This window comes from Palleronia marisminoris, from assembly GCF_900172315.1.
GTDB lineage: Bacteria > Pseudomonadota > Alphaproteobacteria > Rhodobacterales > Rhodobacteraceae > Palleronia > Palleronia marisminoris.
The window spans coordinates 57,148-104,181 of sequence record NZ_FWFV01000010.1 but is presented as its reverse complement, the minus strand read 5'-3'; the positions used below and the strand labels follow the sequence as shown (position 1 = coordinate 104,181).

General features: G+C 67.3%; 40 protein-coding genes and 2 tRNA genes (1 of these 42 only partly in view). 22 read left to right on the top strand and 20 right to left on the bottom strand.

What is annotated here, in order from left to right; translation table 11 throughout:
- Together PAM7066_RS15600 and PAM7066_RS15595 are read left to right on the top strand one after the other, a co-directional pair.
- A partial coding sequence (locus PAM7066_RS15600) for an EF-Tu C-terminal domain-related protein (RefSeq protein ID WP_503121354.1) occupies positions 1-173 on the top strand: 173 nt, incomplete at its 5' end.
- Positions 174-285: 112 nt separating this feature from the next.
- On the top strand, positions 286-1,260 hold the full coding sequence (locus PAM7066_RS15595; RefSeq protein WP_175484693.1) for a zinc transporter ZntB: 975 nt from the start codon (positions 286-288) through the stop codon (positions 1,258-1,260).
- Between the two features lie 65 nt (positions 1,261-1,325).
- Here the strand turns inward: PAM7066_RS15595 and PAM7066_RS15590 are convergent, their stop codons facing one another.
- Positions 1,326-1,820: a ferritin-like domain-containing protein gene (locus PAM7066_RS15590; RefSeq protein ID WP_085855149.1), complete on the bottom strand. Its 495-nt coding sequence runs from the start codon at positions 1,818-1,820 to the stop codon at positions 1,326-1,328.
- Positions 1,821-1,940: 120 nt separating this feature from the next.
- Here PAM7066_RS15590 and PAM7066_RS15585 point away from each other — a divergent pair.
- Positions 1,941-2,016: transfer RNA gene (locus tag PAM7066_RS15585), tRNA-Trp, on the top strand.
- A gap of 23 nt (positions 2,017-2,039) precedes the next feature.
- Here the strand turns inward: PAM7066_RS15585 and PAM7066_RS15580 are convergent.
- The 5 genes from PAM7066_RS15580 to PAM7066_RS15560 all read right to left on the bottom strand — a co-directional run bounded on the left by PAM7066_RS15580 (position 2,040) and on the right by PAM7066_RS15560 (position 7,346).
- Positions 2,040-2,393 (bottom strand): DUF3140 domain-containing protein, encoded by a 354-nt coding sequence (locus PAM7066_RS15580; protein ID WP_085855148.1) that lies wholly within the window; start codon positions 2,391-2,393, stop codon positions 2,040-2,042.
- Positions 2,394-2,502: 109 nt separating this feature from the next.
- Positions 2,503-4,386: an acyl-CoA synthetase gene (locus PAM7066_RS15575; RefSeq protein WP_085855147.1), complete on the bottom strand. Its 1,884-nt coding sequence runs from the start codon at positions 4,384-4,386 to the stop codon at positions 2,503-2,505.
- A 110-nt stretch (positions 4,387-4,496) separates the two neighbouring features.
- The gene (locus PAM7066_RS15570) at positions 4,497-6,281 is read right to left on the bottom strand and encodes an ABC transporter transmembrane domain-containing protein (RefSeq protein WP_370738100.1); all 1,785 of its coding nucleotides are present in this window, start codon (positions 6,279-6,281) and stop codon (positions 4,497-4,499) included.
- A 79-nt stretch (positions 6,282-6,360) separates the two neighbouring features.
- Positions 6,361-6,434: transfer RNA gene (locus tag PAM7066_RS15565), tRNA-Gly, on the bottom strand.
- A 42-nt stretch (positions 6,435-6,476) separates the two neighbouring features.
- Positions 6,477-7,346, bottom strand: a complete 870-nt coding sequence (locus PAM7066_RS15560) for a cation diffusion facilitator family transporter (RefSeq protein WP_085855145.1) — start codon at positions 7,344-7,346, stop codon at positions 6,477-6,479.
- A gap of 113 nt (positions 7,347-7,459) precedes the next feature.
- Here PAM7066_RS15560 and PAM7066_RS15555 point away from each other — a divergent pair, with 113 nt between their 5' ends.
- Positions 7,460-9,349, top strand: a complete 1,890-nt coding sequence (locus PAM7066_RS15555; protein ID WP_085855144.1) for a propionyl-CoA synthetase — start codon at positions 7,460-7,462, stop codon at positions 9,347-9,349.
- Here the strand turns inward: PAM7066_RS15555 and PAM7066_RS15550 are convergent.
- The 8 genes from PAM7066_RS15550 to PAM7066_RS15515 form a co-directional block, all read right to left on the bottom strand.
- A complete protein-coding gene (locus PAM7066_RS15550; protein ID WP_085855143.1) occupies positions 9,346-10,350 on the bottom strand; it encodes an oligopeptide/dipeptide ABC transporter ATP-binding protein in 1,005 nt (334 codons plus the stop codon). The two genes, PAM7066_RS15555 and PAM7066_RS15550, sit on opposite strands and share 4 nt — an antisense overlap.
- 58 nt (positions 10,351-10,408) lie before the next feature.
- On the bottom strand, positions 10,409-11,380 hold the full coding sequence (locus PAM7066_RS15545; protein ID WP_085855142.1) for an oligopeptide/dipeptide ABC transporter ATP-binding protein: 972 nt from the start codon (positions 11,378-11,380) through the stop codon (positions 10,409-10,411).
- Complete coding sequence (locus tag PAM7066_RS15540; protein ID WP_245749718.1) at positions 11,381-12,289, bottom strand: ABC transporter permease subunit; 909 nt, start codon at positions 12,287-12,289, stop codon at positions 11,381-11,383.
- A 13-nt stretch (positions 12,290-12,302) separates the two neighbouring features.
- Positions 12,303-13,226 carry an oligopeptide ABC transporter permease OppB gene (gene oppB / locus PAM7066_RS15535; RefSeq protein ID WP_085855140.1) on the bottom strand — a complete coding sequence of 308 codons (924 nt, stop codon included), beginning with the start codon at positions 13,224-13,226 and terminating at the stop codon, positions 12,303-12,305.
- Positions 13,227-13,334: 108 nt separating this feature from the next.
- Positions 13,335-14,951: a peptide ABC transporter substrate-binding protein gene (locus tag PAM7066_RS15530; RefSeq protein ID WP_085855156.1), complete on the bottom strand. Its 1,617-nt coding sequence runs from the start codon at positions 14,949-14,951 to the stop codon at positions 13,335-13,337.
- A gap of 257 nt (positions 14,952-15,208) precedes the next feature.
- Positions 15,209-15,991: a metal ABC transporter permease gene (locus PAM7066_RS15525; protein ID WP_085855139.1), complete on the bottom strand. Its 783-nt coding sequence runs from the start codon at positions 15,989-15,991 to the stop codon at positions 15,209-15,211.
- Positions 15,984-16,733 (bottom strand): metal ABC transporter ATP-binding protein, encoded by a 750-nt coding sequence (locus PAM7066_RS15520; RefSeq protein WP_085855138.1) that lies wholly within the window; start codon positions 16,731-16,733, stop codon positions 15,984-15,986. Before PAM7066_RS15520 ends, PAM7066_RS15525 begins: the two co-directional genes overlap by 8 nt.
- On the bottom strand, positions 16,730-17,197 hold the full coding sequence (locus tag PAM7066_RS15515; protein ID WP_085855137.1) for a Fur family transcriptional regulator: 468 nt from the start codon (positions 17,195-17,197) through the stop codon (positions 16,730-16,732). The genes PAM7066_RS15520 and PAM7066_RS15515 overlap by 4 nt, the downstream gene beginning before the upstream one ends.
- A 73-nt stretch (positions 17,198-17,270) precedes the next feature.
- Between PAM7066_RS15515 and PAM7066_RS15510 the strand changes: the two genes are divergently transcribed.
- Positions 17,271-18,134, top strand: a complete 864-nt coding sequence (locus PAM7066_RS15510; protein ID WP_175484692.1) for a metal ABC transporter solute-binding protein, Zn/Mn family — start codon at positions 17,271-17,273, stop codon at positions 18,132-18,134.
- Here the strand turns inward: PAM7066_RS15510 and PAM7066_RS15505 are convergent, their stop codons facing one another.
- Positions 18,135-18,671 (bottom strand): YceD family protein, encoded by a 537-nt coding sequence (locus PAM7066_RS15505; protein ID WP_085855135.1) that lies wholly within the window; start codon positions 18,669-18,671, stop codon positions 18,135-18,137.
- 73 nt (positions 18,672-18,744) lie between these two features.
- Between PAM7066_RS15505 and PAM7066_RS15500 the strand changes: the two genes are divergently transcribed.
- Positions 18,745-19,197, top strand: a complete 453-nt coding sequence (locus PAM7066_RS15500) for an outer membrane protein assembly factor BamE (RefSeq protein WP_085855134.1) — start codon at positions 18,745-18,747, stop codon at positions 19,195-19,197.
- A 3-nt stretch (positions 19,198-19,200) separates the two neighbouring features.
- Here PAM7066_RS15500 and msrB read toward each other — a convergent pair whose 3' ends face one another.
- A complete protein-coding gene (gene msrB, locus PAM7066_RS15495; protein ID WP_085855133.1) occupies positions 19,201-19,593 on the bottom strand; it encodes a peptide-methionine (R)-S-oxide reductase MsrB in 393 nt (130 codons plus the stop codon).
- A gap of 105 nt (positions 19,594-19,698) precedes the next feature.
- Here msrB and PAM7066_RS15490 point away from each other — a divergent pair, with 105 nt between their 5' ends.
- A complete protein-coding gene (locus PAM7066_RS15490) occupies positions 19,699-20,427 on the top strand; it encodes a GNAT family N-acetyltransferase (protein ID WP_085855132.1) in 729 nt (242 codons plus the stop codon).
- Here the strand turns inward: PAM7066_RS15490 and PAM7066_RS15485 are convergent, their stop codons facing one another.
- Positions 20,428-20,730 (bottom strand): ATP-dependent Clp protease adaptor ClpS, encoded by a 303-nt coding sequence (locus tag PAM7066_RS15485; RefSeq protein ID WP_085855131.1) that lies wholly within the window; start codon positions 20,728-20,730, stop codon positions 20,428-20,430.
- 76 nt (positions 20,731-20,806) lie between these two features.
- On the opposite strand from PAM7066_RS15485, the gene PAM7066_RS15480 reads away from it, so the two are divergent.
- The 6 genes from PAM7066_RS15480 to PAM7066_RS15455 all read left to right on the top strand — a co-directional run bounded on the left by PAM7066_RS15480 (position 20,807) and on the right by PAM7066_RS15455 (position 28,377).
- Positions 20,807-22,618, top strand: a complete 1,812-nt coding sequence (locus tag PAM7066_RS15480) for an ABC-F family ATP-binding cassette domain-containing protein (protein ID WP_085855130.1) — start codon at positions 20,807-20,809, stop codon at positions 22,616-22,618.
- A 193-nt stretch (positions 22,619-22,811) separates the two neighbouring features.
- A complete protein-coding gene (locus tag PAM7066_RS15475) occupies positions 22,812-23,513 on the top strand; it encodes an outer membrane protein (protein ID WP_085855129.1) in 702 nt (233 codons plus the stop codon).
- Between the two features lie 283 nt (positions 23,514-23,796).
- Entirely contained in the window at positions 23,797-24,534 is a 738-nt protein-coding gene (locus PAM7066_RS15470) for an outer membrane protein (RefSeq protein ID WP_085855128.1), read from the top strand.
- Between the two features lie 122 nt (positions 24,535-24,656).
- A complete protein-coding gene (gene cysS / locus PAM7066_RS15465; RefSeq protein WP_085855127.1) occupies positions 24,657-26,027 on the top strand; it encodes a cysteine--tRNA ligase in 1,371 nt (456 codons plus the stop codon).
- Positions 26,024-27,640 carry a citramalate synthase gene (gene cimA / locus PAM7066_RS15460; RefSeq protein WP_085855126.1) on the top strand — a complete coding sequence of 539 codons (1,617 nt, stop codon included), beginning with the start codon at positions 26,024-26,026 and terminating at the stop codon, positions 27,638-27,640. Before cysS ends, cimA begins: the two co-directional genes overlap by 4 nt.
- A complete protein-coding gene (locus tag PAM7066_RS15455) occupies positions 27,637-28,377 on the top strand; it encodes a squalene/phytoene synthase family protein (RefSeq protein ID WP_085855125.1) in 741 nt (246 codons plus the stop codon). The genes cimA and PAM7066_RS15455 overlap by 4 nt, the downstream gene beginning before the upstream one ends.
- A gap of 4 nt (positions 28,378-28,381) precedes the next feature.
- On the opposite strand, the gene PAM7066_RS15450 is transcribed toward PAM7066_RS15455, so the two are convergent.
- A complete protein-coding gene (locus PAM7066_RS15450; RefSeq protein ID WP_085855124.1) occupies positions 28,382-29,584 on the bottom strand; it encodes an MFS transporter in 1,203 nt (400 codons plus the stop codon).
- A 108-nt stretch (positions 29,585-29,692) separates the two neighbouring features.
- Here PAM7066_RS15450 and PAM7066_RS15445 point away from each other — a divergent pair, with 108 nt between their 5' ends.
- Together PAM7066_RS15445 and PAM7066_RS15440 are read left to right on the top strand one after the other, a co-directional pair.
- On the top strand, positions 29,693-30,424 hold the full coding sequence (locus tag PAM7066_RS15445; RefSeq protein WP_085855123.1) for a precorrin-6A/cobalt-precorrin-6A reductase: 732 nt from the start codon (positions 29,693-29,695) through the stop codon (positions 30,422-30,424).
- Entirely contained in the window at positions 30,424-31,053 is a 630-nt protein-coding gene (locus PAM7066_RS15440) for a DNA-3-methyladenine glycosylase family protein (protein WP_085855122.1), read from the top strand. Before PAM7066_RS15445 ends, PAM7066_RS15440 begins: the two co-directional genes overlap by 1 nt.
- A 3-nt stretch (positions 31,054-31,056) precedes the next feature.
- Here PAM7066_RS15440 and PAM7066_RS15435 read toward each other — a convergent pair whose 3' ends face one another.
- Both PAM7066_RS15435 and PAM7066_RS15430 read right to left on the bottom strand, forming a co-directional pair.
- Positions 31,057-34,203 carry an efflux RND transporter permease subunit gene (locus PAM7066_RS15435; RefSeq protein WP_085855121.1) on the bottom strand — a complete coding sequence of 1,049 codons (3,147 nt, stop codon included), beginning with the start codon at positions 34,201-34,203 and terminating at the stop codon, positions 31,057-31,059.
- Positions 34,200-35,414, bottom strand: coding sequence for an efflux RND transporter periplasmic adaptor subunit (locus tag PAM7066_RS15430; protein WP_085855120.1), 1,215 nt, complete (start codon positions 35,412-35,414; stop codon positions 34,200-34,202). The genes PAM7066_RS15435 and PAM7066_RS15430 overlap by 4 nt, the downstream gene beginning before the upstream one ends.
- A gap of 211 nt (positions 35,415-35,625) precedes the next feature.
- On the opposite strand from PAM7066_RS15430, the gene PAM7066_RS15425 reads away from it, so the two are divergent.
- The 7 genes from PAM7066_RS15425 to PAM7066_RS15395 all read left to right on the top strand — a co-directional run.
- A complete protein-coding gene (locus PAM7066_RS15425) occupies positions 35,626-36,294 on the top strand; it encodes an alpha/beta hydrolase (RefSeq protein WP_085855119.1) in 669 nt (222 codons plus the stop codon).
- Between the two features lie 198 nt (positions 36,295-36,492).
- Entirely contained in the window at positions 36,493-38,865 is a 2,373-nt protein-coding gene (locus PAM7066_RS15420; protein ID WP_085855155.1) for a glycogen/starch/alpha-glucan phosphorylase, read from the top strand.
- Positions 38,866-39,052: 187 nt separating this feature from the next.
- Entirely contained in the window at positions 39,053-41,245 is a 2,193-nt protein-coding gene (gene glgB / locus PAM7066_RS15415; protein WP_085855118.1) for a 1,4-alpha-glucan branching protein GlgB, read from the top strand.
- A gap of 54 nt (positions 41,246-41,299) precedes the next feature.
- On the top strand, positions 41,300-42,529 hold the full coding sequence (gene glgC, locus PAM7066_RS15410; RefSeq protein WP_245749717.1) for a glucose-1-phosphate adenylyltransferase: 1,230 nt from the start codon (positions 41,300-41,302) through the stop codon (positions 42,527-42,529).
- A complete protein-coding gene (gene glgA, locus PAM7066_RS15405; RefSeq protein ID WP_085855116.1) occupies positions 42,526-43,947 on the top strand; it encodes a glycogen synthase GlgA in 1,422 nt (473 codons plus the stop codon). The genes glgC and glgA overlap by 4 nt, the downstream gene beginning before the upstream one ends.
- The gene (glgX, locus tag PAM7066_RS15400; protein WP_085855115.1) at positions 43,947-46,031 is read left to right on the top strand and encodes a glycogen debranching protein GlgX; all 2,085 of its coding nucleotides are present in this window, start codon (positions 43,947-43,949) and stop codon (positions 46,029-46,031) included. The genes glgA and glgX overlap by 1 nt, the downstream gene beginning before the upstream one ends.
- Positions 46,028-47,034, top strand: the 5' portion of a protein-coding gene (locus PAM7066_RS15395) for a 4-alpha-glucanotransferase (RefSeq protein ID WP_085855114.1). It continues 853 nt past the right edge of the window; the window shows 1,007 of its 1,860 coding nt (coding positions 1-1,007); its start codon is at positions 46,028-46,030; its stop codon lies beyond the right edge, outside the window. Before glgX ends, PAM7066_RS15395 begins: the two co-directional genes overlap by 4 nt.

Sequence of the window (47,034 nt, the reverse complement as noted above, 5' to 3'; positions counted from 1 at the left end):
TGACGGGCACGGTCCAGCTGGCCGAGGGCACCGAGATGGTGATGCCCGGCGACAACGTCTCGTTCGGCGTCGAGCTGATCGCGCCGATCGCGATGGAAGAGAAGCTCCGCTTCGCCATCCGCGAAGGCGGCCGCACCGTCGGCGCCGGCGTGGTGTCGAAGATCCTCGAGTAAGCCACGCGCTAGCGTTGTTTTCGGAACGCCCCGGCCTTTGGTCGGGGCGTTTTGCTTTGCGGAGGCAGGGTGCGCGCTAATTTGACGGATCGACCCAGAAATCCGGATGCGCATGCCTGACCATATCCACTTCGCCTACGCTCTCGGCGGTGACACCCACGGCCAGCCCCTGACCGAAGACGCCGCCATCTCGGCCGCGCTGCACGACGATGCGCCCGCCTGGCTGCACCTGCAGGCCGACCACCCCGAGACCGATCCCTGGATCGACCGGCACCTGGAATGGCTTGACCCGTCCATCCGCGACGCGCTGACAGAGCCGCAGACGCGGCCGCGGGCGGTCAGGATCGGGCAGGGTCTGCTGGTGAACCTGCGCGGCATCAACTTCAACGAGGGCAAAGACCCCGAGGACATGATCTCGATCCGGCTCTACATCGATTCCAAGCGGATGGTCTCGATGTCGCGCTTCCGGCTGCGGTCGGTCGAGACGCTGGCGCAGGCTATCTCCGACGGGAACGGACCGAACAGCGCCGGGGCGCTGCTGGCCGACCTGATCGAGCGGCTGACCGACCATGTCGAGGCGCAGGTGCAAAGCCTGGAAGAGCGCGCGGACAAGCTGGAGGAAGTCTCGATCGCCCATCCCGGTGGGGCGCATCGCGAGGAAGTCTCGGACCAGCGGCTCGAACTGACCGAACTGCGCCGCTACATGGGACCCCAGCGAGAGGCGGTGCGGGGCGTCGCGCGTTCAGATGTGGACTGGCTGAGCGAGGCCGACATCCGCAAGGTCGAGGAACAGCTCGACCAGATCACGCGGGTCGGCGAGACGTTGGAGGCCACGCGCGAGCAGCTACAGGCCATCCGCGACGAGATCGAGGGGACGCGGGCAGAGCGGCTGAACAAGAACCTCTACGTGCTCAGCGTGATCTCGGCGGTGTTCCTGCCCCTCACGTTCCTGTCGGGCCTCATGGGCATCAACATCGCGGGCATGCCCGGTGTGAATTGGGAGCCCGCCTTCTGGGTGTTCACCGGCGGTCTTGGCGTGGTGACGGTCGTCGCCCTCTTGGTCCTGCGCTGGTTCCGGATCTTCTGAAGGCACGAACGCAAATCGCCCCGCCGGACAGGGCGGGGCGACGATAGCGCGTCAGTCGGTCAGGCTCAGGCGGCCTTCGGGTTGACGCTGGTCGTAGCGATCTTGTTCATGTGCTCGTCGCCCTGGCGGGTCTCGTCGAGGCACTCCTTCAGAAGGCTCGCGTCGCCGTCGAAGCCGAGGCGGTTGGCATAGGCCGCGACGCAGCCGTAGCCGGCGATCGCGTAGTGCACCATGCGCTGGTACTGGCTGATGATCATCGCGTCGCGCGCATCGTCCGAGCCGAATTCCTCGTCCAGCGCGTGGGCGTGGGCTTCGGTGACGAGGCCCTCCATGCCCTTGCAGTGCTCGCCCTCGGGATTGATCCCGTGGTCCGAGCAGATCCGCTCGAGCTTGCCCATGCCGTCGGAGATGCCCTTGGCACCTGCGGCGAGCGCCTTGCCGAGCTCTTCGTCCTTGGCGGCCTGACCCAGCTTGGTCGTCGCGTCGAGGGATTGCTTGCAGGCGCTGTAGATGTCCTGGATCTGGTCCAGATACACGTCCTTGAGGTCGTTCAGAGCCATTTTGATGCTCCTCCGTTGGCTATTCGTCATTCAGTCGGCGAACGCCAAGAGGCTTGCGTTGTTCCGTGCCGATCCGGCCTTGACCCCGGGCGCGCCGTGCAATACGCGGAAAGCCGGCCTAGGGGTTTAGCTCAGTTGGTAGAGCAGCGGTCTCCAAAACCGCAGGTCGTGGGTTCGAGTCCCTCAGCCCCTGCCAGATTTCCTTGATCGACGGGACGGTCAGCCATCTTGGCATCCGTCGTCCTTCAGGGGATCGTGGCCCCAGTTCATCAGCGAATAGCGCCAGGTGGAATGTTCCACGTCGTCCTTCGGGCCGCCCTGGGCGCAGTGGCGTTTGACGTAGCCGGTGACCTTGTTCATCCAGTCCCACTGGTCGTCGCTGAGGTCGTCCTTCCTGGTGTCCTTGATCTTCAGGATGCGGCGGCCGGAATAGTGGCCCGTGCTTTCCGCGTCGCCCTCGGCATCGCCTACCGATTGCGATTCCTCGGTGTCGAGCCAGCGTTCCAGCTCTTTCGGTGTCATGTTCACCAGCTCGCGCCACTCGTCCCAGATCTGACCGCGGGATTTGCTCATGGGTCGGTCTCCTTGCTCGGGTGTTCACGGGGGAAACCGGCGAGGGGGCGCCCGGTTCAGGGGCGAGCGGTTTCGCCGCGGGCCGGGCAGCCCGCGGCGCGCGCGTGGATCAGTGCTCGGCCCATTCCCACGGGCGGGTGAACGAGCCCAGGACACGGGCGACGGCCGCCTCGTCGGTGCCAGCGACCTTCGAGACCTGCGCCACGAGGCCGCGCTTCTTGTCCTCGATCACTGCGACCACCTGGGCGTCGAGGCCGGCATCGCGTAGCGCGTCGTTGTAGACCCGCGTGATGGCCATGCGGCGCAGGTCGGGCTTGAACACCTTGCCCACGGCTGTCTTGGGCAGCTCGTCCATCAGCTCGATCCGCTTGGGCCAGGCCGCGCGCTCGTTGATGCGGGACTTGGCGAACGCGATCAGGTCCTCCTCGGTGGCCGTGGCGCCCTGGCAGAGCTCCACATAGGCGCAGGGCAGCTCGCCCGCATGGGCGTCGGGCTGACCGATGGCGCCGGCCATGGCGACCTCTTCATGGGCGGCCAGGGCTTCCTCGATCTCGGCGGGGTCGATGTTGTGCCCGCCGCGGATGATGAGGTCCTTGGCGCGTCCCGTGATCCAGATGTATCCGTCCGGATCGATGCGGCCCAGGTCGCCGGTGCGCAGGTAGTCGCCGTGGTAGAGGTCGCGGTTCTTCGCCTCTTCGGAATAGGTGTTGCCCACGAAGACGCCGGGGCTCGAGACGCAGATCTCGCCCACCACGTCCGTCGGACATTCCTTGCCGCCATCCTCGGTGTCATGGAAAATCTTGACGTCGGTGTAGGGGAAGGGCAGGCCGACCGACCCGATCTTCTTGGTCCCGGCGGGCGGGTTGATCGCCACGAGGCAGGTCGCCTCGGTCAGGCCGTAGCCCTCGCAGATGGTGACGCCGGCGGCGGTCTCGAACCGCTTGTAGAGCTCGACCGGAAGCGGCGACGAGCCGCAGAAGGCGATCCGCAGCGACGAGATGTCGGCATCGACCTTGCGCTGCATCAGGGCCGAGACGGCCGTGGGCACGGTGATCATGAAGGTGATCCCGTAGCGCTCGCACAGCTTCCAGAAATTGTCGAACACGCCCTCGCCGCGATAGCCGGCCGGTGTCGGAAAGACGACATGCGCGCCCGAGGCGATGGACGAGCCCATGACCACCACAGCGGCGAACACGTGGAACAGCGGCAGCGGGCAGATCAGGTTGTCCTCTTCGGTGAAGAGAAGTTCGGATCCCAGCCAGCCGTTGTAGATGATGCCGGAATAGGTGTGCTGCGCGACCTTGGGCATGCCGGTCGTGCCGCCGGTATGGAAATTCGTGCAGATGCGGTCCACGGCCGGGTCGTTGAATTGCAGCGCCTTCGGCTGCGCCGCGATGGCCTTGTTGAAGTTCTGCACGCGGGCCTTGTGGGTGACCTTCACCTTGGGCCGGATCAGCGACACGATCAGCTTCTTGGCACCGGTGAGGTAGCGATGCAGATCGACCTCGAGGACGTGCTCGACATTCGGCGCGTGGGCGACGGCCTCGGCGGCCTTTTGCGCCACGTCAGTCTTGGGGAAGGCGCGCAGGGTCACCAGCACCTTGGCATTGGTCTCGCGCAGGATGGCGGCGATCTGGCCAGCCTCGAGCAGCGGGTTGATCGGGTTGACGACGCCCGCCACCATGCCGCCCAGATAGGTGACGATGCACTCGTTGCAGTTGGGCAGAAGGTAGGCGACCCGATCCTCGGGGCCGACGCCCAGCTCGCGGAAGAGGTTGGCGGCCTGCGCGACCTGGTCCTTCAGTTCGGTCCAGGTCAGCGTCTCGGCCTTGTCCTTGGGTCCCGAGAACAGCTGGTAGGTCACCGCGGGACGGTGCGGGAAGCGACCGGCGGTGCGTTCGATCTGCTGCCAGACCGTCACGGGGATGTCGCGGTCCTTCCAAGGGCCGACGGCCTCGATCTGGTCCCGGTCTTCGGGCGTGGCGTATCCCATCGGTCTCCTCCCTTTGGTTCGCGGATGTTGTGCCGCAGACCCCGTACAGGGGAAAGTCTGACGCTGCGGCGTCGTGCGCAAGCCTTATCCGGTGCAGGGAGCCCCGCCTGTCACTCCGCGGCGAGGCCGGCCGTGAACTGGAGCCGCGCGAGACGGGCATAGAGTCCGCCTTGGGCGACCAGTTCGTCATGGGTGCCCTGCGCCACGATGCGGCCACCCTCGAACACCAGGATGCGGTCGGCCTTCTTCACCGTGGCGAGGCGGTGCGCGACGACGACCGTGGTGCGGCCATGCGCAAGCCGGTCGACCGCCTGCTGCACCAGCATCTCGGATTCCGCGTCGAGCGCCGATGTCGCCTCGTCCAGCAGCAGCACCGGCGCGTCGCGCAGGATCGCGCGGGCAATGGCGACACGCTGTTTCTGCCCGCCCGACAGCATGACGCCGCGCTCGCCCACATAGGTGTCGTAGCCCTTGGGCAGGGCGGTCAGGAAGTCGTGGGCGGCGGCGGCGCGGGCGGCGTCCTCGACCTCGCCATCGGTGGCGTCGGGGCGGCCGAAGCGGATGTTCTCGCGCGCCGAGGCGGCAAAGATCACCGGGTCCTGCGGGACCAGCGCGATGTGGCGGCGGAAGTCGCTGCGCGAGGCCTCGCGCAGGTCGCGCCCGTCGATGCGGATGGTGCCGGACTGCGGATCGTAGAACCGCAGGAGAAGCTGGATCACCGTGCTTTTCCCCGCGCCCGATGGGCCGACGAGGGCCACCGTCTCGCCCGGGGCCACCTCGAAGGACACGTCTTCCAGCGCCGCGCTTTCGGTGCGCGCGGGGTAGGCGAAGCGTACCTTGTCGAAGGTGATGGCCCCCGTCGGCGCGGGCATCGGGGCGGCATCGCGCGGGTCGGCCACCGTGTCGGTCGAGGTCAGCAGTTCGACCAGCCGCTCGGTCGCGCCGGCTGCGCGCTGCAACTCGCCCCAGATCTCGGACAGGGCGCCGACCGAGCCGGCCACCATCACGGCGTAGATCACGAACTGCACCAGCTCGCCCACGCTCATGTTCTCGGCCCGGACGTCGCGCGCGCCGATCCACAACACGCCGACGACGCCGACGAAGACCAGCAGGATCACCAGCACCGTCATCACCGCCCGCACCCCGATCCGGCGGCGGGCGGCGTCGAAGCTCTGCTCGGTGACGCGACCGAAGGCGGCCTGGCTGAGCGCCTCGTGGGTGAAGGCCTGGACCGTCTGCACCGAGGACAGCGCTTCCGATGCGTTGCCGGACGACGCGGCGATCCAGTCCTGGTTCTCGCGGCTGAGCGTGCGCAGCCGCCGGCCCAGCACCACGATCGGCACGATGACGATCGGCACGAGCAGCAGCACCAGCATGGCGAGCTTGGGCGACGTGTAGATCAGCAGAACCAGTCCGCCGATCAGGATCAGCATGTTTCGCAGCGCGACCGACACCGACGAGCCGACGACCGACAGGATCAGCGTCGTGTCGGTGGTGATCCGGCTGAGAACCTCGCCGGTCATGATGTTCTCGTAGAAGGCCGGCGAGAGGCCGATCACCCGGTCGAACACGGCCTTGCGGATATCGGCCACGACGCGCTCGCCCAGGCGGGTCACGAGGTAGTAGCGAAGGCCCGTGCCGAACGCCATCAGCGCGGCGATGACGATGAAGACCAGGAAATACCTGTTCAGAAGCTCTTCCGCCGAGGTTTCGAACCCGTCCACCACACGGCGCACGGCGATCGGCAGGATCAGCGAGACGCAGGCGGTGAGGACCAGGGCCGCGAAGGCGCCGGCCACCATCAACCGGTAGCGGGCGAGAAACGGCCACAGTTCAGCCAGGGCACCGATGCGTTTCGATCTCGCGCGGTCTTCGGTCTTGCTCGGCGGTGGCACGGTCGCTCCTGCACTTTGCATCCGGGCGGTTTTCCCCGGCGCGGGCCCCCGATGCGTGCGTCAGGGACACGGAGGAAGCTGGAGCGGGCGGCGGGAATCGAACCCGCATCTCTTGCTTGGAAGGCAAGGGTCTTACCATTACACAACGCCCGCGCTGACAGTTCTCCTAACAAGCGCGGGGCGCGGGTGCAAGCGTCAGACCGGGTCGTGATGGATGATGACGTCGGCTTCCGGGTAGCGGGCGATGATGTCGCGCCGGATGTCCTCGCCGATCTCGTGCGCCGCGTCGAGGGTCAGGCTGCCGTCGATCTCGAGATGCAGGTTCACGAAGATCCGGGCGCCGGCGGTGCGGCTGCGCAGGTCGTGGTGCCCCTCGATCCCGGGATGGTCCGCGACGAGTTGGTCGATGGTCCGGGACAGATCGTCGGGTGCGGCCCGGTCCATCAGGGCATCCCACGCGCCCGACCCGATCTTCAGCGCACCGACCGCCAGGATTGCGGCGGCGATCAGCGCGACCACGGTGTCGATCAGCGTCACGTCGAACAGGCCCGAGGCGGCGAGGGCGAGGATCGCGCCCAGGTTGGGCACGAGGTCGCCGATATAGTGCAGCCGGTCGGCCGCCACGACGCGATTGCCGGTCTGCCGGCACACGCGCGTCTGGTAGGCGACGAGGCCCAGCGTCAGCACGATGGACAGCACCATGACGCCAATGCCCGCGCCCTCGGACCCGAGTTCCGAGGTCTCGCCGATCCGCGACAGGGCGGTGCCCGCGATGACCATGGCCGAGATGAGGATGAAGGCCGCCTGCATGAGCGCCATGAGGTCCTCGGCCGAGCTGTGCCCGAAGGTGTGATCGCTGTCAGGCGGGCGCTGCGCGTAGCGGATCGCCCAGAGTCCCCCCAGCGACACCAGCAGGTCGATGCCGGAATCCACCAGCGACGCGGCCACCGCCAGCGAACCCGTCACATAGACCGCCCAAAGCTTTGCCAGCACGAGCGTCACCGCCACGCCGACCGAGGCCGCCTGGACGCGAAGATTGGCTTGGTCGTCGATCGTGCGGGTCATGACGCCCTCTCTAGCGCGGGACGGACGGGGGCGGCACCCGTCGGCATCAAAATACCTTCGACAACTTGCGCGAAACGCTCCGGGGCGGCACTGATTTTCATGGGAGGACAGCCATGACATACGCGACGGTCTATGCGGCCTGGAAGGCCGACCCCGAGGGGTGGTGGATGGAGCAGGCGAAGGCGATCGACTGGGACGCCTTCCCTACCTCCGCCAGGTCCGACGACGGCACCACATGGTTTCCCGACGGGATGACCAACACGTGCCACAACGCGGTGGACCGCCATGTCGCTGCGGGCCATGGCGACCGGGTAGCCATCATCTACGACAGCCCCGTCACGGGAACGAAGGCGAAGATCACCTATGCCGAGCTGCAGGACCGCTGCGCGCGGCTGGCCGGGGCGCTGAAGGCGCGCGGGATCGAGTCGGGCGACCGGGTCGTGATCTACATGCCGATGGTGCCCGAGGCGCTGGTGGCGATGCTGGCCTGCACGCGGATCGGCGCAATCCACTCGGTCGTGTTCGGCGGCTTCGCGTCCGCCGAACTGGCCACCCGGATCGACGATGCACGCCCCAAGGCGGTGATCGCGGGTTCTTGCGGGGTCGAGCCGACGCGCGTCGTCCCCTACAAGCCGCTGCTGGACGGGGCCATCGGACGGGCCGCGCACAAGCCCGACTTCTGCGTGATCCTGCAACGGCCAGAGCTTCGCGCCGACCTCACCCCCGGTCGGGACGTGGACTGGCACGAGGCGCTGGCCGGTGCCGAGCCGGCCGATTGCGTATCCGTGCGCGGCGACCACCCGTGCTACATCCTCTATACCAGCGGCACGACCGGGCAGCCCAAGGGCGTGGTGCGCCCCACCGGCGGCCACCTCGTCGCGCTGTACTGGACGATGAAGAACATCTACAACGTCGATCCGGGAGAGGTCTTCTGGGCCGCCTCGGACGTGGGCTGGGTCGTCGGCCACAGCTACATTTGCTACGCGCCCCTGATCCACGGCAACACCACGATCGTGTTCGAGGGCAAGCCCGTCGGAACCCCCGACGCCTCGACCTTCTGGCGCGTCATCGCCGAGCATGACGTCAAATCCTTCTTCACCGCCCCCACCGCCTTCCGCGCCATCCGCAAGGAGGACCCCGAGGCCGCGCAGATGAAGGGCCACGACATCTTGGGCCTGCGGGCGCTGTACCTTGCGGGGGAACGCGCGGATCCCGACACGATCCTCTGGGCGCGGAGGGTCATGGGCAAGCCGGTCTACGACCACTGGTGGCAGACCGAAACCGGCTGGACCATCGCCGGCAATCCGGTCGGGATCGAGGCGCTGCCGGTCAAGATCGGCTCGCCCACCCTGCCGATGCCGGGCTACGAGGTGCACATCCTGGACGAGAACGGGGCCGAGATGCCCGAGGGCGAACTCGGCTCCATCGCGATCAGGCTGCCGCTGCCGCCGGGTACGCTGCCGACGCTCTGGGGCAATGACGAGAGGTATCGGAAGGCCTATCTCGACCGCTTTCCCGGCTACTACAACACCGGCGACGCGGGAATGATGGACGAGGACGGCTACCTCTGGATCATGGCGCGCACGGATGACGTCATCAACGTGGCGGGGCATCGGCTGTCCACGGGGCTGATGGAAGAGGTGCTGGCCACGCACCCTCTGGTCGCCGAATGCGCGGTGGTCGGGATCAGCGACCCGGTCAAGGGCCAGCTTCCAATGGGCTTCGTGACGCTGCAGAAGGGGGCCGAGACCACCGACGAGCAGATCCGGGCAGAGCTGGTCGCGCTGGTGCGGGAAAAGATCGGCCCGGTCGCGGCGTTCAAGCTGGCCACGGTGGTCGAGCGTCTGCCCAAGACCCGCTCGGGCAAGATCCTGCGCAAGACGATGGCCCAGATCGCCGATGGCGAGCACGTAAAGGCGCCCGCCACCATCGACGACCCCGCGATCCTGGACGAGATCGGCGCGCGGGTGCAGCTGCTGGGCTACCCGAAAAAAGGCACCTAGCCGGTTCTGGCGAGGGGCGAGATCACCTCTTGATATTGGCAGGCGACCCTGTGGCCATCCTCGGGTTCCAGCATCGGGGGGACGCGCTCGGCGCAGTCGGGCTGGGCCTTGGGGCAGCGGGTGCGGAAGACGCAGCCCGAGGGCGGGTTCACGGGCGAGGGCAGCTCCCCCTCGAGCACCGGGCGCTCGCGCAGCTTCTCGCGCGCGGGATCCGGGATCGGGACCGAGGCGATCAGCGCCTGGGTGTAGGGATGGCGCGGCGCGCGGACCAACTGGCGCGACTCGGCTTCCTCCATCTTGCGGCCCAGATACATGACGAGCGTGCGGTCCGAGACGTGCTTCACGATGCTGAGGTCATGGGCGATGAAGATCATCGACAGGCCCATCTCGCGGCTGAGCTCCTTCAGAAGGTTCACCACCTGCGCCTGCACCGACACGTCCAGCGCCGAAACGGGCTCGTCGCAGATCAGCAGGCGGGGCTTGAGGATCAGGGCGCGGGCGATGCCGATGCGCTGGCACTGGCCGCCCGAGAATTCGTGCGGGTAACGGTTCAGGAGGTTCGGCAGAAGGCCCACGCGCTCCATCATCTCGCCGGCGCGGCGGCGCACCTCCTTGGCGGGCACGTCGGGCTTGTGGGTGATCAGGGGCTCGGCGATGATCTGACCCACGTTCATGCGCGGGTTCAGCGCGGCGAGCGGATCCTGGAACACCATCTGCACCTCGCGCCGGTGCCTGCGCCGGTCGCGCGGGGACATCTTGCGCAGGTCTGTGTCGCTCCAGAGGATCTGGCCTCCGGTGGCCGGAACCGTCCCGATCAGGGCGCGGGCGAGGGTGGACTTGCCCGAGCCGGACTCGCCCACCACGCCAAGGGTCTGCCCCTCTTCGAGGTCGAAGCTCATGTCCCTGACCGCCTGCAGCTTCAGCGGCGGCGTCCACGGCCACGCGCCGCGGGGGCTGACGTCGAAGGTGACGTCGAGGTTGCGGACGCTCAGAAGGGTCATCGCGGCGCCTTTCCTGCCGTCTCGGGGCGGGCGGCATGTGTCGTCGGGGATACAGGGGTCATGGCGCGGGCACCTCTTCGACAGGGGCGTGGCAGGCGCGCAGGAGCCGGCCCGAGGGCTCCAGCGGCGGCATGACGGGCCAGCACACGTCGCGCACATGGGCGCAGCGGGGCGCGAAGGGGCAGCCGTCCGGGAGGCTGCTCATGTCGGGGGGCTCGCCCGGGATCGTCTCGAGCTCGTCCTGATCCACGTCGAGGCGAGGCACAGCCTTCATCAGGCCGACCGTGTAGGGGTGGGTCGGACGCTCGAACAGCGCGTCGGTCGGACCCGTCTCCATCACGCGGCCGCCATACATGACGAGCGTGCGTTCGCAGGTGTCGGCCACGATCCCGAGGTCGTGGGTGATTAGGATCATGGCAGAGTCGAACTCGGCCCGGATCTCGGCCAGCAGTGTCATGATCTGCGCCTGCACGGTCACGTCCAGCGCCGTCGTCGGCTCGTCCGCGATCAGGAGCTTGGGCCGGCAGAGCAGCGCCATGGCGATCATGATGCGTTGGCGCATGCCCCCCGAGAACTCGTGCGGATACTGGTTCAGACGCGCCTTCGCGTCGGGGATCCGCACCGCGTCGAGCATCTGCACAGCTTCGTCCCGGGCCTGCCGCTTGCCCATCCCCTTGTGCAGCTGCAGCACCTCGGTCATCTGCGGCCCGACCTTGAGGTAGGGGTTCAGCGAGGTCATCGGATCCTGGAAGATCATCGACATCGCGTCGCCACGGACCTTGTTCAGGTTCTTCTGGGACAGCCCGAGAATCTCCTGCCCGTCGAACTCGACCGATCCGGTGGCACGGCCATTGCGAGCCAGAAGGCCCATGGCGGCGAAGGCGGTCTGGGACTTGCCCGAGCCCGACTCGCCCACGATGGCGAGGGTCTCGCCCCGGTCGATATCGAAGCCGAGGCCGTTCACGGCATTCACGGTGCCGTCCGGCGTGTCGAACGAGACGCCCAGGTTTCTGACGGAAAGCAGCGGCATTCAGCGGTCCTTGGGGTCGAGAGCGTCGCGCAGGCCATCGCCAAGGAAGAACATGGCGAACAAAGTGACGACGAAGAAGGCGAGGGGGAAGCCCAGCATCCAGGGCGTGCCGTTGCGCAGGTTCGCCGCCCCCTGGTTGATCAGCGCGCCCCACGAGGTCGACGGCTCCTGCACGCCGAGGCCGAGGAACGAGATGAACGACTCGAAGATGATCATCTGCGGCACCAACAGGGTCGCGTAGACGATCACGACGCCCAGCAGGTTCGGGATGACGTGGCGGCGGATGATGGTGGGGGTCGAGACGCCGATGGCCTGCGCGGCCTCGACATACTCCGTGTTCTTGATCGACAGCGTCTGGCCCCGCGCGATCCGCGCCATGTCGAGCCACGAGATCAGCCCGATCCCGACGAAGAGCATCACGATGGAGCGCGAGAAGATCACCAGCAGCAGGATCAGCACGAACATGTAGGGGATCGACATCATCAGGTCGACGAAGCGCATCATCGCGTTGTCGGTCTTGCCGCCGACATAGCCCGCCACCGCGCCGTAAGCCGTGCCCACGACGACCGAGATCAGCGCGCCGACGATGCCGACCGCAAGGCTGATCCGGGTGCCCTGCACGACGCGGGCGTAGAGGTCGCGGCCGGTCTCGTCCACGCCGAAATAGTGGCGGTTCACGAGGCTGGGGCCGCCCTCCTGCGGGATCATCCCGAGAAGGTTCCAGTCGATCTCCTCGTTGCTCCAGGGGGTCAGAAGCTGACCGAGGCAGGCGAAGACCAGCACCAGCGCCAGGACGACCAGCGAGGCGACGGCTGCTTTGTTGCGCAGGAACCGGCGGCGGGCGTCGGCCCAGAGAGAGCGACCCTTGCCGTGCGGCAGGCCGGGCTCCATCTCGGTTTCCGATGTCATGATGTCGGACATGTCAGTACCGGATCTTGGGGTCGATCCACGCATAGGCGATGTCGACGAGAAGGTTGAAGGCGATGGTCAGCGCGCCGAACAGGATCGTGATGCCAAGGATCACCGAATAATCCCGCGACAGCGCCGAGTTGACGAAGAACTGCCCGATCCCCCCGGTCGAGAAGAACACGTCTATCACGACCGACCCGGTGATCATGCCCACGAAGGCGGGGCCGAGGTAGCTGACGACCGGCAGCAGTGCAGGCTTGAGCGCATGGCGCAGGATCACCCGGCGCATCGGCAGGCCCTTGGCGCGGGCGGTGCGGATGAAGTTGGCGTTCAGCACCTCCAGCATCGACGACCGCGTGATCCGGGCGATCGACGCCATGTACGACGTCGATAGCGCGATGACCGGCAGGATGATGTACTCGATCTGCCCGCCGCGCCAGCCACCGCCCGGCAGCCATCCCAGCCACAGCGTGAAGATCAACACGAGGATCGGCGCCATCACGAAGTTCGGCAGCACCTGCGCGCCCACGGTGAAGCCCACGGCCGCGTAATCGACGGATGAGTTGTGGCGGATCGCGGCGATGATGCCGAGGCTGACGCCGACTGCCACCGCGACGATGAAGGACCAGACCCCGTAGGTCAGCGTCACCGGGAAGCCCTGCGCGATGATGTCGTTCACCGACCGGTTCGAGAAGGCGAAGGACGGTCCGAAGTCGAACTGGGTGACGATGTTCCAGACATAGATCGCCATGCGCTCGACCAGGCTGCGGTCGAGACCGTATTTCGCCTCGAGGTTTGCCATCACCTCGGGCGGGATGCCGCGCTCGGTGGCGAAGGGGCTGCCCGGGGCGAACTCCATCAGGAGGAACGAAAAGACGATGAGCGCCAGAAGCGTCGGGATTGCCACTGCAAGGCGGCGCAGGATGAAGCTGGTCAAGGGGTGTCTCCGGGGCGGGGGCCGCCCAGACGTTCGTAAGGATCGGCGCGACCCAGGTTGCGGCCGCGCCGGGGTCGAAGGGGGCGCGGTGCGGCGCCCCCGGTCAGATCACTCTTCCGCGACGCGGTAGAAGTTCTTCACGTACCAGTTGTTCTCGACGTTGTTCATCGGGAAGCCCTTGATCGCCGGGTCAAGCAGGAACGCGTTGGCGTAGTGGTAGATCGGGATGACGGGCATCTCTTCCGACAGGATGGCTTCGGCCTGGGTGTAGATCCCCTCGCGATCCTCGGCCGTCGGCGCCTGGTCGAGAAGCGCGTCGTATTCCTCGTTCGAGAAGCTGCCCGAGTTCTGCGGAACGCCCGTCCTCAACACGCCGAGGAAGGTCGATGGCTCGTTGTAGTCGCCGCACCAGGCAGCGCGCGCGATGTCGAAATCCCCCTCGCGGCGCGTGTCGAGATAGGTGGACCATTCCTGGTTCTGCAGCGTCGTCTCGACCCCCAGCTTCTGGCTCCACATCTGGCTGATGACCGTGGCGATCTGGCGGTGCGACTCGTCGGTGTTGAAGAGCAGGTCGAAGTTCAGGTCGTCGTAGCCGGCCTCTTCGATCAGTTCCTTCGCACGCTGGTCACGCTCTTGCTGGGTCCAGTCGGCGTGCTCGATCTCGGGGGCGACGAAACCGTCGGTGGCGTCGGGCGTGAAGGTGAAGGCCGAACCCTGGCCGCCCTGCAGCAGGCGGTCGACGATCACGTCGCGGTCGATCGCCAGCGCCAGCGCCTGGCGCACGCGGGGGTCCTTCAGCGCCTCGGGACCGTTCTCGCCCTGGTTCAGGGTGTAGTAGTAGGTGCAGAGGCGCGGGGTGGAATGCGCGGCGTCGGGGTATTGCTCCTGGAGGCGCGGATAGCTGCCGGCGGGGACGGGCTCCAGCAGGTCGAACTCGCCAGCTTCCCAGCGGGTCAGGGCCTGGCTGGTGTCGTTGATGATGTAGCTCGAGACGTCCTCGATCACGACGTTGTCGGCGTCCCAGTATTCCGGGTTCTTCGAGGCGCTCCAGTATTCGTTGAGCTGCATCTCATCGAGCACGTAGGCGCCGTTCGAGACGATGTTCCCGGGGTTCGTCCAGGCATCGCCGTGCTCTTCGATCGTGGGCTGGTGGACTGGGGCCAGCGTGGTGTGCGCGGTCATCTGCGGGAACCAGGGCTTCGGGTCCACGAGCGAGACGCGCAGCGTGTGGTCGTCCACCGCCTCGACGCCCAGGGTGTCGGGCTCGGCCTCGCCGGCGATGATCTCGGCGGCGTTCTGGATGCCGGCCAGTTCCACGAACCACGCGTAGGTCGAGGCTGTCGCCGGATCGGCGGCGCGCTGCCACGCATAGACGAAGTCGCCCGCGGTGACGGGATCGCCGTTCGACCAGCGGGCATCGTCGCGCAGGGTGAAGGTGAACTCGGTGTTGTCCTCGTTGGCCTCGAAGCCGGTGGCGACACCGGGGACGAGCTGGCCGTTCTCGTCCTGGATCATCAGCCCTTCGAAGAGCTGCTGGATCACGTGGGCGCCGGGGACGCCTTCGACCAGCTGCGGGTCGATCGAGGCCGGCTGATCAAGCTCGCGGTAGGAAAAGCTCTGGTCCTCGGCCAGCTCGACGCCCTCGGGCACATCGGCGGCGGCAAGCGGACCGGCAGCCAGAAGTGCGGCGGTGCTGGTCACGGTCAGAAGGGTTCTTCGCATCATGACTTTCATCTCCCTGTTGGCCGGCGGCCTTTTACGCATTGCCACCGTGCAGACCTTCATCCTTCAACCTAGGGCTGCAACACGCAAGCGGGCAACCGACTTGGACGCGGCGTCGTTTCTCCGCGCGGGAACCGGCCGTTAGATCCGCGTCGCTGCGACGCGTTCGTGCGCAAGATCGTGGCTACGGCGCAGCCGCAGGTCGCTGCGCGCAGCGCTACCTCGTCGAGCCTGCCGCTTCGCTGCCCGTGGCAGAGCGGCTAGCGCGCCGCCTGGGCCACGCGCGCCGCTGCGTACATCGCGGCGGCGGCGACGATGATCGAGGGGCCGGCGGGACTGTCGATCACGAAGGACAGGCCGAGCCCGCCCAGGACCGAGGTCAGCCCTAGGACGGCCGTGAGGGCGACCATCCCCTCGGGGCTGCGCGCGAAGGGCCGGGCCGCCGCGGCGGGGATGATCAGCAGGGCCGAGATCAGCAGCGCCCCCACCATCTTCAGCGCAAGCGCCACCGTCAGGGCCAGCAGGCCCGTCAGCAGCGCCGTGTCGCGCGCCGGATCGATGCCGCCCGCGCGGGCCAGGTCGTCGCCCAGCGTCGCGGTCAGCAGCGCGTTCCACCGCGCCGCGATGATGGCGGCGACCGCCGCGCCTCCGGCCCAGATCAGCCAGACATCCATCTGCCGCACCGCGAGGATGTCGCCGAACAACAGCCCCTCGAGGTCGATCCGCGGCCCCGGAGCGAGCGCCACCCCCACGAGCCCGATGGCCAGCAGCGCGTGGCTGAGCACGCCCAGCACCGTGTCCGCGCTGGTCCCCTCGCGGGTCAGCGCGAACAGCAGCGCGCCGAAGACCACCGTGGTGGCAAGGACTCCGACGATGAGGGGCAGGGACAGGACGACGGCGATCGCGACGCCCAGGATCGCGGCGTGGCCGGTGGCGTCTCCGAAATAGGCCATGCGGCGCCAGACGACGAAGCACCCCAGCGGCGCCGTCGCAAGGATCAGCCCCGTTCCCGCGAGCGCCGCCCGCAGCAGAAAGTCATCCATTCGCAGTCTCGTGGTGGTGTGGGTGGGGATGCTCGTGCCGGTGGCCGCCATGCTCGTGCCGATAGAGCGCGAGCGCGCCGCCCGTGCCGTCGCCGAACAGGGCGCGGTAGGCGGGTGCCGATGCGACCACGGCAGGTGTGCCCTCGCAGCAGACATGGCCGTTCAGGCAGATCACCCGGTCCGATGCGGCCATGACGACGTGCAGGTCGTGGCTGACCAGCAGGACGGCGCAGCCGCGGCTGTCGCGCAAGGTTTCGATCCTGCGGTAGAAGGCCGCGGCGCCGGGCTGGTCGAGCCCGGCCGTCGGTTCGTCGAGGATCAGGAGTTCGGGGTCGCCGATCAGGGCCCGGGCCAGCAGCGCACGTTGCAACTGACCGCCCGACAGCGCGGCGAGGGGGCGGTCGGCGACGTCCGGCAGGCCGGCATCCTCCAGCGCCGTGTGGATCGCGTCCCACGGATGCCGGTTCGGCAGGCGCAGAAAGCGCCCCACGGTCATCGGCAGGGTCGGGTCGATGGAGAGCCGCTGCGGCACGTAGCCGACGCGAAGGCCCGGACGCCGGGTCACACGGCCGCTGTCGGGCGGCACGGCCCCCAGCAGGGTGCGCACCAGCGTCGTCTTGCCGGACCCGTTCGGGCCGACCAGCGTGACGATCTCGCCCGCATCGACGGACAGGGACACGGCGTCGAGCACCGCCTCGCCGTTCCGCCTGAGGGTGACGTCCTCGAGCGCGGCAAGGCTCATGCTGCGCAACCGGGGCAGATGCCCAGGGCTTCGACCACCGTGCGCTCGATGCGAAAGCCCTGTGCGGCGGCCTCGTCACCCAGCCGGCGCGGGGCCACGTCGGTGGCTTCGGCCACCCGGTCGCAGACCCGGCAGATCAGGAAGGCGGGGCGATGGGCCGCACCGGGGCAGGCGCAGGCGACATAGGCGTTCAGCTTCTCCAGCCGATGGGCGAATCCATTCGAGGTCAGGAAGTCGAGCGCGCGGTAGACGGCGGGCGGCTGGCGCTTCTGTCCCTCGGGTGTGACGAGTTCGAGGATGTCGTAGGCCCCCATGGCCTTGGGTGCCCCCAGAAGCACGTCGAGCACGCGGCGGCGCATCGGCGTGAATTGCAGCCCTTGGGCGGCGCAGGCGGATTCGGCCTGCGACAGCGCCGTGGCGCGGCAGGCGGCGTGATCGTGCGGATCGAAGGAAGAGCATGTCATGAGGGGCTTGATATAGTATAACACTCGGGCTAGCAAGTACGCCATGATCAGATTTGCCCTCCTCCCCGCTATCGTGGCCACCCCGCTGTGGGCCGAGCCGTCCGTCATCGCCGACCTTCCCCTGACCGCAGGCCTTTCGGCCGCCGTCCTGGGGGCGCCGGTCCCGTCCTTGCTGGAGGCGGGCGACGACCCGCATACCGCCTCGCTGCGGCCGAGCCAGGCGCGCGCGCTGTCCTCGGTGGACCTCGTCGTGCGGCTTGGGGACGGCCTGACCCCGTGGCTCGACGGGCCGACCGGGAACCTCTCGGCCCGCGTCCTGCTGCTCGAGGCCGAGGACGGCGCGCATTCGGCCGAGGATCACGATCACCACGAGGCCGAGGATGAGCACCGCCACGAAGGCGACGAGGAGGCGCACGCGCATGATCATGGCATGCACGCCTGGCTCGATCCCGAAACGGCCGCGCGCTGGCTCGACGTCATTGCCGAGTCGCTGATCGAACTGGAGCCGGCCGCAACCGAGACCTACCACGCCAACGCCGCCGAGGCTGCCGCGACGATCCGCCAGGCGGCCGCCGGTGCGCGGGCGCGGCTCGACGCGACCCCGCCGGGTGCGATTCTCGTGGTGCATGATGCCTGGGGGCCCGCCGCCGAGGCGTTCGACCTTCAGATCGCGGGGGCGATCTCGCAAAGCGACGCGACGCGTCCCGGCGTGAAGCACCTGCGCGAGATCGAGGCGCGGATCGAAGAGGGCGACATCGCGTGCCTGCTGGCCGCGCCGGGCGACGACCGCTCGCAGGCGCAGCGGCTGAGCGAGACGCATGACCTGCCGATCGTCACCCTGCCGCTGACTGGGCTCGACGGGGCCGAGGGGCTGGGTGCCTACCTGGCACTCATCGCCGGGATCGGGGACCTGTCCGAAACCTGCGCGTCGCGTTGATCAGTTGTCGCGCGAGAGCGCGTCGCGCAGGCCCGCGAAGGGCTTGGTGTCTTCGTCCCTGATCGGCTCGGCCCCCGTGGGCCGGGCCTCGGCCTCGACCTCGTCCACCCCTTCGGCGCGGGGAAAGGCCGGGATGGCAAGCGACAGCTCTTCGGCGATCACAGCCATCAGGTCGAGTACGGCGGGCAGGGGTTCGTCGTCGGTGTCCTCCGAGACTTCGTGCTCGGCCACCTCCGGCGCGGACCAGTCGGCCATGAAATGACGCAAGATCTCTTCGTCGATCCGGGTCGTCACCGGCTCGAGCGTCACGCCGCAGGGCTGCACGACCGTCGCCCCGAGCGTCGCCTCGAGCCGCCAGTCGCGTCGGCCCGTGGGCACCAACTGCCCCGCGAATCGCAACTTGCGCAGCGCGGAAAGGTCGAACTCGGCGGCCAGCGCGGCACGGGTGGCCTCGTCGGGGCGCAGGTCGAACTCGCGGGGCTCGCGCGGGCCGGTGCCGGTCAGGCGGATCCTGGTGTCGTCGCTCTCGGGCGGCATGGCCCCTCCATTCTTGATCGTTCCATCCTCATTGATGTAGGCAGCGACAGGGCAAAGGGACAAGGGACCACACATGAGCAATCATCTACGTCTGCTGGTGGCGGGCCTTCTTGCCCTGACGCTGGCGGCCTGCTCCGCCGTCTATGAAACGCACGGCTACGTGCCCCCCGACGACGAGCTCGCCCCGCTGCAGGTCGGCGTCGCGACGCGCGACGAGGTTGCCGCGGCCGTGGGCCGACCGACCTCGACCGGCGTGCTTGGTGCGGATTCGTGGTATTACGTGCAAAGCCGGTTCCGCCACTACGGGGCGCTCGCCCCGGAAGAGGTGGATCGCGAGGTCCTTGCGATCTCGTTCGCCGAGAATGGCGCGCTTTCGAATATCGAACGCTACGGGCTTGAGGATGGCCGGGTGGTGCGACTGTCGCGCCGCACCACGACGCAAAGCACCGAGGGCATCAGCTTCCTGCGCCAGCTCTTCCGTAACGTGGGCGCCTTCAACCCGGCCGATTTCTTCGACGACGGTTGAGGTCTAGCCCTTGGGTTCGAACTCGAGGGCGACCCCGTTGATGCAGTAGCGCAGGCCGGTGGGCTGGGGTCCGTCTGGAAAGACGTGCCCCAGATGCGCCTCGCACCGGGCGCAGTGCACTTCGGTCCGCTTCATGAAGAGCTTGCGGTCCTCGGAGGTCTCGACATTCCCGGGATCGGCCGGCTCGTAGAACGACGGCCAGCCGGTGCCGCTGTCGAACTTGTGATCCTGGTCGAACACCGGCAGGCCGCAGCAGACGCAGTTGTAGGTGCCGGGGCCCGCGGGGAAGTCCTCGTGGGTGCCGGCGCGTTCGGTGCCATGCTTGCGGGTCACCTTGTAGGCGAGATCGGAAAGCGCTTCGCGCCATTCGGTGTCGGATTTCTGCACTTTTTCCATGCTGTCCTCGGTTTTGTGTCACGGATACGTCGCGTCGTGTCCGCTATTGCGTTTGCAGGCCTATTTAAGGTCCAGTGAGGGCGTTGAAAGGGTGGGGTCGGTGTCATGACCATACTGGCAAAGGGCCGTTACCGGGTCTTCGAGGCGCAGAGTTCGGTCGAAATCGCGCGGTGCCTGGCACTTCGGGCGACGGTTTTTCCCGCCGACCGCGCGGCGGGGGACGAGTACGATGCCCGCTGCCGCCACGTCATGATCGAGGACATCCGCACCGGCACGGCGGTCTGCACCTTCCGCCTCATGCCGCTGGCCAACGGGGCCGAGATCGGCGCGTCCTACTCGGCGCGCTACTACGAGCTGGGCAAGCTCGGCGCGTTCGACGGCAAGATGGTCGAGCTGGGGCGCTTCTGCATCCATCCCGACCACCGTGACCCCGACATCCTGCGGCTGGCCTGGGGTGCGCTGACGCGGATCGTGGATGACGAGGGGGTCGAGATGCTGTTCGGCTGCGCCTCGTTCCAGGGGACCGACGCCAAGACCCATGCCGATGCCTTCGCCTTCCTGCACCAGCGCCACGTTGCGCCGCCGCGCTGGCTGCCCCGCGTGAAGGCGCCGCGCGTGGTGGCGCTGGCGCGCGCGCTGACCCGGCCGCTGGACCCGCGGCGCGCGATGGCGGCGATGCCGCCGCTGCTGCGCACCTACCTCACCATGGGCGGCTGGGTGTCGGATCATGCGGTGGTGGATGACGAGATGGGGACGATGCACGTCTTCACCGGCGTCGAGATCGGAGCCATTCCGCCCGCACGGCAACGTCTACTGCGGGCCGTGGCGGGCTGACTACTCCTTCTCGGAGGTGAAGGTCAGCGGGTGATCCTCGGCCGCGGCCATCTCGTGGGCGCGGAGGATCTTCTCCTCGGCGATCTCGCGGGTGAAGACGGCGACGACCGCGGCTCCGAGCTGGTGAGCGGCCAGCATGACGCCCAGGGCCTCGCCTTCGCCCATCCGGAACACCGCCTTCAGCACCGTCACCACGAAGTCGCGCGGCGTGAAATCGTCGTTCAGCAGGATCACCTTGTAGAGCGGCGGGCGGGCCGTCTTCGGCCGGGCCTCGGTCCGGGGTGTCGTCGGGGCGTGGGGCATGAGCGTTACGTAGATCGTTCGCGCGGGCCGGCATCGGCGTCTTGATAAGGCACGCGGCGCCCTCTACCTCGCGCGGATGGCACGCACACCGCTTTTACAACTCTCCGACATTTCCCTCACCTTCGGCGGCGATCCGATCTTCTCGGATCTCGACCTCGTCGTGCAACCGGGCGACCGGGTGGCGCTGGTCGGCCGGAACGGATCGGGCAAATCCACCCTGATGAAGGTCATGGCCGGATTGGTCGAGCCCGACCGCGGCGGCTGCGTCCTCTCGCCCGGGACCACGGTCGGCTACATGGAGCAGGAACCCTCGATGGAGGGTTTCGCGACGCTTGGCGATTTCGCGACCTCGGCCCTCGACCCATCCGAGGCCTACAAGGTCGAGATGGTCGCCGACGACCTGACCTTCGACCCCGCCACGGACCCCGCGAAGGCTTCGGGCGGCGAGCGGCGGCGCGCAGCGCTGGCCAAGCTGCTGGCGGAGGCGCCCGAGCTGATGCTTCTGGACGAGCCGACGAACCACCTCGACATTCGGGCGATCGCCTGGCTCGAGCAGCAGCTGACGAGCACGCGGTCGGGCTTCGTGCTGATCTCGCACGACCGGGCGTTCCTGCGGAACCTGACCCGCGCCACGCTGTGGATCGACCGCGGCCAGGTGCGCCGGCTGGAGCAGGGCTTCGAGAGCTTCGAGGACTGGCGCGACAAGGTCTGGGAGGACGAGGACCAGCAACGCCACAAGCTCGACCGCAAGATCAAGGCCGAGGCGAAATGGGCGGTCGAGGGCATCTCGGCCCGGCGCAAGCGCAACCAGGGCCGCGTGCGTGAGCTTGGGAAGCTGCGCGAGACACGGTCGAACATGATCCGCCGGCAGGGGACCGCCGCGCTCGATCTCGAAAGCGGGTCGCAATCGGGCAAGAAGGTGATCGAAGCGGACGCGATCACCAAGAGCTATGGCGACCGGACGATCCTGCAGCCGTTCTCGATCAAGATCGCGCGGGGCGACCGGGTGGCCTTCGTCGGCCCGAACGGCGTGGGCAAGACGACCGTGCTGAAGATGCTGACTGGCGAGCTCGAGCCCGACAGCGGCAAGGTCCGCCAGGGCACCAACCTGGAACTCGCGGTGTTCGACCAGTCCCGCGCGGCGCTTGATCCGGACATGACGCTGTGGGACAGCCTGACGGGCTCGCCCGACATGCGCGTTTCGGGGCAGGCGGACCAGATCATGGTCCGCGGCACGCCGCGGCACGTGGTCGGCTACCTCAAGGACTTCCTCTTTTCGGAAGCGCAGGCCCGCGCGCCGGTGCGGTCCCTGTCGGGGGGCGAAAAGGCGCGGCTGCTTCTGGCGCGATTGATGGCGAAACCGTCCAACCTCCTGGTGCTGGACGAACCGACCAACGACCTGGATATCGAAACGCTCGACCTGCTGCAGGACCTGCTGGCCGATTACGACGGGACGGTCCTTCTGGTCAGCCACGACCGGGATTTCCTCGACCGGGTGGCGACGCAGACCGTGGCATTCGAAGGCGGCGGCCACGTCACCGCCTATGCCGGCGGCTGGTCGGACTACCAGGCGCAGAAGCCCGCCGAGTCCGACATCATGCAGGAGAAGCCGCGGCAGTCCGTTCCGAAATCCGCGAATGACGGTCCGACCAGGGAATCGCAGGGCCTGACCTTCACCGAAACGCACCGCCTGAAAGAACTGCCCACCGAAATCGCGCGCATCGAGTCGGAGATTTCGAAGCTCGAGTCGCTGTTGGCGGATCCAGAATTATTCGCCCGCGAGCCTGTCAAGTTCGCCAAAGCGACCGACGCTTTGGCCGATCGTCAGGATCGGCTGAGTTCAGCCGAAGAAGAGTGGCTGATTCTGGAAGAGAAGTCAGGGGGTTGACGAGAAGCTCGCAATTCTGCGGCAGCTTTCGGCGGTAACTTGCCGAATTGAGTGTAGTCAAGGTGCAACACGCCGCCGAACGAAATTTTCGTGATTGGAACATCCCCCCCGATTTGGCGTCTATGGCCACAGATGTCCGGGACACATTCCACGGGATTTCCCGCGGCGACATCGTGCTAATAAGGAGCAGAACATGAAACTCGTAACTCTTACCGCTGCTGGCGCCCTCTTTGCCGGTGCCGCCTATGCCGGTGGCATCGCCCCCGCGCCGGTCGAGCCCGTCCCGATGGCCCCCGCGCCCATCGTCATGCCGTCGCAGGACTGGACCGGCGGCTATGCAGGTGCGTCCCTTGGTTGGGGTGGCGTGAACCTCGACGGTGACGACGATGCGCTGGACGCCATCCTCGACGACGACGATGATACCGACGATGATGACGATGGCATCTTCGACGTCGATGGCGACGGTGTCGTCGGCGGTGCCTTCGCCGGTTACCAGTACGACTTCGGCCAGTTCGTGCTCGGCGCCGAACTCGACCTGAACGCTGCGAACCTCGACTTCGACGACGATGACTTCAGCGATTTCCTCGATGATTCCGACGAGGACGAAGAAGGCGTGTCCATCGACCAGATCCACCGTCTGAAGATGCGCGCGGGCTACGACGCCGGCAACACGCTCATCTACGGTGTGGCCGGTGCGGCCTACGCCGAGGCCGACGCGTTCGGTGAAACGCTGAGCGACACGGGCTACGTTGTCGGTGCCGGCGTCGACTACAAGGTGACCGACAACGTCGTGGTCGGCGGCGAAGTGCTGTACCACAAGTTCGACGATTTCGACGACACGGGCGTCGACGCCGACGTTACCACCGTTCAGGCCCGCGTGGCCTACCAGTTCTGATCCACCCGGATCGAGCGACAGAAGGGGTCGGGCCTGTGCCCGGCCCCTTTTTCATGTGCACCGCCCGGGTTGAAGTTCAGCCCCTCGAGCCGTGCGATACGGACCGCGAAGGCCGCATCAGGGGCTGGACGCAAGGAAATTCGTCGCCCATTTGCAACACTCCGCTTGGGTGTTCTTTCGTGATTGGAACATACTCTTCCGATTGGTGTCTATGCTCACAGATGTCCGGGACAGATTCCATGGTACCCCCGTGGCGACATCCAGTTTTCAGTAGGAGCAGACAATGAAATTCGTGACCCTTACCGCTGCCGGTGCCCTGTTCGCCGGTGCTGCCTACGCCGGTGGCATCGCCCCCGCCCCGGTCGAGCCCGTTCCGATGGCCCCCGCGCCCCTCGTCATGCCCGTGCAGGACTGGACCGGCGGCTACGTCGGTGCGTCGCTGGGCTACGCTCGCGGCGATGCCGACCTCGGCGGCCTGAGCATCGACGCCGACGGTGACGGCGATTTCGGCGACGACGATGATGACGATCTCGTTGCCGCATTCTCCGACGTCTTCGGCGATATTGACGCCGACGGTGCTATCGGCGGTGTTTTCGCCGGTTACCAGCACGACTTCGGTAACTTCGTGCTTGGCGCGGAACTCGACCTGAACGCTACGGGCATCAGCGGCGATGATCAGATCATCACCGGCCCGGACACCGACGGCGACGGTCTTGACGAAGAGTACAACATCGAAGGCCTCGACATCGATCAGGTTCACCGCCTGAAGCTGCGCGCCGGTTACGACTTGGGCAACACGCTGGTCTACGGTACGGTTGGTGCGGCTTACGCCAAGGCCGAGTTCAACGAAGAGGAATTCGAAGGCGTCGGTGGCGTCATCGGTGCCGGTGTGGACTACAAGGTTACGGACAACGTGGTTGTCGGTGCCGAAGTCCTGTACCACCGCTTCGACGATTTCGACGACACCGGCCTCGAAGCCGATGCGACCTCGATCGCGGGCCGCGTGGCCTACCAGTTCTGATCCATCCGGATCGAACGACAGAAGGGGTCGGGCCTGTGCCCGGCCCCTTTTTCGTGCCGGCCCTTGTCTAAGGGCACGGATATTGCGACATCGCGGACGCCCGAGACCGCAGGAGCCGCGCCATGATCCGTCTCACCAATTTCGCGACCCGCCGGAAAGAGCCGTTCGAGCCGCTCGATCCGGAGAATGTGCGGATGTATGTCTGCGGGCCGACTGTCTATGATCGCGCGCATATGGGCAACGCGCGATCGGCCGTTGTCTTCGACACGCTCTACCGCCTGCTGCGCCACACCTATGGCGAGGGCGCGGTGACCTATGTGCGCAACATCACCGACGTGGACGACAAGATCAACGCGCGCGCGGCGGAGAGCGGGCGGTCGATCGCGGACATCACCGCCGAGACGACCGGCTGGTATGTCGAGGACATGGCGGCGCTCTGCTGCCTGTCGCCGGACGAGACGCCGCGGGCAACCGACTACATCGGGCAGATGATCGCGATGACCGAGCGGCTGATCGCGGAAGGTCACGCCTACGAGGCCGAGGGCCATGTGCTGTTCTCGGTCTCGAGCTACGAGCACTACGGCGCGTTCTCGGGCCGCTCGCTCGAGGACATGCAGGCCGGCGCGCGGGTCGAGGTGGCGCCCTACAAGCGCGATCCGATGGATTTCGTCCTGTGGAAGCCGTCCGAGGAGGGTCTGCCGGGCTGGGACAGCCCGTGGGGCAGGGGGCGGCCCGGATGGCATATCGAGTGCTCGGCCATGTCCGAGGCGCTGCTGGGCCGGACCTTCGACATCCACGGCGGCGGCGGAGACCTGATCTTCCCACACCACGAGAACGAGATCGCCCAGTCGGCCTGCGCCCATGACGGCGCGCCGATGGCCCGCTACTGGTTGCACAACGAGATGTTGCAGGTCGACGGCCGCAAGATGTCGAAATCGCTGGGAAATTTCTTCACGGTGCGGGATCGGCTCGACCAGGGGACGCCGGGTGAGGTGATGCGTTTCGTCCTGCTGTCGGCGCATTACCGCAAGCCGATGGACTGGACCGAGGACAAGATTCAAGGCGCCGAAAGCGCCCTGCGTCGCTGGCGTGCCCTGACCACGGACGCCGAGCCGGGCACGCCGGACCCGCAGGTGGTCGAGGCGCTGTCCGACGACCTGAACACGGCAGGCGCGCAGGCGGTGCTGCACCAGCTTGTCGCCGGGATCGAGGCGGGCGAGGTCGAGGCGGGGGTGCTTCTGGCCTCGGCGCAGCTCATGGGGCTGTTGACTCCCGGGATCGGAGAGTGGGCCGACGCGGTCGATCTGTCGGCGCTTGAAACCGCGTTTTCGAATATCCGTGCAGAGGCGATGCAGACGAAGGACTTCTCGGAACTGGACGCGTTGAAGGCGCGGCTGGTCGCCGCCGGGGTCGAGGTGAAGATGAGCCGCGAGGGCGTGGCACTGTCGCCGGGCGTCGGGTTCGACGCCGACGCCCTGAAGGAGCTGCCGTGACCGAGCGCCTGTACCTCTACGACACCACCCTGCGGGACGGGCAGCAGACCCAGGGCGTGCAGTTCTCGGTGGACGAGAAACTGGCGATTGCGAAGATGCTCGACACGCTCGGCGTCGACTACATCGAAGGCGGCTGGCCCGGCGCGAACCCCACCGACAGTGCCTTTTTCGAGGCGGTCGGCCCCACGCGCGCGACCCTCGCCGCATTCGGGATGACCAAGCGGGCGGGGCGGTCGGCCGGAAATGACGACGTCCTGGCGGCGGTTCTGAACGCGGGAACACCGTCGGTCTGTCTCGTCGGGAAGACCCACGATTATCACGTGGATACGGCGCTGGGCATCGGTCGGGACGAGAATGTCGAGAACATCCGCGCCTCGGTCGCCCATTGCGTGGCGCAGGGACGCGAGGCGATCTTCGACGCCGAGCATTTCTTCGATGGATACAACGCCAACCCCGCCTACGCGCTGGAATGCCTGCACGCCGCACATGAGGCCGGCGCGCGCTGGATCGTGCTTTGCGACACCAACGGGGGCACCCTTCCGGGGCGGATCGGCAAGGTCGTCTCCGAGGTGATCGCGGCAGGCATTCCGGGCGACCGACTGGGCATCCATTGCCACGACGACACGGGGATGGCGGTGGCCGGGTCGCTGGCGGCGGTCGAGGCGGGTGCGCGGCAGATCCAGGGCACGCTGAACGGGCTGGGCGAGCGCTGCGGGAACGCCAACCTCATCAGCCTGATCCCGACGCTTGCGTTGAAGGAGCCCTATGCCAGCCGCTTCGAGATCGGGGTGAGCGCCGAGGGGCTGCACTCGCTGACCCGCATCTCGCGGCGGCTCGACGAGATCCTGAACCGGGTGCCGCGGAACAATGCTCCTTACGTCGGCGCCTCGGCCTTCGCGCACAAGGCGGGGCTTCACGCTTCGGCCATCGCGAAGGACCCTGCGACTTACGAGCATGTCGACCCCGCGACGGTGGGGAACGAGCGGATCATCCCGATGTCGAACCAGGCGGGCCAGTCGAACCTGCGCGCGCGCCTCCAGGACATGGGGATCGAGGTCGAAAAGGGCGATCCGCGGCTTTTGGAGATCCTGCGGGAGGTGAAGGAGAAAGAGGATATCGGCTACGCCTACGACACCGCGCAGGCCAGCTTCGAGCTGGTGGCGCGGCGGCATCTGGGGCGGCTGCCGGCGTTCTTCGAGGTCAAGCGCTACCGGGTCTCGGTCGAGCGGCGGAAGAACAAGTACAACCGGATGGTCAGCTTGTCCGAAGCCGTGGTCGTGGTGAAGATCGGCGATCAAAAGCACATGAGCGTCAGCGAAAGCATGGACGAGACGGGTTCGGACCGCGGACCGGTCAACGCGCTGTCCAAGGCGCTGGCCAAGGATCTGGGTCCCTACCAGGCGGCGATCGACGACATGCACCTCGTCGATTTCAAGGTGCGGATCACGCAAGGCGGGACCGAGGCCGTCACCCGCGTGATCATCGACAGCATGGACAGCGCCGGCCGGCGCTGGTCCACGGTCGGCGTGTCGCCCAACATCGTGGACGCTTCGTTCGAGGCGCTGCTCGATGCGGTGAACTGGAAGCTCGTCCGCGATGCGGAGGCGCCATGAGCGTCAACGCCTGCGCCGAGATCGTCCGGAACGGCGACCCCGACCGCTTCCTCGCGGCGATGGCGGCTCCTCCGGCGGCGCGGAGGGCGCTGTTCCCGATCTACGCGCTCAATGTCGAGGCCGCGCGCGCGCCGTGGGTGACGGCCGAGCCGATGATCGCCGAGATCCGCCTGCAATGGTGGCGCGACGCGCTGGACGAGATCGCCGAGGGCAAGACACCCCGGCGCCATGAGGTCGTCACTCCGCTGGCCGAGATCGTCGACGCCGAGGGCGCGCACATCCTCGACCGGGCCGTCGCCGCCCGCCGGTGGGAAATCGCGCGCGAACCCTTTGTCGGGACCGGTCAGCTTCTGGGGCACATGGACGACCTCGCCGGCAGCTTGATGTGGGCCGCCGCGCGGTGCCTCGGCGCGTCGGACGAGGCGCAGGTGCGCGGTGTCGGCGTGGCCGGCGGACTGGCCGGGTGGCTGACCGCGGTGCCCGAGCTCGAGGCGCGGGGGCTCGCCCCGCTTCCCGATCCAAGCGACGACGGCATCCGCGCCCTGGCCGAAGAGGGGCTGTCGCGCCTGGGTTCCGTAAGCCGCGCCGCGCGCCCCGCGGCACTTGCGGCGTGGGAGGCCCGCCCGGTGCTTGCCGCCGCGCGCTCGGACCCGGCGCGGGTGCGCGAAGGGCGGCTGCTCCGCGCGCCAGCGATACGGCGGCTCCGGCTGATGCGGATGGCGTCGCTGGGTCGCTGAGGGCTCAGGCCGGCTGCGGCTGCCGGCGCAGCCAGATCAGCGCCGCCCCCGCCAGCGTCAGGAACGGGATCATCGCGATGTTGACGGCCGTCCAGCCTTGCTCGGCCGTGCCGCCCGCGCAGTTCATCAGCCCGCCCGAGGCAAGCGAGGCGAGGGTCACGCAGCCGAATACGGCGAAATCGTTCATGCCTTGCACGCGGCCACGCTCTTCCGGCGTGTGGGCCCCGGACAGCATCGTGGTCGCCCCGATGAAGCCGAAATTCCAGCCGAGACCCAGAAGGACCAGCGCACCGAAGAAGTTCGCCAATTCGACGCCCGAAAGCGCTATCAGGCCGGCTCCGGCTAGGCAGACGAGGCCTGCGGCGATGATCCGCGTGGTGCCGAAGCGCACGATCAGGTGGCCGGTGAAGAACGAGGGGACGTACATCGCCAGCACATGCCCCGTCACCACGTCCGCCGCGTTGTTGCGCGAGAACCCGCAGCCGACGACGGCCAGCGGCGTCGACGTCATCACCATGTTCATCAGCGCGTAGGCGACCATGGCGCAGATGATCGCGACGGCCACGGTGGGGGTCGCCAGAAGTTCGCGTCGGCTGCGGGCGGTGGGCGCGTCGGGTTCTGGCAGGGGCGGGCGCGGAATGCGCAGGCCGAAGAACAGCAGCGCCCCGACCGCGTTCAGTCCGATGATGCCAAGGTAGGTCCCCAGGAACGGCACCACCATCGCGTCGGACGTCGCCTTGACCAGCTGCGGCCCGATGATCGCCGAGACGAGGCCCCCGGCAAGCACGTAAGAGATCGCCTTGGGCCGGAAGCTTTCGGAGGCGGTGTCGGCGGCGGCGAAACGGTAGAAGCCGACCGAGGACATGAAGGTGCCCGACAGCAGCGACCCGAGCAGGTAGATGGGAAAGCTGGCCAGGTAGAGGCCGGCCGCGCCGACGATGGCCCCCGCGGCGCCGGCGGCGGCGCCCAGCCAGAAGCCCGCGCGGCGGCCGTGCCGCTGCATCAGCGCCGACAGCGGTTGCGCCGACAGCATGGACCCCAGCACGATGAGCGAGATCGGAAGTGTCGCGAAACACGGGTTCGAGGCAAGCGTCTGCCCGGCCAGCCCCGCGACCACGAAGATCGCCGGAAGCTGCGCGCCGAGGACGGCCTGCGCAGCGGCGAGAAGGGCGACGTTGCGCCGCTGGATATGGGCCGGAGCGGTCATGCGACAGGCGTACCTCTGCACCGGCCGGATGCAAGCGCGAAACTTGACGGCACCGCGCCTCACGGCCATGCAGCGGTGCGATGCGGTGCTGCGGGGGAGGGCGCTGGGATGCGGCTTCTGCTGCTAGGCGGGACACGCGAGGCGCGGGAGGTCTCGGCCACCTTGGCGGGCTTGCGCGACCTGACGGTGGTTGTTTCGCTGGCCGAGGGCGCGCGGGACCCTGCCACGCGGATCGGCGGTTTCGGCGGCGACGACGGGTTCCGCGAGTATCTGTCGCGCGAAGGCATCGGCGCGGTGCTGGACGCGACGCACCCTTTCGCCGAGCGGATCTCGATGAGAAGCGCGCGGATCTGCGGTGAAGTCGGGCTCCGCTACGCGCAGCTTCTGCGGCCGGCGTGGCAGCCGGATGCGGGGGATCGGTGGCACTCTGCCCGGGACGAGGCCGCCGCCGGGGCGATGCCGTCCGAAGGCGCGCGGGTTCTGATCGCGACGGGTCGGCAAAGGCTCGAATGTTTCGGCCCGATGGAGGGGCGCCGGGTTCTGGTGCGGCGGAACGGTCCGGCCCCGGATGCGCCGCCGCCTTTTGCCGACGGGGCGTGGCAGGTGGGCGTGCCGCCCTTCGGCGTCGACGATGAAGAACGGCTGTTCCGCGACCTGCGCATCGACTGGCTGGTCGTGCGCAACGCGGGCGGCGGGTCGAGCCGGGCCAAGCTCGACGCCGCGCGCCGGCTGGGGATCGAGGTCGCGATGATCCGCCGGCCGCCCCGCCCCGACGCCCCGCGGCTCGAGACGGTAGAGGCTGCAATTGCCTGGGCGCGACGGCTGGTGGAGGATCGGTAGTGGACGAGCGGATCATCACGGGGCCGACCTGTATCGAGGAAGGCACGGCATGGCTTGTCGCCCGGGACGAGGGGCTTGCGCGGGCGCGGGCCGAGACGGGGCCGTGGCCGGACAGGCTGCGCGCGGGCGGATTCCCGGCGCTGGTGCAGGCGATCGTCAGCCAACAGGTGAGCGTCGCGTCGGCCAGGGCCATCGGCGCAAGGGTCGAGGCGGCCGGGCTGCACGATCCGCTCGTGGTGCGCGCGGCCGAGGATGTGCTGCTGAAGGGCTGTGGCCTGTCCCGGCCCAAGGCGCGCTATCTCCGCGCTCTGGCCGATGCGGGGATCGACTTCGAGGCGCTGGCGCATGTGCCCTCGGACGAGGTGGTGGCGACGCTGGTTGCCGTGCCGGGAATCGGGCGGTGGACGGCCGAGATCTATGCGCTGTTCTCGCTTGGACGTGCGGATGTGTTCCCGGCGGGCGACCTGGCGCTGCAGGAGGCGGCGCGGCTGCTATATGGTTTCGAGGCCCGACCGACCGAGGCTCAGCTTCGCGCGCTGGCCGAGGCGTGGCGGCCCTGGCGCGGTGTGGCGGCGCGCGGTCTCTGGGCGTGGTACGCCGTGGCAAAGGCGAGGGAAGGCGTGGTCTGAATTTCAGGCCGGCGCCGCGGTCCGTCTCTGCCAGAACCAGCGTCGGCGCGGGCGGTCCACCGTGCCGCCCGGACGCAGCATCAGCATCGCCGGCGTGACCACCAGGGTCAGGATCGTCGCGACGACGAGCCCCCCGGCAATGGCCGAGGAGAGCTCGGTCCAGTACTGGGTGGACGGCGCGCCGTAGATGATCTCGCGGCCGACGAAGTCGATGTTCAGGCCGATCACCATCGGAAGCAGGCCGAGCGCCGTGGTGATCGAGGTCAACAGAACCGGCCGAAGACGCTGGGCGCCGGTGCGCAGGGCGGCCTCGTGCGGGCCCATCCCCGCGCGGCGCAGGTCGTTGAACGTGTCGATCAAAACGATGTTGTTGTTCACCACGATGCCGGCCAAGGCGATCACCCCCACGCCACCCATCACGATTCCGAACGGCCGGCCGGTCACGATGAGGCCGAGAAGGACGCCCGCAATCGAGAAGACGATGGCGCTCATCACCACGAGGGACTGGTAGAACGAGTTGAACTGGATCAGCAGGATCACGAACATCAGGAAGATCGCCGAGACGAAGGCGGCGCCGAGGAACGCCATGCTCTCGGCCTGATCCTCGGCCTCGCCGGCGAAGGTGACCGATGCCCCTTCGGGCAGATCGGCTTCGGCGATGGCCTGCTGCAGCGCCGCCGTCTGGTCGTTGACGAGAAGGCCGGGCGCGACGTTGGCCTCGATCGTGGTCACGCGCTCTTCGTCGATCCGGCGGATGACGCCCACACGCTCGGTCGGTTCGAAGGTGACGAAGTTCTGGATCGGGACGATCCCGGCCGAGGTCGGGACGCGCAGGTTGCCCAGCTCGGACAGGCTGCGCTCGTCCGAGGGGAAGCGCACGCGGACGGGCAGTTCGCCGTCGGCATCCGAGGGGCGGTAATCGGTGACCTCGATGCCCTGGGTCAGAAGCTGCACGGCTTGGCCCAGCAGGCTGACATTGGCGCCGAAACGCGCGGCCTCGGCGCGGTCCACATCGATCGCGACCTCGACGCCGGGCAGGGGGCGGCTGTCGGTGACGTCGGTGAAACCGCCGACCTCGTCCATCAGCGCGCGGACCAGTTCGACCGCCTGGGTCTGCGCCGCGGGCGTCGGTGCGGTCACCTGCGCATTCACCGGCTTGCCCTGGGTGGGCCCGCCGCTTTCGGTCTGAACCTGCACCTGGATGCCGGCGATGTCGTCGGTCTTCTCGCGGATGTCGGTGCCGATCTGGGCCGCGGTCGGACGCGTATCCCAATCGGTCAGGTCGAGCTGGATCGTGCCGATGATGTCCTCGCCCTGTTGACCCGAAGCGCCGATGGACGAGCGGGCATAGATGCTGTCCACCCCCTCCTGCCCGAAGATGCGGTTCTCGACGGTACGGACGAGCGTGTCGCGTTCGTAGATCGACAGGTTGTCGCGGGCGCGAACGGTGACCTGCATGAACTCGGGCTCGATCGTCGGGAAGAACGAGATGCCTCGGCCGAACTCTCCGTAGAGCGCGAAGCCCCCCAGAAGCAGCGCGAGCGCCAGGATCAGCGTGGCCGCCGGACGCAGGATCGCCGCGTTGAGAAGCCGGACATAGGCGCCCGTGAAGCCGCCGATGCTGCGCGGATCGCCCTGTTCGGCAGCATGGAGCGCGGCCTTGGCCTTCGCGCTCTGGGGCTGGCGCTTCCCGATCACGCCGCCGAGGACGGGGATGAAGATCAGTGCCATGAAGAGCGAGGCAAAGAGCGTCAGGATCACCGTCAGCGGCAGGTACTTCATGAACTCGCCGACCAGCCCGGTCCAGAACAGCAGCGGGAAGAACACCGACAGGGTTGTCGCCGTCGAGGCGATGATCGGCCAGGTCATCCGTTTGGCGGCGTGCGAATAAGCCTGTCGAGGCGTGTCGCCTTCCTGCAGGCGGCGGTCGGCAAGCTCAACGGTGACGATGGCGCCGTCCACCAGCATCCCAACCACGAGGATCAGCGAGAACAGCACCACGATGTTCATCGTGTAGCCCATGAACCACAGCGCCGCGACGCCCGCCAGGAACGCGCCGGGGATCGACAGTCCGACGAGGATCGAGGACCGCACGCCAAGCGCGAAGACGATGACGATCATCACCAGCAGGATCGCGGCGATGACGTTGGATTCCAGGTCCGACAGCAGGTTGCGCACCTCGATGGACTGGTCCTGCAGGTAGGTCACTTCGACGCTGTCGGGCCAGCCCTGCGACAGGGCGTCGATGGTTGCGCGGGTCTGCTCGATCGTGTCGATGATGTTGGCGCCCGAGCGCTTGGTCACCTCGAGCGCAAGCGCCGGCTGGCCGTCGATGCGGGCGAACCCGGACGGATCCTCGAACGAGCGGCGCACGGTGGCGACGTCGCCGAAGGTCACGACCGTGGTGCCTTCGACCTTGATCGGCATGGCCATGACGTCCTCGACGTCCTGGATCAGACCCGGCACCTTCAGCACGATGCGGCCGCCGCCGGTCTCGATCGCGCCGGCGGCGATCAGCATGTTGTTGTTCTGGATCTGGGCGATCAGCTGGTCGAAGGTCAGGTTGTAGGTCTGAAAGACCGTGGGGTCGATCAGCACCTCGAGGAACTCGTCCCGGGCGCCGCCGATCTCGACCTCGAGGACGCCCGGCAGGGCTTCCACCGCGTCCTGCACCGTTTCGGCCAGGTTGTTCAGCGTGCGCTCGGGCACGGGGCCGGACAGGACGGCCGTGATGATCGGGAAGAGGGCCGTGTTGATCTCGACCACGTCCAGTTCGCTCGCATCCTCGGGCAGGTCGCCCTGGATCGACTCGGCCGCCTCGCGCACCTTGTCGAGCGCCTCGTCGATATCGCCGCCGGCCGTGAATTCGAGCTGCACGCTCGCGAATCCTTCGGCGGCTTCCGAGTTCATCTGTTCGAGCCCCTCGATCGAGGCGAACTCGGCCTCCATCGGTTCGAGCAGCAGGCGTTCGGCGTCGGTGGGCGAGATACCGTCCACCGAGGTCGCGACATAGACGATGGGCAGCGGGACCTCGGGGTTCGCCTCTTTCGGGATCGAGGTGTAGGCGATCGCGCCGACGCCCAGGATCATCACGAGGGCGATCACCACCACGCGCGAGCGCGAGAAGGCGGCGTCGATCAGGCCCCTCATTGCAGCGTCTCCTCGTCGGAGCCGGCGCTGTCGGCGATCGCGGTGTCGGCGGATGCGTCGTCGGGGCTGGCCAAGGTGCTGTCCGCGCTGGCGGACGCATCCTCGGGTGCAGAGGTGGCGCGCACTTCCTCGCCGTTCTGCACGAAACCCTGCCCGATCGTGATGATTTGCGCGTTGTCGGGCAGTCCGGTGACCCAGACGCCCGATAGGGCGGTCTTGACGATCTCCACGGGGTGGAACACGACGCGGCCCTCCTCGAAGGTCTTGACGCCAAGTGCGCCGTCCGGGTCGAGCGAGACGATCGACGGCGGGATGAAATGGGCCTGCGACGAGCCGGTGGGGATGACCACCTCGGCCGAGATGCCTGCCGGGATCGCGCCATCCTCGTTCGGAACCTCGATCTCGGTCAGGAAGGTGCGCGTCTCGGACTGGGCGGCCGAGCCGACGAAGGTGACCGTGCCCTCGCGGGTTTCGCCCGTGATGAAGCGGACCTCGGCGGTCTGTCCCGACTCGATCCGGTTTAGCGCCTGCTGCGGCACCTGGATTTCGACCGTCAGGGGGCGGTTGTCCACGAGGCGCCCGACCTCTTCGCCCGAGGAGACGAACTCGCCGATGTCGAGGCTGAGTGTCTCGAGACGGCCAGGAAATGGCGCGCGAATCGTCAGATCGTCCAGTGCGGCCTCGGCATTCGTCACGGCGGCGTCGGCAGAGGCGGCAGCGGCCCGCGCCTCGGCCACGCGATCGGCGGTGGCGATGCCGCGCTCCTGCAAGGATTGCGCGTTCTCGAGCTCGCGCCGGGCCCGGGTCTGTTCCTCGCGGGCCTGGGTAAGGTCGGCCTCGGCGCGCGTGGCCGACAGGCGCGCGATGGGCGCATCCTGTTCGACGAGCGCGCCCTTCGAGACGAACAGTTCGGCGACGTTCCCCGAGGCTTCGGCCCGCAGCGGTGTGTCGCGATCGGGCTGGGCCTGGCCTTCCGACGAGAAGGTCAGGGTCACCGCCTCGGCGACGCTTTCGCGCACCTGCACGGCAGGCGGTTGGGGCGTGGTCACGGTCGCCTCGGGCGCAACCTCCTCCGACGGCAGGACAAAGCCGCTGCCCATCCAGCCGATCACGGCCAGCAGGATCAGCGCGGCAATCCAGATCGATCGAGAGGCGCCCCGGTCGGTCTCGAATTCGAGAGGCGTGGACCCGGTCCGGTCGCTGTCGGCCATCGATCTCTCCTTGGGGGTGCTGGCGGAATGCCAGTCGGATGTGACGACGGCGGCCGGTAGATCAAGGGAGGCCGCCCCCAAAAATGCGCATGATGTGGCGTCCATACTCCACCAGCTTGCCGAAAGCACGTGCCAGACCAGATTCTCCCGACGCGTTGATCCACGCGACGCGAAGCCTTAGGCAGGCGAGGATCGAAACGAAGGGGCGGGCATGGCACGGACGTTGGACAGCAAGCGCAGGGGGCCTGCGCGGGGCGAAGCGGGGTCGGTCGTGGTGTTCCTGCACGGCTACGGCGCGGACGGGGCCGACCTTCTGGGCCTGTCCGATCCGCTGGCCGAGCACATGCCGGGCACCGCATTCCACGCTCCCGACGCGCCCGAGCAGTCGGTCGTCAACCCGATGGGCTTCCAGTGGTTTCCGATCCCCTGGCTCGACGGGTCCGACCCGACAGCGGCCGACGAGGCGATGGATCGGGCAGCCTCCGACCTGAACGCATATCTCGATTCCGTGCTGGCCGAAGAGGGGCTGAGCGCGGATCGCATGGTCGTCGTGGGGTTCAGCCAAGGCACGATGATGGCGCTGCACGTCGCCCTGCGCCGGACCGCCGAGGTTGCGGGGATCGTCGGCTTTTCGGGCAGGCTCCTGCGTCCCGAGACGCTGGAGGACGAGATCGCCGTTCGCCCGCCGGTCCTTCTGATCCATGGCGACCAGGACGAGGTCGTCCCCCCGGCTTCGCTGCCCGCGGCGGCCGAGGCGCTTCAGGCCGCGGGTGTGGACGTCTTCGCCCATGTCTCGAAGGGTGTTGCCCACGGCATCGCGCCCGATGGCCTGTCCGTGGCCCTGGCATTCATGCGCGAACGGCTCGGCCTCGAAACCTGAACGAGCGTCAACCTTTCCTCAATCCGGTCTCCCTATGAAGGGTCCCGAGGGCGAAGATGGGCCGCAACGGCATTCAAACATAGCGCCCGGATCAGCTGCCCTATCCCTTGCGTCTTTTGACATATTGCTTAGACGGGGCGAAATTGATCGCCAGATACCGCTAACCGGCGATGCCGGAGGAGACTACTCGTGAAAGACATGACCATCCCGCGCCCCGGCGACACGCTTGCCGATGCTATCCGGCAGCACCTGAAGTTCTCGCTCGGCAAAAGTTCGGACGTGGCCACGTTGACCGATTGGCGCATGGCTCTCAGCCTCGCGGTCCGCGACCGGATCGTCGACCCTTGGTTCGCCTCGACCCGTGCCGCCTATGACAAGCAGGGCAAGCGGGTGTACTACCTGTCGATGGAGTTCCTGATCGGTCGCCTTCTCGAGGACGCGACAGTCAATCTGGGGCTGATGGACGAGGTGACGGAGTTCTTCCAGTCCCGCGGTCTCGACGCGCGCAAGGTCATGCAGGACGAGCCCGACGCGGCGCTGGGCAACGGTGGTCTCGGCCGTCTGGCGGCGTGTTTCCTGGAATCGATGTCCACCGTCGGCTGCCCGGCCTATGGCTACGGCATCCGATACGAGCACGGCCTTTTCCGGCAGAGCTTCGACCGAGGCCGCCAGATGGAGGGCCCCGAGGATTGGCTGACCGAAGCCCACGCCTGGGAATACGAGCGGACCGAGGCGCAGTATCGCATCGGCTTCGGCGGTCAGGTGAAGCAGCTTGGCGACCGTACCGTCTGGCAGCCTGCCGAAACGGTGCTGGCGCGCGCCTACGACACCCCGATGATCGGCTGGCAGGGCCGCTGGGCCAACACGCTGCGCCTCTGGTCTGCGCGTCCCGAGACGGTGTTCGACCTGGGCCGGTTCAACGCCGGCGACTATTACGGCGCCGCCGAGCCCGAGAACCTGGCGCGCACGATCAGCCGGGTTCTCTATCCCGACGACACCACCGAAGACGGCAAGCGCCTGCGCCTGAAGCAGGAGTTCTTTTTCACCGCCGCGAGCCTGCGTGACATCCTGCGCCGCTTCGACAGCGAGTATGACGACCTGAAGCTCCTGCCCGAAAAGGTGGCGATCCAGCTGAACGACACCCACCCTGCGATTGCCGGCCCCGAGCTGGTGCGCCTGCTGGTGGACGAGAAGGGCATGGCGTTCGAGGATGCCGTGACCGTCGCGCAAGGGTGCCTCGGCTACACCAACCACACGCTTCTGCCCGAGGCGCTCGAGCGTTGGTCGGTGAAGCTGATGACCGACCTCTTGCCGCGGCACATGCAGATCATCGAGATGATCGACGCGATGCACAAGAACGCCCATCCCGATCGCAAGGTCGAGATGATCGGCGGCGGCGACGTCCAGATGGGGCCGATCGCGTTCTTCATGGCGCACAAGGTGAACGGCGTGTCGGCGCTTCATACCGAGCTGATGAAGGAAACGGTTTTCGCCGAGCTGAACCGCCTGCACCCGAACCGCATCGTGAACGAGACGAACGGGATCACGCCGCGCCGCTGGGTGCTGGGCGCCAACCCGCGCCTGTCGCGCCTCGTGACCGATGCGATCGGCGACGGTTGGGTGGACGACCTCGAGCGCCTGCAGGAGATCGAGCCGCTCGCCGACGATTCGAGCTTTCGCGATGCCTATGATGCGGCCAAGCGGGCGAACAAGGCGGATCTTGCCGCCTATCTGGGCCAGCGCGGCCTCAGCGTCGATCCCGACGCGATGTTCGACGTGCAGATCAAGCGCATCCACGAATACAAGCGCCAGCACCTGAACATCCTGCAGACCATCGCGCTGTGGCAGGAGATGAAGGACGCGCCCCAGGGGAACTGGCTGCCGCAGGTCAAGATCTTCGCCGGCAAGGCGGCGCCGGGCTATGTCTTCGCGAAGGAGATCATCCACCTCATCAACGCGGTGGCCGAGGTCATCAACGCCGACCCCGATACCTCGCACCTGCTGAAGGTCGCCTATCCGGCGAACTACAACGTCAGCCTCGCCGAGCGGTTGATCCCGGCCGCCGAGGTCAGCCAGCAGATCTCGACCGCGGGCAAGGAAGCGTCCGGCACCGGCAACATGAAGTTCGCCCTCAACGGCGCGCTGACCATCGGCACGCTCGACGGTGCGAACGTCGAGATCCGCGAGCTTGTCGGGGCGGAGAACTTCTTCCTCTTCGGCATGACCGCGCCCGAGGTGGTCGCCCGACGTGAAGTGGCCGAGCACGCGAAGAAGGCGATCGCGGCCGATCCGCGGCTCAAGCGCGCGATGGACGCGATCGAGGCCGGAATCTTCGGCGAGAGGTTCCCCTCGATCATCGAGAACCTCATGGGACACGACTATTTCTGCGTGACGTCGGATTTCTCGGACTACTGGCGTGCGAGCCGCGAGCTGGAAGTCGCTTATCGCGACCGGGCCGAATGGACTCGGATGGCGATCCTGAACACCGCTCGTTCGGGCTGGTTCAGCTCGGACCGCACGATCCGGGGCTACATGGCCGACATCTGGGGCGCCGAGGCGCTGACGATCTGATTGTGTTGAGGGGCGTCCGGGATCATCTCGGACGCCCTTTTCTGCCGCTACGGCAGGCCAGAATTCATCCTGCACGTGGGTTGCGGCCGCTCGGGACCATGCGCGCCAAAGCGCCGAAACGCAGTCATGTGCTTTTTGCCGGGCCAGAGCCGTTGCCTTGCGGCACGGACGCCTTAGCCTTTGGTGCATGACAGGCTCCGTTCTCAAACCCGCATCGATCGTGGATCCCAAGGCTGCCGAGGCGCTCCACCAGGGGCGGCATGGTGATCCGTTTTCCGTACTTGGCCGTCACGGAGGGACCGTTCGCGCGCTCGATCCTGGCGCGGAGCGGCTTTTCGCCGTGACCGACGACGGCACCGAACATCCGCTGGGGCGCGTTGCCGGCGGGATCTCGGTCTTTGCCGGCGAGGTTCCCGAAGGCGAACGTTACTGGCTCCGCGGCTATTCCGGCACGGACAGTTGGGAGTACGAGGACGCCTACCGTTTCGGCCCCGTCATCGGCGAGATGGACGAATACCTTCTGGGCGAGGGCACGCACCAGCGGATCTGGACCGTCCTCGGCGCCCACATCATGGAGCACGAGGGCCAGGACGGCACGCATTTCGCCGTTTGGGCGCCGAATGCGCAAAGGGTCAGCGTCGTCGGCGGATTCAATCACTGGGACGGCCGCCGCCACGCGATGCGACTGCGCGGTGCGACCGGCGTGTGGGAGATCTTCGTCCCGAACGTGGGCGAGGGAGAGGCCTACAAATACGAGATCCTGGGTCCAGAGGGCCAACTTCAGCCGCTCAAGTCCGACCCTGTCGGCTTCGGCAGCCAGCACCCTCCGCAGAACTCCAGCATCGTGCGCCATATCGCTGGCTACGGCTGGAAGGATGACGACTGGATCGCCGAGCGCGAGGTCAGGCACGCCACGACCGCGGCGATGTCGGTCTACGAGGTGCACCTGGGTTCGTGGAAGCGGATCGCCGAAGAGGGCAACCGCCCGCTTTCCTACAAGGAAGCGGCCGAGGAGTTGGTGGATTACGTCCATGACATGGGCTTCACCCATATCGAGCTGCTGCCGGTCAGCGAGTACCCGTTCGACGGCTCGTGGGGCTACCAGCCGGTCGGCCTGTTCGCGCCGACCATCCGCTTCGGCCCCCCCCACGAGTTCCGCGATCTGGTCGACGCGGCGCACCGCAAGGGGTTGGGCATCCTGCTCGACTGGGTGCCGGGGCATTTCCCGTCCGACCCGCATGGCCTGGGCCTGTTCGACGGGACGCATCTCTACGAGCATTCGGATCCGCGCGAGGGGTTCCACCAGGACTGGAACACGCTGATCTACAATTACGGCCGCACCGAGGTGAAGAACTTCCTGACCTCGAACGCGCTCTACTGGATCGAGGAATACCACGTCGACGGTCTGCGCGTGGATGCCGTGGCCTCGATGCTCTACCGCGACTATTCGCGCAAAGAGGGCGAGTGGGTCCCGAACAAGCATGGCGGCCGCGAGAACCTCGAGGCCATCGACTTCATCAAGAGCGCCAACGTCGCCGCCACGTCGAACAATCCCGGCATCATGACGATCGCCGAGGAATCCACGTCGTTCCCGATGGTCAGCCGCCCCGTCGACGAGGGGGGCCTCGGTTTCGGCTACAAGTGGAACATGGGGTGGATGAACGACACCCTGCGGTACATGGAAAAGGACCCCATCTATCGCAAACACGATCACCACCTGATGACGTTCGGTCTGCACTACGCGTTCAGCGAGAATTTCATCCTGCCGATCAGCCATGACGAGGTGGTGCACGGCAAGGGCTCGATGCTGGGCAAGATGCCGGGGCGCGAGGACGAGAAATTCGCCAATCTGCGCGCCTATTACGGGTTCATGTGGGCTCATCCGGGCAAGAAGCTTCTCTTCATGGGCTGCGAGTTCGCCCAGCCGTCCGAGTGGAACCACAACTCGCAGCTGTCCTGGGGCGTGCTGTCCGACCCGCGCCACAAGGGGATGCAGCGGATGGTCCGCGATCTGAACACGCTCTACCGGGCCGAGCCCGCGCTTCATGCGCTGGATTGCGACCCGGCGGGCTTCCAGTGGATCGAGGCGAATGACGACACGAACTCGGTCTATGCCTGGATCCGCCGCTCGGGCGGGTCGGACCCCGAGGTCGTCGTGGTCTGCAACTTCACGCCGGTCGAGCGGAACTACGCGCTGGGGATTCCGCAAGAGGGGCGGTGGCGCGAGGCTTTCTGTTCGGATGCCGAGATTTACGGCGGCGAGGGTCGCGGCAACATGGGCGGCGTGGATGCCGTCGGAGAAGGCCTGAACGGTCAGGCGGCGCAGGCGACCGTCTATCTGCCACCGCTTTCGACGGTGATTTTCGTGAAAGAGGGCTGAGCCAAGCCCGGGGGGAATGAGATGGAGAGCCAGAAGAGACTCTCGTCCAAGACGATGGCGTTCGTCCTTGCGGGCGGACGTGGGTCGCGGCTGAAGCAGCTGACCAACAACCGCGTGAAGCCCGCCGTCTATTTTGGCGGCAAGACGCGGATCGTCGACTTCGCGTTGTCCAACGCGCTGAATTCCGGCATCCGCAAGATGGCGATCGCGACGCAATACAAGGCCCACTCGCTGATCCGCCATTGCCAGCGCGGCTGGTCCTTCTTCCGGGCCGAGCGCAACGAATTTCTCGACATCCTGCCGGCGTCGCAGCAGGTGAACGAGGAGAAATGGTATGCTGGCACCGCCGATGCGGTGACGCAGAACATCGAGATCATCGACAGCTACGGCATCGAATACATCCTGATCCTTGCCGGCGATCACATCTACAAGATGGATTACGAGGTGATGCTCGAGGAGCATGTCTCGACCAATGCCGACGTGACGGTCGGCTGCCTGACGGTCGACCGCGAGGAGGCCTCGGCATTCGGCGTCATGGCGGTGGACGAGGAGTTGCGCGTGACCTCGTTCCTGGAAAAGCCGGCCGATCCTCCGGGGATGCCGGGCGACCCTGACAAGACGCTGGCCTCGATGGGCATCTACGTCTTCAAGTGGTCCTATCTGCGCGAGCTTCTGCTGAACGACCAGGAGCTCGAGGGGTCGAAGCACGATTTCGGCGGGGACATCATCCCCTACATCGTCAAGAACGGGCGGGCGCAGGCGCACCGCTTCACCGAAAGCTGCGTCAAGCACAAGGCGACGGCTGAGGCGTATTGGCGCGATGTCGGCACGGTGGACGCCTATTGGCGCGCGAATATCGACCTGACCAATTTCGACCCCGACCTCGACCTGTGGGACAAGAACTGGCCGATCTGGACCTATTCCGAGGTCGCCCCGCCCGCGAAGTTCATCCATGACGAAGAGAACCGGCGCGGCCACGCACTCAGTTCGATGGTGGCGGGGGGCTGCATCATCTCGGGCACCGAGATCCGCAACTCGCTTCTGTTCACGAACGTCCGGACGAACAGCTACGCGCAGCTCGAAGAGACGGTCGTTCTGCCCCACGCGACCATCGGACGCCACGCGCAGCTCAGCAAGTGCGTCGTGGATGCGCGCGTGATCGTCCCCGAGGGGATGGTCGTGGGCGAGGACCCGAAGGAGGACGCGAGGTTCTTCGAGGTGTCGAAAGGCGGCGTGACGCTGATCACTCAAGGCATGGTCGACGCTTGGAGCGCCGCCCAGTGACACGCGTCCTGTCGGTCGCGTCGGAATGCGCGCCGCTGATCAAGACCGGGGGGCTGGCCGACGTGGCCGGCGCTCTGCCCCGTGCGCTCGCCGCGCGGGACGTCGAGATGCGGACCCTTCTGCCGGGCTACCCGGCGGTGATGAAGGCCGTGGGGTCGGCGCGCGTGGTTCACGCCTGGGACGATCTCTACGGTGGCCCTGCGCGGCTGATCGAAGCCGAGGCGGCGGGGCTGCGGCTTTACGTGCTCGAGGCCGCGCATCTCTATGATCGCTCGGGTGGCATCTACCTCGACGCGGATGGCGTCGACTGGACCGACAATGCCGAGCGCTTCGCCGCGCTGTGCAGGGCCGGCGCCGAGATCTGCTGCGGGGCGACCGACTGGCAGCCCGACATCGCCCATGGTCACGATTGGCAGGCCGGCTTGCTGCCGTATTTCCTCAAGAAGAGCGGAACGGGCGTCCCTTCGGTGATGACGATTCACAACATCGCCTTCGCCGGCATGGTCGAGCCCTCGCAGATCGATCGGCTGGGGCTCGACCCGGCCGATTTCCATGTCGAAGGCTACGAGTTCTGGGGGAGGGTGTCCTTCCTCAAGGCCGGGCTTGTGTGGTGCGACCGGATCACCACCGTCTCGCCCCGCTATGCGCGCGAACTGACCACCCCGGCGTTCGGAATGGGGTTCGAGGGCCTGATCTCGGCCCGGAGCGGCGATCTGACCGGGATCCTGAACGGCATCGACACCCAGACGTGGAACCCCGCGACCGACCCCGCGATCACGCGGTTCCGCAGCTTCCGCGGCAAGACCGCTGCCGTTCGGGCCCTGCGCGATGAGATGGGCCTGCCTGCGTCGAACGGCCCGCTGGCCGTCGTCATCTCGCGGCTGAGCGCGCAGAAGGGCCTCGACTTGCTGATCGAGGCGCTGCCCGACTACCTTGCGGCAGGCGGGCAGCTTGCGCTTCTGGGCTCGGGCGACCGGGCGCTGGAGAGCGCCTGGCGCGAGGCCGCCGAACGGCACGACGGCGTCGCCGTGCGTATCGGCTATGACGAGGACCTGTCGCACCGGATGATGGCGGGGGGCGAGGCGGTGCTGGTCCCCTCGAGGTTCGAGCCCTGCGGGCTGACGCAGCTTTACGGCCTGCGCTATGGCGCGATTCCGGTGGTCGCCCGCGTGGGCGGTCTGGCCGATACGGTGATCGACGCTAACGACGCGGCCCTGCGCGCGGGCGTGGCGACCGGCATCGTTCACGGACCCGACAGCGTCGAGGCCCTGTCCCTTGCCCTCACCCGCATGGTAGAGCTTCACGCAACGCCGGAGACCTGGTCCCGCATGGCGCGCACCGCGATGCGTCATCCCGTCGGGTGGGACGTGTCTGCCGGCCAGTATGCTGACCTTTACAGGGATCTCGTTCCTAGCTGATGCCAAACATCATTTCGATCGCCGCGGGGCGCGCCGCTCCGCTCGGCGCGACCTTCGACGGCGACGGCGTGAATTTCGCCGTCTTCTCGCAAAATGCCGAGCGCATGGAGCTGTGCCTCTTCAACGAAGCGGGCGCGGAAATACGCATCGACCTGCCCGAGCGCGACGGCGACGTCTGGCACGGCTACATCTCGGGCCTTACGCCCGGCACGCTGTACGGCTACCGCGCGCATGGCCCATATCGCCCGCGCGAGGGGCACCGCTTCAACCCCGCCAAGCTGTTGATGGACCCCTATGCCAAGCGTCTGACGGGCCATCCCGAATGGAACGACGCGCTGATGGGCTACACGGTGGGCAAGGACGACCTCACCCCCGATCCCCGCGACAGCGCGCCCTACATGCCGCGCTCGGTGGTCGAGGATCCGGCCTTCTCGTGGGGGCGCGACCTGCCGCCCCAGACCTCGGTCAGCCAGTCGATCATCTATGAAGCGCATGTGAAGGGCGTCACCGCGCTGTGCCACGATGCGCGCTATCCCGGCACGTTCCTGGGCCTCGCGAGCGACCCGATGCTCGATTATCTCACCGACCTGGGGATCACGGCGGTCGAGCTTCTGCCGGTGCAGGCCTTCCTGACCGACAGCTTCCTGCACGAAAAGGGCCTGACCAACTACTGGGGCTACCAGACGCTGGGCTTCTTCGCCCCCGAGCCGAAATACCTGGCCCGCGGGCAGATCGCCGAGTTCCAGCAGATGGTGGCGCGCCTGCACGGTGCGGGGATCGAGGTGATCCTGGACGTGGTCTACAACCACACCTGCGAGGGGAACGAGCTTGGCCCGACCCTGTCCTTCCGCGGCCTCGACAACGCCGCCTACTACCGGCTGATGCCCGACGACAAGCGGTACTACGTCAATGACACGGGCTGCGGGAACACGGTGAACGTGGACCACCCCATGGTCCTGCGAATGATCATGGATTCACTCAGATACTGGGTTGAAGTGATGCATGTGGATGGGTTCAGGTTCGATTTGTGCTCGACTCTGGGTCGGGTGAACGAAGGGGGCTTCGACCAGGGCGCCGCGTTCTTCGACGCCGTGCGGCAGGATCCGGTGCTGGGGCAGGTCAAGCTCATCGCCGAGCCGTGGGACATCGGCCCCGGCGGCTATCAGCTCGGGGCCTTTCCGCCGCCCTTCCTCGAATGGAACGACAAGTTCCGCGACCGGGTGCGGATGTTCTGGCAGGGCGACAAGGGTTCTGTTCCGGGCCTTGCGGATCGACTGACCGGCTCGGCGCTGCAATTCGACCATTCGGGCCGCCCCGCGACGACCAGCGTGAACCTGCTGACCGCCCATGACGGTTTCACGCTGCACGACGTGGTCAGCTACGCCGACAAGCACAACGACGACAATGGCGAGGATGGCAAGGACGGCCATGGCGAGAACTTCTCGGACAACCTGGGCGTCGAGGGGCCGACCGAAAAGCCCGGCGTGCTCGAGGCGCGCGCCCGTCGCAAGCGCAACATGATGGCCACCTTGATGCTGAGCCAGGGCACGCCGATGATCCTGGCGGGCGATGAAATGGGCAACAGCCAGAACGGCAACAACAACGCCTATTGCCAAGACAACGAGATCAGCTGGATCGACTGGGACGACATGGACCACGAGTTCCACGAGTTCACCCGCGACATGATCCGGTTCCGCAAGGACCACCCGTTGCTGCGGCAGAAGCTTTTCCTGCACTCGCAGGAGCGCAGCCTCGACGGGCGCGAGGATATCTTCTGGTGGCGCCCCGACGGCACGCCGATGCGGCAGGAGGACTGGGACGACCCCAGCTTCGACTCGCTGTCGATGGAACTGCGGATGGCCGCCGAAACGCCCGACTACGGCGAAACCGAAGAGGCCATCTTCGCGGTCTTCAACAAGGGCAAGGCCCGGGACTGGAGCTTGCCCGATCTGCCCAAAGGGCTGTCGTGGGACTGGCAGATCGACACCTCCAACAGCGTCGCGGTGGGCGAACTGGTGACGGGGGTCGTGACGATCCCCGCCGACAGCGTGGCGGTGTTCCTGCAATGGGGAGACGCGGCATGACCGATCGCGACAGCCTGGCGCGCGCTCTTGGCGTGGTGCCCGAATACAAGGATGCGACCGATACGGTCCACGCTCTGACGCCCGAGGCGCGGGATGCGATCCTTGCCGCGTTCGGCGTCCTGACGGATGACGATGTCGCCGCGCGACTGGCCCGCATCGCTGCCGAGCGGGTCCTGCCCCTGTGGCAGGTGGTCGAGGCGGACGTCCCGCTGCGCCTGCCTGCACTGGAGGGGCAAGCCTGGCGGCTGATCCCCGAGGACAGCCCCCCGCGCGACGGCGAGGGTGCCGATCTGGGGGCGCTTCCCATGGGCATCCACGCGCTCGAGCTGTCGGGCGAACGCGCGTGGCTTCTGTCCGCACCCGCGTGCCTGCCCGAGCCACCGCGCGCCTGGGGCGTGACCGTGCCGCTTTACGGGCTGGCGGATGACGGGCGGATCGGGACGTATCGCGACCTTGCGCGCACCGCGGACAGCCTGGGCCGGGCGGGCGCTGATTTCATCGGCGTGAACCCGGTCCATGCCGGGTTCCCGGACGACGTTCATGCCTTCTCACCGTATGCCCCCGCCCACCGGGGCCGGCTTTCCACGATGCATGTCGACCCGGCCGCTGAGGTTCCGCTGCCCGCGTCCGACCTTCTGAATTACGACAGCGCCTTGCCCGCACGGATGGCCGCACTCCGCGCGGCGTTCGCGCCCGATGACGGTTTCCTGGCGTGGCGCGGGCAGCAGGGCGCCGATCTGGAGCGGTTCGCCCTGCATCAGGCGATCGGCGCGCTGCTCGGCGCGTATTGGCACCAGTGGCCCGACGAGATGCAGGACCCCGAGGGCGACGCCGTCCGCCAGTTCGCCGCCGACCACGCCGAGGACGTCACCTTCCACGCCTGGCTGCAATACATGGCCGACCGGCAACTGGCCGACGCGCAAGATGCCGCGCTGGCGGCGGGGATGCGGTTCGGCCTCTACCTCGACCTTGCGGTCGGCACCCATCCCTCGGGGGCCGAGAC

Excerpts from the sequence above, each read along its gene's own strand:
- PAM7066_RS15595 (WP_175484693.1), top strand. The coding sequence starts at position 286 with ATGCCTGACCATATCCACTTCGCCTACGCTCTCGGCGGTGACACCCAC.
- PAM7066_RS15590 (WP_085855149.1), bottom strand. The coding sequence starts at position 1,820 with ATGGCTCTGAACGACCTCAAGGACGTGTATCTGGACCAGATCCAGGAC.
- PAM7066_RS15580 (WP_085855148.1), bottom strand. The coding sequence starts at position 2,393 with ATGAGCAAATCCCGCGGTCAGATCTGGGACGAGTGGCGCGAGCTGGTG.
- PAM7066_RS15575 (WP_085855147.1), bottom strand. The coding sequence starts at position 4,386 with ATGGGATACGCCACGCCCGAAGACCGGGACCAGATCGAGGCCGTCGGC.
- PAM7066_RS15560 (WP_085855145.1), bottom strand. The coding sequence starts at position 7,346 with ATGACCCGCACGATCGACGACCAAGCCAATCTTCGCGTCCAGGCGGCC.
- PAM7066_RS15555 (WP_085855144.1), top strand. The coding sequence starts at position 7,460 with ATGACATACGCGACGGTCTATGCGGCCTGGAAGGCCGACCCCGAGGGG.
- PAM7066_RS15550 (WP_085855143.1), bottom strand. The coding sequence starts at position 10,350 with ATGACCCTTCTGAGCGTCCGCAACCTCGACGTCACCTTCGACGTCAGC.
- PAM7066_RS15545 (WP_085855142.1), bottom strand. The coding sequence starts at position 11,380 with ATGCCGCTGCTTTCCGTCAGAAACCTGGGCGTCTCGTTCGACACGCCG.
- PAM7066_RS15540 (WP_245749718.1), bottom strand. The coding sequence starts at position 12,289 with ATGACATCGGAAACCGAGATGGAGCCCGGCCTGCCGCACGGCAAGGGT.
- PAM7066_RS15530 (WP_085855156.1), bottom strand. The coding sequence starts at position 14,951 with ATGATGCGAAGAACCCTTCTGACCGTGACCAGCACCGCCGCACTTCTG.
- PAM7066_RS15525 (WP_085855139.1), bottom strand. The coding sequence starts at position 15,991 with ATGGATGACTTTCTGCTGCGGGCGGCGCTCGCGGGAACGGGGCTGATC.
- PAM7066_RS15520 (WP_085855138.1), bottom strand. The coding sequence starts at position 16,733 with ATGAGCCTTGCCGCGCTCGAGGACGTCACCCTCAGGCGGAACGGCGAG.
- PAM7066_RS15515 (WP_085855137.1), bottom strand. The coding sequence starts at position 17,197 with ATGACATGCTCTTCCTTCGATCCGCACGATCACGCCGCCTGCCGCGCC.
- PAM7066_RS15505 (WP_085855135.1), bottom strand. The coding sequence starts at position 18,671 with ATGCCGCCCGAGAGCGACGACACCAGGATCCGCCTGACCGGCACCGGC.
- PAM7066_RS15500 (WP_085855134.1), top strand. The coding sequence starts at position 18,745 with ATGAGCAATCATCTACGTCTGCTGGTGGCGGGCCTTCTTGCCCTGACG.
- msrB (WP_085855133.1), bottom strand. The coding sequence starts at position 19,593 with ATGGAAAAAGTGCAGAAATCCGACACCGAATGGCGCGAAGCGCTTTCC.
- PAM7066_RS15490 (WP_085855132.1), top strand. The coding sequence starts at position 19,699 with ATGACCATACTGGCAAAGGGCCGTTACCGGGTCTTCGAGGCGCAGAGT.
- PAM7066_RS15485 (WP_085855131.1), bottom strand. The coding sequence starts at position 20,730 with ATGCCCCACGCCCCGACGACACCCCGGACCGAGGCCCGGCCGAAGACG.
- PAM7066_RS15480 (WP_085855130.1), top strand. The coding sequence starts at position 20,807 with ATGGCACGCACACCGCTTTTACAACTCTCCGACATTTCCCTCACCTTC.
- PAM7066_RS15475 (WP_085855129.1), top strand. The coding sequence starts at position 22,812 with ATGAAACTCGTAACTCTTACCGCTGCTGGCGCCCTCTTTGCCGGTGCC.
- PAM7066_RS15470 (WP_085855128.1), top strand. The coding sequence starts at position 23,797 with ATGAAATTCGTGACCCTTACCGCTGCCGGTGCCCTGTTCGCCGGTGCT.
- cysS (WP_085855127.1), top strand. The coding sequence starts at position 24,657 with ATGATCCGTCTCACCAATTTCGCGACCCGCCGGAAAGAGCCGTTCGAG.
- PAM7066_RS15455 (WP_085855125.1), top strand. The coding sequence starts at position 27,637 with ATGAGCGTCAACGCCTGCGCCGAGATCGTCCGGAACGGCGACCCCGAC.
- PAM7066_RS15450 (WP_085855124.1), bottom strand. The coding sequence starts at position 29,584 with ATGACCGCTCCGGCCCATATCCAGCGGCGCAACGTCGCCCTTCTCGCC.
- PAM7066_RS15445 (WP_085855123.1), top strand. The coding sequence starts at position 29,693 with ATGCGGCTTCTGCTGCTAGGCGGGACACGCGAGGCGCGGGAGGTCTCG.
- PAM7066_RS15435 (WP_085855121.1), bottom strand. The coding sequence starts at position 34,203 with ATGAGGGGCCTGATCGACGCCGCCTTCTCGCGCTCGCGCGTGGTGGTG.
- PAM7066_RS15430 (WP_085855120.1), bottom strand. The coding sequence starts at position 35,414 with ATGGCCGACAGCGACCGGACCGGGTCCACGCCTCTCGAATTCGAGACC.
- PAM7066_RS15425 (WP_085855119.1), top strand. The coding sequence starts at position 35,626 with ATGGCACGGACGTTGGACAGCAAGCGCAGGGGGCCTGCGCGGGGCGAA.
- PAM7066_RS15420 (WP_085855155.1), top strand. The coding sequence starts at position 36,493 with ATGACCATCCCGCGCCCCGGCGACACGCTTGCCGATGCTATCCGGCAG.
- glgB (WP_085855118.1), top strand. The coding sequence starts at position 39,053 with ATGACAGGCTCCGTTCTCAAACCCGCATCGATCGTGGATCCCAAGGCT.
- glgC (WP_245749717.1), top strand. The coding sequence starts at position 41,300 with ATGGCGTTCGTCCTTGCGGGCGGACGTGGGTCGCGGCTGAAGCAGCTG.
- glgX (WP_085855115.1), top strand. The coding sequence starts at position 43,947 with ATGCCAAACATCATTTCGATCGCCGCGGGGCGCGCCGCTCCGCTCGGC.